Here is a 57,671-nt window from a genome sequence, read left to right as displayed (position 1 = left end):
AAACCCTCGTGAATATTATGATTTCCACGTTTGTTTCTAACAAGGAAACAATTGACTTTTTATATACATTTTTTATACAATTGTAACTCGACTGAAATTTTAGAAAGGTTAGGGGGTAGTATCATAATGAGCACTATTTATGAAGCGGAGTTAAAGAGATTGCAAGAAGTTTTATCTACACTGGATGAGCGGATACACGAGCTGGAGAGTATTCCGGTTTATCATGGAGATAACTATAGTGAGCAAATTCTTGAAAGTATGAGGGAGTTAAATCGGCAAAACTTACGAATTGGTGTACAAGAGCCATACTTTGGTCGGTTAGATTTTAAGGAAGATGGTCAACTAGAGCCAAATCCATTATATATTGGGAAAGTCGGTGTTTCTGACGAGGGAGCGGGGAAACCGATAGTTATTGATTGGCGTGCACCAGTTGCGAGTATGTTTTATTCCTTTAATGGTGGAGAAGAACTGGCATTTTATCAATCACCCGATGGATTGATAGAGGGAGAAGTCTATTTAAAAAGAAACATAGCCATTCGTAAAAGAGAGCTGGAGCGTGTTGTGGATACGTATGTAAAAGGTAGTGAAGATGTATCACTGACAGACGATTTTCTCTTATACCGACTAGGTGAAAATAAAGATAATAAATTAAAAGATATAGTTTCAACGATACAATCGGAGCAAAATGAAATTATCCGAGCCGTGAAAAATATGCCATTATTGATCCAAGGGGTTGCAGGGAGTGGGAAAACAACTGTCGCTTTACATCGCCTTGCCTTTTTAATATATGAATACCGTGAAACGCTACAAGCAGATAGAATGATCATTTTCGCACCAAACAGTTTGTTTTTAGATTATATTTCTGGTGTACTTCCTGAGCTGGGAGTAGGTAATATTAAACAAACGACTTTCCCAGAGTGGGCGTTACGTCTCTTAGATAATGCGGTAAAATTAAAACAACCAGAAGAAAAGTTGAAGGAAGCTTTTTCCATTAATCGTGACAATAATAAAGTGATGCAGGGTAAATTGAAGGGATCCATCAAGTTTAAGTCAATTATTGAAAGAAGTCTTATTCAATTTGAAGAAAATCTAGTACCAACCACTGATTTAGAACTATGGGATGAAGCTGTGATAACAGTAGATGAAATTAAGAAGTGGTTATTGGTTGAATATAAGCATTATCCATTAACAAAGCGCAGAGAACGACTAGTTGCACGAATCAAGCGTTGGATAGAGATAGAACTTAAAAAGTTCGAAGGCACCAATGAGAAAAAGCTATTGAAAAAAGAGGCTAATATAAGATTAAATGCATATATGAAGTTTTGGCCGAAAATAACCGCTTTATCATTTTATACATCCATGATGAAACGTCAAGAAATAGTAGAACTTTTGCCAGAAGCGCTTGTACGAGAGACAGAAAAGAATTGTCAAAAGAAAGAAGTAAATATAGAAGATTTAGCGCCACTCCTATATATTCATCATCAATTAACAGGAATAGAAGGTAAACAAAAATTTCACCATGTTGTCATCGATGAAGCGCAAGACTTTTCACCATTTCAAATTTATCTTTTAAAAGAAATTACACTGGGAAATTCTTTTACCATTTTGGGCGATTTATCTCAGGCAATTTATAATTATCAGGGGATTGAGGACTGGAATGACTTTAAAGAATTGTTTCAAGAAACGGGTTATTATGAACTGACGAGAAGCTATCGTTCTACAAAAGAAATTATCGAATTTGCAAATGAGGTCATTAAGCATGCTGAAGTTCCTGTAGGTCTTGCAACACCAGTTTTTCGTAGTGGTGAAAAAGTGAAAGTGATTGCTACGGATGATCAAATTACCGAAATCGTAAAGGTTTTACAAGATTTACGAGAAGCAAATCACAAAACGATTGCGATTATAGGTAGAACAGACGCTGAATGCCGTTCGATACATGAAAAGTTACTAATTGCAGGGATTAATGCGAACGTCATTGAAGCAAATCAAAGTAAATATGCAGGGGGTATATCAGTCGTACCAGTGTATTTAGCTAAAGGGTTGGAATTTGATGCAGTGTTACTGATCGATGTGGACGCAAGTCACTATAAAGATTCAAAGAATGATGCCAAATTATTATATGTAGGCTGCACAAGGTCTCTCCACGATTTACGTCTTTTCTATTCTGGTGAAGCCTCACCATTAGTTCAAGGAATTCCAGAAGAATTTTATGAAAATAAATAATAGATGTTTGAAGAGGATTACTCAGTAGATTGTGCGGTTGGTATGGCGATCTGAATAATATCAGTCCGATAGAGTGTGCGTAAATGAGAAGGGTAGCCTATACTGCTCTTCTTTTTTTATTTGGTCAACTTGGGTTTGACGATAAAACCACTTGTCTAAAGTTCAAGAACAACATGTAACTTATGTAAATCTTTTCCGTCTAATATATCAGAAGGAATTACATGGGAATAAAGAGGATATCGGTTGGAAGGAGCGTATAACTTGAAAAGTGGATATTTGTTCTGGAAAAGGATCCCGGTGCTAATGATGGTTTTAATGCTAACTGCTTGTACAGGAGTAACAAAATCTGACGATCATACGAAAGAGGAGGCCTTAGAAGCTGAAGCGACTTCGCCTGACTCAACAGTTGCGGACGCTATAGAAACTCGACCGGCTGTCGAAAATTTCGAGCTGCTTACATCTGAGGGGAATCATTCTCTAGAGGCTGCTCTACAACATGGGAAAGGATACTCGTTGTATGTCTTTGAAAATTTTACATTTGATGCAGCTAAGGGTCGCCTATCAATGAGCAACAACCTGGGGTATTACGTTGATATTGAAGTACTGCCTTCCGACTATGATTTGGAACAACTTGAAATCATTGGTGAGGAAGAGTTGAGTCAATTTGGTGTAATGCAAAATTACAGTGGTGAGTTGGTTGAACACCCTCTTGTTTTCGCTGACCTCTACCTTCAAGTTTCAGGAGAAGAAGGCATTAGCGATTATATTGTGTGGAAATCCGAAGCGGGCGATGCTTTCTTGTTCCGCCTCCATAATCCAAAAGGAGAAGAGGCATCCGATTTCGCAGGACCTGTTTTGATTTCCCTATCAACCGTACAAAGTGAATCCTAGGAGTGCATCTTTGTACAAAATCTTTCGAGAGCACTGGTCGAAGCTATAATGCAATCCCTTTCCAGCAAAAGATCATGTCCCTGTGTTAGAACATTCACGTTAATATAAACATAAATGTAATAAATTTTATGTTTTCAAGCGAAATATTAAAAACCTTCTAATTCAAATAATGAATTAGAAGGTTTTTTCATGCAATTAATCTATTAATTTGGCGGATTTGCCAGCCCAGCATGTCATCTTACTTTCTGCTTTCTCATCCACTGCGTTGCCACCCACTTTTCACCTTTTATAACTGGCGCTCCACCATGTAAAGTTAAATCATTTAAGTTTTGATCGTTATAGAAGTACTCGAAATAAACGGCCATTCCTTTTTTGGGGGATACAGAAAAATTCAGTTTTGGGAAATACGTTTCTCCGCCTTGTTCTACATCATTTAAGTACATTACGAGAGTACTAATTCTATTATTATTTGCTGCTCTGCTAGTTGATGAAAAAAAGTCATTATGAGCTCTATACTCCTGACCAGGAGTATACTGTAGGATTTGAAGGCCTTCTCCGTGTTCAATTGGTATGTTCATAATAGTTGAGACTCTTTTTTCTACTCTCGTAACAATGTCGATTTCACTTTCTTCCAAAAACGTACTGCTACTAGTTCTTTGTTCATTTACCTCACGTGTCGTTCCAATTTTTGAACGTTTCATTTTGTCCTTTGACAATCTGATTAGTTCATCGCACTCTTCGTTGCTTAAAACATTTCCTAATATCACGATAAGTGGTTCCTCTAATCTAGCGACTATGTCAATCTCTCGATCTGTTATTATTTTGTTTCCAACGTGATCAAATATAGTTTGCTCTTTATTTTCAGTTATCAACCTAAAACACCTCTTCATCTATTAAATTTTAAAAACAGTACATTTATGCATAACATTATATGTGTTTAAAAGTCTTTCTTTTAATTCAAATACTTGAATTAAATGAAATTTTTATCCACTTTTTGGAATTATTTTTTTATTTATTTTATCATACTATTTTTATGTATCGCAAGATTGTGAAATATTACACAAGATGTTTTCTCAAAAATGACCAAAATAGTAATGACTTATTCGATAATACAATTGAATTTTAAGACTGTTTAAAGTCATTGTCTCTTTCTCTTCAATCATATACGATTGAATAATAAATTAATTTATTATTCTGTCAATTAATAAAAGTATTATTTTAAATGAAAGGGTTTCAACTCTTGTAGTAGACCGCTATCTATGTGTGGGAGCCTCAAGTATCCATATGATTTGAAGGAGGAAGGTTTGGAATAGTATGTGTAGGTAAATGGGATAGATACAATTACTGAAAATGAGAAGGGGTCAATTAAATGAAAAAACTAAAAATTTTTCTATTCTTGTTAATAAGCGCTGTATTACTTGTAGGTTGTAGTGAAGAAGCTGGGACTTCTAACGCTAAATCTGAAGACAAAGGAGAAATTACGGTATGGGCTCACCCTTATACAGATAACCAAGAAAAAGAAGGAGAAATGTGGAAGGAATTAATTGGTTCCTATGAGGAAGCTACAGGTGTAAAAGTTAACTTTCAACAAATACCTTGGGCAAACCGTGACCAAAAAATCCTTACTGCCTTAGCAGCCAATAATGGACCAGATGTGTTTTATGCAATTCCAGATCAAATGCCGCAATATGCAGAAGCAGGAATGCTATTAGATCTCAGCCCATATATGGAAGATAATGATATGGATGATTTTGTGGATAGCTCGTTGGTACCGACTAAATGGAAGGATAAAATGTATGGAGTACCAATCCTACAATCGGTTGAAACTTTTATATATAATGTGGATGTCATTAAAGCAATAGGAGAAGATCCAACAAAACTTCCTACTACATGGGAAGAATTTGAAGAGTGGGCTGCAAAAGCCAAAGAAAAAGGTTACTATGCCTCAAGTTTCCTAGGAGGGGGATCTATGAACGGGACCCTATATCCTTACCTATGGCAAGCAGGTGGAGAAATTCTTACGGAAGACAATGAGGTAATGATTAATAATGAAGCCGGAGTTGAGGCATTTGAATTTATCAACAAAATGTATAAAAACGGATGGATTCCAAAGGATTCTATTACTGCTCTAGAACATGATACTTTATGGGATAGTGGTAAATTACTATCTATACAAGGAGCAGGTCTATCAGTGAGTAGAATGTTAGGAAAAGATACATTCGAGTTTGTTATTGCTCCCCCTTTAAAAAATAAAAAACAAGCTACCTATGGAACTACTGGAATGTTTGTAGTCCCAATTAATTCGGATAACCAAGATGCAGCCGCTGAATTCATTAAAGTTATTACTAGTGCTGAAAATCAGAGAATATTTAATAGAGAAACACAGTTTATCCCTACGAGAGAATCTGCAAAAGACATCTATGATGATCAAAAATATTTAGCCCAACTAGCATCGTACACGGAGTTTACACAATCTGGAGTAATACATCCGGAAGGACGAAACATTATGCCTTTAATACAAGCAGAACTTCAAACTATGCTAGAAGGTAAAAAAACTCCAAAAGAGGCTGCTGATGCAGCAGCGGAGTCTATCAAAGGAAAACTTAAATAATACTAATAGGGAAGAGAGCTTGATCTTAATAGATTAAGCTCTCTCTTTTATAAGTAGAAAAGTAAAGTTTGGAAAATAATTTAAGTGATAGAGCGATTATATTTAGTTGTTTGAAGGTTGATGAATGTATGCAAGGTAGAACATCAACCCGGGATTCTTTTAATATCTTCTCTATTTCATGAAATTAAAATATTTTGTTATACTTGATTTAGATTAAATATTTGATGAAAGTAGGACTAATTATTGGACAATAAAAAATTGTTTTTTAATTTTCTTTTAGAACGGACATGGCTACTAACAGAAAGATGGTATGAGAATCTTAATAAAAATCTACAAGGAGTTTATAGCACTAATAATCCTAAAGAAATAAAAATACTTAAAGAACAAAATCATCTGTTCCATCAAAAATTTGTAAATCTTTTTAACGATTCAGATGAGGAGTATTTAAAAAGTTTCGATAATTTTATCCAATTGGTTATTGATGACTCAGCGCATCAACAAACTCCACTTCCAGTAATTATTGGCGAATTTTTTCGGCAACAATATCTATATAAAGAATTACTAGAGGAATTTATTGAACTGTATCCAAATCAACTTACTGGAAAGCAGATAATTACATATTATAACGATATTATTTCTACCATTAACGATGTGGTTCTAAGATTTAGCTCCAGATATATAGACCAAGCAGAGGCTAGATTGCTTGCTCATCAAGAATTGATTGGTGAATTGAGTGTTCCAATAATTGAATTAGTAAATAAAACAGCTGTTCTTCCAATTGTAGGGGAGATAGATACTAAAAGGGCTAAAATAATGTTAGAGCAATCTTTGAGTCAGTGTGTGGCTAAGAATATTGATCATTTATATATCGATCTATCAGGAGTTCCAGTTGTTGATACAATGGTTGCTCAACAACTATTTCAAATGATAGAAACACTTAAGCTTATAGGAGTATCATCGAGTTTATCAGGTGTAAGGCCAAGTATTGCCCAGACATCTGTACAATTAGGATTAGATTTTGAGGGAGTTGATACTCATTCAACTATCTCGCAAGCTATGAGAAAACATAATAACTTTTGAAAAGGAATAATTAGGGATAAACTTTTCCTGTAAACAAATAACTAATTTATCGTGGTTTTTTTAAGTTGAAAATACCTTTTTGTTTGTACACTTGCATCACATTAAAAAGTAGGAGTATTCGAATTAAAAAAGAGGTAAAGGTGCAAATGTTTTAATCTTTTATCATATAAAAATACCTTCAAGGTGGTACACTAAATCGAGAATTTAAATTCGGAGGTGTTTGGCATGAATAAAAGCCTAGAAGACGATGCGGTAAAAGAAATTATACTTGATAATACGCTAATTAAATTAAATCATTATGAAGAACAAAAAGTAAATGGTTTACACCAAATTTCCATTGTATTTAACGTAACAAGTGAAGAATATCATGATATTGCTACCTTACTGTATAAAGGTACTTTTGAAGTTACTGTTCCAGACTCTCTTCTATTTTTTAGAGCTACTATCACTAAATATTCTACTTCCATTACTAATTTATATGAGAGAGGTCAAGTCGGAGAATATAAATTGAGTTTGATGGAAACGGAAATATAGGAAAGGGGCTGCAGAGATGAAGTTAAGTATTCTGGATCAATCACCAATTTCTTTAAATCACACAGCTAAAGATGCTTTAAATGAGTCGCTGAAGTTAGCGCAAGCCGGAGAGGTGCTAGGGTATACTCGTTATTGGGTTACGGAACATCATTATTTACCTGGATTAGCAAGTTCAGCTCCAGAAGTGATTTTAAGTTATATTGGAGCGAATACCAATACAATTCGCATCGGTTCGGGTGCTGTTTTATTGCCTCATTATAAACCATTTAAAGTTGCAGAAATCTACAATACACTTGCTACTTTATTTCCTAATCGAATTGATATAGGTATAGGACGTGCTTCAGGTGGTTCAGCTGAAGTAACCAATGCATTATCCGATAACTTTTTACAAAATGTCTATAAAATGCCGAGCTTAGTGAAGGATTTACTCCATTTTCTGGACGATGATTTTCCTGTTGAACACGATTACTCTAAAATTTCTGCTTCTCCCATTCCAGAAGTATCACCAGCTCCTTGGCTTCTTGGGACTAGTAAGAAAAGTGCTTTACTTGCTGCTGAAAACGGGATTGCTTATGTATTTGGTCAATTTATGAGTGATAATGATGGTCCGTCCATTATTCAGGAATATCTGGATGCTTTCACTCCTAGAAAACAAGGTCAAACAGCACAAGTAATAGTAACTGTTTCAATTATTTGTGCAGAAACAACTGAAAAAGCGGAGGAAATATCGTTAAGTGCGCTCATATGGGAACTTCAAAAAGCAAAAGGAGAAGGTCTACGGGGAGTTCCTTCTATTCAAGAAGCGAAGCAATATAAGTTGGACAATCGAGAGAAAGATACATTCAATAATATGAGAAAGAACGTCATTATCGGTAATCCACAAGAAGTAAAACAGAAATTAGTCGAGTTGCAAGCGACTTATAAAGCAGATGAAATCATGCTAAGTACTATTACATATTCTGCTGAAGATCGAAGAAACTCATATAAACTAATAGCAAATGAATTACTCGACAATAATTAATCTTCAGCGTAAATAGTATGTACTGTAAAACAGTTGGTTAACATCTCCAACATTTGCTAATAATAAATACCTCCATTATGGCAATTATAATATCCATGGAGGTGAAGAAAAATGGCAAACAACAAAAACAAGCTTCCTATTGAAGCGCAAACAAATGCCCAAGAAGTTAGAAAGCAAAATGCTCAAGCTGCTCAAGGTGCTTCAAAAAACATGTTTAATGAGTTTGGATCAGAATTTGGCATATCAGCTGAAAGTCAAACAAATGCTCAAGAAGTGAAACAACAAAATGCACAAGCTAATCAAAAAGCTCAACAAAACGGACAAGGTGCAATGTCTAGTGAGTTTGGATCAGAATTTGGCATATCAGCTGAACGTCAAACAAATGCTCAAGAAGTGAAACAACAAAATGCTCAAGCTAATCGTAAAGCACAACAAAACGCAAATAACTTTAAAAAATAAAAACTAGTACTAAAAATGGTGGGAGCTTACATTCCCACCATTTTTTTTTGGATGAGAAAATCGATGTTGAATCTAAGATACACATAAGAAATAGTAATAGTTATGATTACAAAAAATAACAATATAATATTCTAAAAATTTGTGATAGAATAAAATATCAGTTTACTTAATGATAAAAGAAGTACATATTATTTCTTTGGGGAGAGATTGCTGTACTTTTTTATAAAAATGTTTGAAGAAAACTTTGGGGGATAGTATGATGAAAAAATTATTGGTTAAATGGAATGAAATTAGTCTCGTGAAAAGGATTATAATTGGTATTATTATCGGTATCGTTTTAGCGTTGACTGTTCCTAACTATGTAAGTGGTATTTCCATTTTAGGTTCTCTATTTGTCGGTGCATTAAAAGCAGTTGCGCCAGTATTGGTGTTATTCTTAGTAATGCATGCCATTGCCGCGCATAAAAGTGGTAAGAAAACGAATATGAAATCCATTCTTGGGCTGTATGCGATTGGTACATTGCTAGCAGGTATTGTCGCTGTATTAGCAAGCTTTATGTTCCCTGTTACTTTAACACTTGTAACAGGCGTGGAAGATCTTTCACCACCAGAGGGTATTGTAGAAGTTATTGAAACATTATTATTTAATATAGTTGCGAATCCAATCGATGCCATTATAAATGCGAACTATTTAGGTATCTTAACGTGGGCAATCGTTCTTGGACTAGCATTAAAACATGCGAGCCAGCAAACGAAAGATATGTTAGGTAGTTATTCGGATGCTATTACGAAAGTTGTACAATGGGTGATCAATTTAGCCCCGATTGGTATTATGGGGCTTGTGTTCGATGCGATTGTAACGAGCGGGCTTTCTGCTTTAGTTGAGTATGGTCGATTGATCTTGATTTTAGTTGGATGTATGCTGCTTATCGCCCTTGTAGTGAATCCACTAATTGTGTACATTTACACACGTAAAAATCCATATCCACTTGTATTCATGGTGTTGAGAGAGAGTGGTATTACGGCATTCTTTACTCGTAGTTCAGCTGCTAATATTCCAGTTAACATGAAACTATGTGAAAAGCTTGGCTTAGATGAGGATACATATGCAGTATCAATACCGCTTGGTGCTACTATTAATATGGCTGGTGCCGCGGTGACCATATCTGTGTTGACTCTTGCAACAGTAAATACACTTGGTATTGAAGTAGACTTTATGACAGCTCTAATGCTATCTGTAGTAGCAGCTGTTTCTGCAGCAGGTGCATCTGGAGTTGCAGGGGGATCTCTTTTACTAATTCCGCTAGCATGTAGCTTGTTTGGAGTTCCAAATGATATTGCAATGCAAGTTGTAGGTGTTGGTTTTATCATTGGAGTTGTTCAAGATTCTTGCGAGACTGCTCTAAATTCATCTTCAGACGTATTGTTTACAGCAACTGCGGAGCAGGCAAAAGAACGTGTGGAAGGAAAAGCTGTTACGGTGAATTCTTAATTACTTTATTATCAAAAGTCACGATGCCCATAAATGGGAGTCGTGACTTTTTTTGATAGAAAAAATGTATTAGTGTTACAAAATGGTGAACAATAATTGAAAATTAAAGTGGAAATTTATCTATTTTCATAAAATGTAAACGTTTTTATTTGGTGATAACAAAAAATGATGTATACTGATTTATGAAAGTGGTCGTCAGAAGTCAGACCTTATAAAAATACAAAATTGTGGGGGCATTAAATGAGTTATTTAATATCAATCATAGGCTTAGTTGTTGTTCTGGGTCTTGCGTGGATTGCGAGTAGTAATCGTAAAGAAATTAAAATTAGACCAATTATCCAAATGCTTATTCTTCAGGTAATACTAACATTTTTATTACTGAATACTAAATTTGGATTGATAATAATTGAGGGAATAGCAGCTGGTTTTGAAAAATTACTTAGCTTTGCTAATGAAGGAATTAACTTTGTATTTGCTGGCATTGCGAATGAAGGACAAGCTCCTTTCTTCTTAACAGCTTTACTTCCAATCGTATTTATTTCAGCTCTAATTGGAATTCTGCAACATATTAAAGTTCTTCCTTTCATTATGAAATGGTTGGGTTGGGGAATCAGTAAAGTTAACGGCATGGGAAAATTGGAATCTTATAACGGAGTAGCATCCGCTATTGTTGGACAATCTGAAGTATTTATTACGGTGAAAAAACAGCTTGGACAATTATCACCTCAACGTCTTTATACACTAAGTGCGTCGGCGATGTCTACTGTATCAATGTCTATTGTCGGAGCTTATATGACAATGATTGAACCAAAATATGTGGTGACTGCAATCGTGGTTAACTTGTTTGGTGGATTCATTATTGCTTCCATTATTAACCCTTATACTGTTTCCGAAGAAGACGATATTCTCGTTGTACAAGAAGAGAAGCAAAGCTTTTTCGAAATGCTGGGCGAATATATTTTGGATGGATTTAAGGTTGCAATCATTGTTGCAGCGATGTTACTTGGATTCGTTGCATTAATGGCTGGAGTAAATACCTTATTTGATATGGTATTAGGAATATCGTTCCAAGAAATTATTGGTTATGTCTTTGCACCATTTGCAATTTTAATGGGTATCCCTGTTTCAGAATCAGTAACAGCTGGTGGTATTATGGCTACTAAATTAGTTACAAACGAATTTGTAGCGATGCTCTCATTAAATGATTTAGCGTCCAATCTAAGTGAACGATCAATCGGAATCATTTCCGTATTCCTTGTTTCTTTTGCAAACTTCTCTTCGATTGGAATCATTTCAGGTGCTGTAAAAGGCCTTCATGAAAAGCAAGGTAATGTTGTAGCACGAATGGGCTTGAAACTTTTATACGGAGCAACATTAGTAAGTGTACTGACTGCGATTATTGTTAGTTTTATTTTATAATAGAGGCAATGTATTTGGAGTCTATACTTTAGAAAACAACACAGAAAATCATCTTACCTTTTTAGTCAAAGGTAAGATGATTTTTTTGATTAATTTTTTTTATAAACCTCTTAAGTAGTAAGACTAATAAAATATTACATTGTAATAATCAAGAATATAATACTAACTTTAGTCCTACTGATTATTATATAAGTGAGGCTATGCAATATTTTATGATGCTTAAAACCTTCTCACTCATTTTTATCTAACAAAATCAAGGAAGTTAATCTTTCTAGTAAAGTATACTTTAAAAGTTTACACACAAAATACAAAGTACTTTAGTTGACAAAATTCGACGCCTACGTAACAATTAATACTGGATAATAATTATTATTACTAATATTTTATGGAGGAATTATTACTATGTCATTAATCGGAAAAGAAGTACTACCATTTACAGCACAAGCATATAAAAACGGTGATTTTATTGAAGTTACTGAGCAAGATTTCAAAGGTCATTGGAGTGTTGTTTGTTTCTATCCAGCAGACTTTACTTTTGTTTGTCCAACCGAACTTGAAGACCTTCAAAATCAATATCCTGCATTACAAGAATTAGGTGTTGAGGTATTCTCAGCTTCAAGAGATTCTCATTTTACACATAAAGCATGGCACGATACATCAGATGCAATTGGCAAAATTACTTATACAATGATTGGCGATCCTGCACACGTTCTATCTCGCAACTTTGAGGTATTTATCGAAGAAGAGGGCGCTGCTGATCGTGGTACTTTCATCATTGATCCAGATGGTGTAATCCAAGCAATCGAAATTAATGCAGGTGGTATTGGTCGTGATGCTAGTACGCTTATTAATAAAATTAAAGCAGCACAATATGTTCGCAAAAATCCAGGTGAAGTTTGCCCGGCTAAATGGGAAGAAGGTAGCGAAACACTTAAGCCAAGCCTTGACCTTGTAGGTAAAATTTAAGGAGAGCGATACTAAATGGCACTTGATGCAGAAATTAAATCTCAATTAAATCAATACCTTCAACTGCTTGAAAACGATATCGTTCTTAAAGTAAGTGTAGGTTCCGATAAAGTTTCAGATGAAATGCTAGCTCTAGTAGATGAGCTAGCTTCCCTTTCATCTAAAATTGCAGTAGAGAAAGCAGAACTAACAAGAACACCAAGCTTTAGTATCAGCCGTGTTAGAGATGAAAATACTGCAGTTACTTTTGCAGGTGTTCCATTAGGACATGAATTTACTTCATTAGTTTTAGCTTTACTTCAGGTGAGTGGACGTGCACCAAAAGTAGATCAAAGCATAATCGATCAAATTAAAAACATCACAGGTGAATATCACTTTGAGACATATGTAAGCTTAACTTGCCACAACTGTCCTGATGTTGTCCAAGCGCTTAATATCATGAGTGTACTTAACCCTAACATTACACACACAATGATTGATGGTGCGGCATTCAAAGAAGAGGTTGAGAGCAAAGATATATTAGCAGTACCAGCTGTTTACCTTAATGGCGAATCGTTTGGAAATGGTCGAATGACAATGGAAGAAATTCTATCCAAACTAGGTAGTGGTCCTAATGTAGAAGAGCTTTCTGAAAAAGAGCCTTATGATGTGCTAGTTATAGGTGGTGGTCCTGCTGGCTCTAGTGCAGCAATCTATTCCGCTCGTAAAGGTATTCGCACAGGAATCTTAGCCGAACGCTTTGGTGGCCAAATTCTAGACACTCTAAGTATTGAAAACTTTATCAGTGTGAAAAGTACAGAAGGCCCTAAACTTGCGCAAGCTCTTGAAGAGCATGTAAAAGAATACAGCGTAGATGTTATGAACCTTCAGCGTGCAAAACGGTTAGAAAAGAAAGACCTAATCGAGGTTGAATTAGAAAATGGTGCTGTTCTTAAAAGTAAATCTGTAATTCTTTCAACTGGTGCACGTTGGCGTAATATTAATGTTCCCGGTGAGCAAGAGTTCAAAAATAAAGGTGTTGCATATTGTCCACACTGTGATGGTCCATTATTTGAAGGTAAGGATGTTGCGGTAATTGGTGGAGGTAACTCCGGTATAGAGGCAGCCATTGACCTTGCGGGGATTGTGAACCATGTAACGGTTCTTGAATTTAACTCCGAGTTAAAAGCTGATGATGTTCTACAAAAACGTTTATACAGCCTTCCAAATGTCACCGTCTTAAAAAACTCTCAAACAAAAGAAATTACTGGTACTGACAAAGTAAATGGTATTACTTATGTTGATCGAGCGACAGGCGAAGAAAACCACATCGAATTAGCAGGTGTATTTGTTCAAATCGGTCTAGTTCCTAACACTGATTGGTTAGAAGGAGCACTTGAAAGAAATCATGTTGGTGAAATAATCGTTGATAAGCGTGGTGCTACTACAATGCCTGGTGTCTTTGCAGCTGGTGATTGTACAGACAGTGCTCATAAACAAATTATTATTTCTATGGGTTCTGGTGCAACTGCAGCGTTAAGCGCATTCGATTATCTAATTAGAAATTAGTTATTCAACAGCGAAACAGAACTTTAGTTTAGTGGTTTTATAGACTAAAAAATAATCACTATCCTTTCTATATAGAAAGGATAGTGATTTTTTGCTTCCGAAATAAAAAAAGCACTATCTCCAAAAGAGATAATGCTTTTTTTCTAAAGAATTCTTTGTTCCTAAAGAACTCTTGCGGGTTTGGCACCCATTAATGTCGACTAACAAAATAATCGATAGTATGGAGGTCAAACATATTTATTTGTTGCTAGTAATCTAGTATAGCACGCTTCCAGATTAAAAACAACTTTTCTTTAGAAAGACTATACAAGGAATCTTAAAGTGGTGGTATAATAACACATTGAGATAGATTTAGAATTCATGAATCTAAATGAACGGAAGGTTTAATGCTTCTTCCTATACTTAAATAATATAGCCATTGGAGGTGTCAATATGAATAAAAAATGGACTATAGATCAGATAAGAGAATATGTCAGTAAGAACTCAGACTGTACATTGCTTTCAAAAGAATATGTAGGCTACTCGCAAAAACTACTATTTAAATGTTCGTGTGGAACTAATTTTGAAAAAACATTCACGAAGTTCAAAGGAAGCAAACAGAATAAATGCTCTAATTGTCAAGAAGCTAGAACCCCACGTTGAATTTTTTAGGTTTAAAAAAGTCGCTCCACATTTTGAGAAATCAAAGGGTGAGCGACTTTTTTTATTAGGCAAAAGATTATCAGAAAGTATACTTGGGGCCAAAGCAGGTAAGATTCCTAAGAGAGCATGAAGGTTTCAATATCGCTAGTCATCTGGATGCAGGTTATTTTGCATAAGCTCCTGTACCTTCCCAACCTGCTCCTTAGATGCAAGAGTGGTCTTATACCAACCTTTATTGCTCATTATCTCAAAAAGCTGGTAATGGTTTGAGCTTGCATTTTCAAAACATTGCTTATAAATTTCATGTAGCTGCTGATGAGACGTCTCTAACATGGTATAGCTTATGCTTCTACAACGTCCTTTCTCCAACTCCAGACAAAGCTGGAGCATTTCCCGGTCTGTTAAGCCGCGCCCTACGATATTATTTGGCATCAGAACCCCACCTTTCGCAGTTATTGAACATTGTTTGTTCGGTTAAAGTATTGGGAGAGGTCGACAATTTTTAACTGGTGTTTTTCTGCCATCTCCTCGAGTGTTTTTTTTAGGTCTTGGTCATTGCATTGAGTTGCGCACCAGTTCAACGTTTTTGCTGTTATCACCTCAGCACGGATTTCGTCCTCTACATATGCTAATTCTTTCATTGTTAGACCGGTCATCTAATTTCATCTCCCATATTTTATTCTTATAAGAAAGTCTTATTTGAATTAATACTTTAAATTACAGACAGTTCTTATGTGTCAGATAGTCGTATCTTTTTTTTATATAGGCTAACCGCCTCTATTAAGGTAGCGATATCATGTTAAACCTTCTCTGCATTGAAATTCATTATACTTTTTCATCTCACCAATCGTCTCTTCAATTTCTTTTAAAGAATCAAGAAATAATTGATCCTTATCCACTTCGGTGAAATTTTGTTTATCAATAGAATTTAGTAAAGCAATAATTCCTTTAAACTTTAGGTCATCTAAGGAGGGTATTTCTGGTTTACCCTGTATTTTACCAATGACGACAAGCTCGTTATTGGCATTTTCCATACTAAATTTAAATGTTTCTATTGGGTTCATTTCCAACTTAAATCACTCCTTATATTATTAATATTTCCAAAAGAACTTATTTTACTCAATATAAGATGTATAACTAATTTAAATGGAACAAATATTAATATCCAAAAGGAGGTCATTAACATGGATGCACAACGAGCACAGGAAATTTCATTTTCGCCAAAAATGGAGAATGTGATTTATAAAGGAGAACCTGTTTATATTGAGCATGTAGATCAAAATAACGGAACTGCCACTATTCATCCACTCGGTAATCCTAATGATAAACAAAGTGTAGATGTTACAGAATTAGAGATAAAAGGCGTTGTCCAATAAAATAGTTACTATCAAAAAAACCAGACCCTCTTATAGGCCTGGTTTTTTTATTTGACATTATGAAACACTATCTTTCTTGACCGCTTGCGCCATACGCTGTTTCTTTGATTTTCTAAAGTATAACAATTCATATATACATGGAATAACTATTAAAGTCAGTAGGGTGGCCATAGCCAATCCGCCAATCACAACGATAGCGAGACTTTGAGATACTAAGCTTCCTGTTTCTGCTTTTTTCAGCAATAGTGGAAGCATTGCACAGATGGTTGCAATGGCTGTCATGAAGATTGGTCGCATTCTTGTTGCGGTTGCTTCCACAAGCGCATCTCTTATAATCATTTTTTGCTCGTTTTGTTTCACTCGGTCTAACAGTACAATCGCATTCGTTACGACAATACCAATGAGCATTAATGCACCAAGAAGTGCTGTAATATCGACTGAAATTCGACTTATTAGAATTCCTAAAATAGCGCCGATTGCAGCCAATGGTAATGAGCAAAGAATGGCAATAGGTGCTTTGATTGACTTGAAAGTAATGACCATTATTAAGAACACAATCCCGATGGAAACGAGCATTATTAGAAATAAATCCGTAAAGTCTTCGGCTTGTTGACTACTTGAACCACCGATTAAAACTTCGACACTTTTTGGTATTTCCATTCCTTCATTATCATTTTCATCTCCGAATATCTCTAAGTTTACTGCACTTGAGATTTCTGAAAGCTTGGTAGGATCAACAGATGCTGTTACTCGTAGATATGCATCTCCGTCTTTATGAACCTGGTTAGTTGATCGCTCTTCACTTTGTAATGTTGCAAGAGAGGAGACTGGGACTATCCCTTTATTGGTCATAACTGGAATATCTTCAAGGTCTTCGGGTGTTACGGTATTTAGAAGAGGCTCCAGGAATACTGTTTTTTGCTTGTCATTTAAATTAATTGTTCCAATTGGTGTTTTGTTTAATAGTACCGCTAACTGCTGGGCAATTTGTTCTGTATTTCCCTTGGAAGGATCGACAATTAGTGAGTGTACAGTTTTCTTTTCATCTTGGTTGGTCGTAACTTTTTCTACGCCGTCCAATTTTTGTACTTTTTCCTTAATAGCTGTTGCTACATCTTCTAGTTCAGAGATATCTTCTCCGACCACATCAATTGTAATATTGGTACTAGCTCCTCCCATCATAAAGGAAGCTGTACTTACTTCAAATTGGGCATCAGAATATTGATCTTTTTGCTTTTCCATTTCTTTTACTATAAAGTCCGTATCCTTTTTGTCCTTAAGTAAAATACTGAAAGATGCTTCTGTGGAAGAACCAATCCAACCATACTGTGCGGCTTCTGGAGGAGAACCAACTTGAGCGAATAAGTGTTGAACTTCATCCATAGCAAGTATAGATGATTCAAGCTCAATGGTTTTTTCCTTTACTTTTTCCATCGGTGTATCATTTGGATAGCTCAGTGTGACGGAAACATAGTCAGCAGAAGAACTATCAACCGCGCCTTTAGGGATGACGAAGTAAGCTCCAATAGAACCGGCGAATAGAAGGATAGAAACCAAGAAAATAATCCATTTATGGTTTAGAGACCAAGTAACCATTTTAGGGAAACGAACGGCTGGTCTATGCTCAGGAATCTTAGCATTCTTCAATAACCCCGCGCTCATCAGTGGTACAACTGTCAATGCAACAATTAAAGAAGCAAGTAAAGAATAAGTAACCGTTAAAGCAAATGGTAAAAGGAATTCTTGAAGTCCTCCATTTAACAAACTCATTGGTAGGAAAACGGCTACTGTTGATAGGGTAGAAGCAGTTATAGCCACGCCAACTTGTTTAGTTGCATCAATAATCATTTGGATAGAGAACTTTTCTGTTTGCATCTTGCGGAAAATATTTTCAATAACCACAATACTATCATCTACAAGACGTCCAACTGCAACAGCGACGCCGCCTAGCGTTAATATATTTAATGTTACACCAGACCAGGATAGCAAAAATAATGTAAAGCAAAGTGATAAGGGTATCGATATGATCGTAATAAAAGTGGAACGTATATTTCGTAAAAAGAGCATAATAACGATCGTTGCAAATAATGCACCGAGAAGAACCTCTTTTATCATCGTATGAACAGAATTCTCCACCATATCGGCTGAGGATAAATAAATAACAGATTCCTGATGATCATACTTATCATTAATTTCTTTTGTTACCTTTTCAATTTCCTTGCTAATTGTAACTGCATTGGATTGACTATCTTTTGTAATGCTAATATCCAAGCTATCCATACCATTAAAACGGCTAATGAAATTTAAATCCTTCGTTTCTTCAATAGAAGCAATATCACCTAGTGGTACTTCAGGAGTTACTGGAAGATCTTTTAGTTTCTCCAGACTATTAATATCGCCTATTACTTTAATATTGCTTGTTTTGCTATCAATGATTTTTTCTCCAACTGTTACAGAAGTATTTTGACCTTGAAGGATACCTACAATCGATTGAAGGGGAATTTGATTATCTTCTAATTTTTCATCATCAATGTTAATCGAAATGATGGAATCTGTTATCCCATAAACATCTACTTTAGAAACACCTTTTACTTCTTGATACATGGATTGGAGTTCGTTACGTGCGAACTCTTTATTTTCTTCCGTCAAACCTTCATCGAAGGTAACTGCAATGTTGACAATTGGAATCATAGAAGTATTAAGCTGTGAAATAATTGGCTTAGATATATAGGGCGGCAAAGAAATACTATTTAAAGCATCTTGAACATCCAGTTTTGCCTGCTTCATATCATATCCTGCCTCGAAAAACAGGTCTACTTTAGAAAAACCATCTCCAGTTGTGGAATAAACAGACGTTTTGCCATTCAATCCCGTGACTGTCCTTTCAATCGGGATGGTCACTTCTGATTCCATCGTTTTGGAATCAATACCCTGACCCATGGAAATGATAGTAACTTGCGGATTATTCGCAGTCGGTAAAAATTCCATAGGCAGTCTAAAATAACTGACGACCCCTATAACTAATATTAAAACAGTTAAAACAGCTACCGCTGCCCTGTTTCCAAAAGCCCATTTTGTAAATAATGACATTATAAATTTCCTCCTAAATTAATTGCCTGAGTATAAAAAAAGAAAAAATGCTCAAATCAAAGGCTGTGTAGCAATTTATAATACTGATTTTTTTCGAGTGCTCCTTCCTGAGAATGGTTTGGTTACCATTTCATTGTATAAAAACGATTTGTGCACTACATTGAGCCTTAGATTTAAATGTTACTAGGTCTAGAGGCTTAGGGAGTTGTGCGTAAACCAAAAAATAGTAACTTAACTGGGAACCGATTTACTTTTTCAGTTAAGTCACCTACTACAAAGTAACCTTTATAAAAAAAGTTTCCAATATGTGATAATATTGACCTTTGAAGGATTATGAGAAGATTTACAGAATGTTATCGAAATAGCACTTTTAGGAGGAATTACATCATGGACTTCATAACTACTTTATTTAATTCGCATTATGATTTATACATTCGTTTAGGTGTGGCAACTCTTATAGGATTTTTCATTGGACTAGAGCGAGCGATAAAAAATAAACCAGCTGGTATAAGGACACATATTTTAGTCTGTTTAGGAGCCACTTTAGCTATGGCATTGTCATCCTTAAATCAAGGAGCCTATATGGATCCGATGCGTTTAGCAGCACAAGTAATCAGTGGTATTGGGTTTCTCGGCGCGGGCGTTATTTGGGTAGACAAGGATAATGTAAAACGAGGACTTACAACTGCAGCAAACCTTTGGATCACTGCGTGTGTGGGTTTAACTATTGGGTATGGTGCATATGATCTTGCAATCATTACAGTCGTCCTAATGTTCATTGCGATGAACTTACCAAAGTTAGTAGTTAAAATGGGTATACTTCCTGCTCGTGGAAAAGAAGAAGAGGATAGCGATGGGGAATGGGATTGAATAAATAAATGTTAGAAAAACTGTCATCACTGTTATAAGCAGTGATGACAGTTTTTTTATTTGAAATAAATATTTTTTATTAGAACACATGAGTAAATAAGGGTTGTAAGAACTTTTTAATTAAAAATTAAAATATATTCAGAAAATTTTGTTGACATTTACTTGAAAATGAATAGAATAAAAATATAAATGATGTCAAGTTTTCTTACATGAAAATATGGTGTTAACTAAAAAAGGGAGAGATGACAGTGGAAGATGTAATGTATTTGATGAACAGTGTGTGGACAATGATTGCTGCAATTTTAGTCATTTTTATGATTGGTGGATTCATCTTACTAGAAGCTGGTTCAACAAGAATGAAAAATGCTGGTCACGTTGCAGGAAAAACAATATTTACATTTGGTCTAGCGTCTATGGTGTTTTGGGCTGTTGGCTATGGGTTTATTTTCGGAGGTAATGCAAATTTCTTTGTAGGAATGTCTGATTTTTTCTATAGAGGGGAAATTTTAGAGGGAGCAGGTCTTGCAACGACTGTATTTTTTGTTTTCCAATTGGCATTTGCAGGAATTGCAATAACAATTGCATTAGGTGGATTTGCAGAACGTGCAAAATTATCCGCATATGTTATTTTCACTATTCTTTTCGGAGTAATTGTGTACCCTGTAATTGCGCACTGGGTGTGGGGGGGAGGTTGGTTAGCAGGACATGGTAAGCAGGATTTTGCAGGCTCAACGGTAGTTCATTTAACAGGTGCAATGGCTGCCCTTGCAGCAACAATGATTCTCAAACCAAGAATTGGGAAGTTCAATAAAGACGGCTCGGCAAACAATCTTGCCGGACATAATCAAGTATATACTGCTTTAGGTGTGCTTATCCTTTGGGTTGGGTGGTTCGGATTTAACGCTGGTAGCACGATATCTGTAGATGCAGCATTCTTTGGATTTGTGGCATTGAATACAACGCTTGCTGCAGGAGCTGGTGCTGTTGCGGCAACATTAATATCATGGGTAGTGCTAGGTAAGTCTGATATTCCAACAATATTAAATGGTGCATTAGCAGGATTAGTTGCTATTACTGCTTCCTGTGCATTCGTAGATGTATGGGCATCTGTTGTCATAGGTTTAATAGCTGGAGTATTAGTATTTTATAGCGCAAGATTTTTTGAAAAGAGAAAAGTGGATGATCCAATTTATGCGTTATCTGTACATGGTGCAGCTGGTGTATGGGGAACATTATCAACTGGTTTCTTTGCAACACCAGAGCTTGCCTCCGTGGGTAAAGCTGGATTATTTTACGGAGGTGGCTTTGAACAATTGGGTGTTCAACTTATGGGTGTTGTATCCTGTGGTTTATTTGCATTTATAGTTTCATATGCGATCCTTTTCACAATGAAAAAAGTAATGGGTGGTATTCGTGTATCGGAAGAAGAGGAGTTAACTGGTTTAGATATGAGCGAGCATGGCAACTATGGCTATCCAGAACACATGATTTTAGAAGAGTCAAAATCTCATTAATCTCTAAAGGTCGTACGCAAATTTTAAAAAGCACTACAGGAGTTTTTCCTGTAGTGCTTTTTGAATGCATATACGTAAGAACATTGTATTACTAAAGAAAAAAAGATTTAATAATAAGTCATGGATAGAATGTCCTCCTACATAAGTTATATGAGTACATATGCTAAGAAGGATGGAAAACATTTTCATAATCATATGAGGATAGTTCTTTTTTGTTGGAGCGCCGAATATTCTTTTATGTACGAAATTGTTTTCTAATATTTTATGTTAGGAGAACAATCCGTGGAAAAATTGGATCGACCGTCTTATGAACATGTACCGTCTTTTTTCTATCGTAGATTTGTTAAAAGAACGGTAGATATAATAGGAAGCAGCTTTCTACTTCTTTTTTTATTCCCAGTCATACTTATTTTTTCAGTCACTCTATTAATCTTCTCAGGACGTCCAATATTTTATAAACAGTTGAGGGCAGGCTTGTATGACCAACCTTTTTTTATCTGGAAGTTTCGGACAATGCAAGCAGAAGAAATCGAATCGAGCTCTCATAAATATGAGTGGAAAGATGAGGTGCCACAAGATTTTGAATTTACAACACCCCAGACCTTATCAATCACAAAAATCGGGAAAATATATAGGAAATATAGTATCGATGAAATTCCTCAGCTTTGGAATGTTTTGAAGGGGGAGATGAGTGTCGTAGGACCTAGACCCGAAATGATTGAAATAACTAAACATTATTCCTCTACCCAAAAAAAACGATTACAAGTAAAGCCAGGAATAACAGGATATGCCCAAGTAAATGGTCGTTCAGCGATCACTCACGGGGAAAAGATTGCGTACGATTTATATTATGTTAAGCATTGCTCGTTTTTTTTAGACCTAAAAATCTTACTTCAAACAGTTTATATAGTAATAACTGGGAAAGGTGCATGGTGAACGATTCAATATAGAAAGGAAGAGGGTTTTGCTAGTAGACATTCATAATCACATTTTACCCGGTCTAGATGACGGTCCTAAGTCTATAGAAGAAGCTCTGTTACTTGCAAAAAGTGCCGTTTCTAATGGTATCACGCATGTCATTGCAACCCCTCATCATTTGGATGCAAAATATAGAAATTCATCCTTAGAAGTTAGAGAGGCAGTTGCGGGTTTATACAGAGAGTTTTCTAAAAGGAATATACATTTAAAAATTCTACCTGGACAAGAAATTCATTTAGCAGCCAATATACTGGATGAACTTGAAACCGACCTTCTCACGCTGGCGAATAGTGGTAAATATTTATTAATTGAGCTTCCAAATGCCTATATACCTTCACAGACTTTGGAAGTTATATATATTATCCAGTTGAAAGGATACATCCCCATTATTGTACATCCAGAAAGAAATAAAATTCTTCGAAAAAACAAACAGTTGCTCTACGAATACGTATGTAAAGGAGCACTTATTCAAGTAACAGCTTCTAGTTTACTCGGTCTTAATGGTAGAAGCTTAAGAAAGTATACAAGAGAGTTAATTAAACACAATTTAGTTCACTTTATTTCATCTGATGCCCATCATTATTTAAAAAGACCATTTCTTTTGAAAAAAGCTTTTGAATATGTAAAAAAAGAGTTCTCCGAAAGCTATGTCACTTATTTTTGTGAAAATGCTAGTCATATCGTATATGGCACGGACATACAACCTTTATCGCCTATTAGTTTTAAAAATTATTACTAAATTCAACTTTGGAATGGATGCATGGGACAAGGAGGTAGAAACGGAATGGAAGAAGCGGTTAGTCTACAAGAATTGTTTAAAATTATAAAAAAACGATTTGTACTCATTATTTCTATATTATTTATTGTTATGTCTATAGCTGGTGTAGTTAGCTACTATTACCTGACACCTATATATCAAGCATCGACACAAATTCTTATTAATCAGAAGGAATCCGATCAAAATCAATTTAATAGTCAAGCCATCGATACTAATCTTCAATTAATCAATACATACAATGTCATTATAAAAAGTCCAGTCATTCTATCAAAAGTTATTAATAATTTAAATTTAAAAACGACACCCGATTTACTCTATAAACAAATAAACGTCAATAGCGAGCAAAACTCACAGGTAGTGAACGTCAGCGTACAAGACTCGGATTTACAACAGGCAATCGACATTGCTAATATGACTGCCAAAGTATTTCAAGAAGAAATCAAAACATTGATGAATGTAGATAACGTTAATATTCTATCACTAGCAGTATACACAAAAGATACGCAGCCTGTTAAACCAAACTCAATACTTAATGTAGCGATAGCAGGGATCATCGGCTTAATGATTGGTATTGGGATAACTTTTCTAATGGAATATTTAAATACAACTATTAAAACTGAACAGGATATTGAAGAGTTGCTAGCACTACCAATTTTAGGGCTGATCAGTCCTATTTCACCTAAATTTCTAAAAAAAAGTCAAGAATCGAAATCTCCCAATAAAAAAAGGAGGGCAAAAAATCTTGTTTAAGAGGAAGAAAATAAAAGCTGTCGCTCGAAAACTCGTCACAAGTACAAATCCACAATCCATCATATCTGAACAATTTCGTACTATTCGAACCAATATTAAATTCTCTATGCCAAACAGGGAGCTTAAAACTCTCCTATTTACTTCCTCCTCTATAGGAGAAGGAAAGTCAACAATTGCAGCTAATGTCGCCATAGTATTTGCGAAAGAAGGAAAAAAAGTACTTCTTATTGATGCAGACTTAAGAAAGCCAACAATGCATTTTACATTTCTTAAAACAACCTCTCCAGGATTAACCAACTTACTAACAAGCCATTGGAATCTTAGCCAAGTAGTAAAAGAAACAGGAGTGAAAGGATTAGACCTCGTTACAAGTGGTCCAATACCTTCCAACCCAGCAGAAATTCTAGGATTGCCTTCCATGGATACGTTAATAAAAAATATGAAAGAACATTATGACTTAATCATATTTGATGCTCCTCCAGTGTTATCTGTTTCAGATGCACAAATCCTCACCAACAAATGCGATGGCACCATTCTAGTAATCAGCTCGAACTCTACAGAAAAAGTTAATGCCATAAAAGCCAAAGAAGTCCTTCAAGCTTCGAATGCAAACATCATCGGAACAATTCTTAACAACTATAAAATCGGGAAAGATCATTATTATCATCAGTATTATGGGTAATCAAATATACATAAGTATATCTAAATTACTCCAATTATTCATGCTTAAACTTTAATATATAAATCATGAAGGTGGCTATTAATATCGATATAATGTTTAAGGAACCTATATATATCACTAGACCACTTCTTCCAAATCTTCAAGATATTTATATAAAATTGAATGAAGTGTGGGAAAGCAAGTGGCTTACTAATAATGGTCCTCAGCAGATTAACTTGGAAAACGTATTAAAAGATTATTTGCAAGCAGAAAATCTATCTTTATTTAACAATGGCACATCCGCATTACTCTTAGGTTTAAAAGCTTTAAACCTAACTGGAGAAGTTATTACAACTCCTTTTACTTTTCCTGCAACAGTTCAAGCACTAGATTGGAATAGTTTAACTCCCGTTTTTTGTGATATAGATCCCACAACTCTTACCCTAGACGCTGCAAAAATCGAACCCCTCATTACGGAAAAAACCTCTGCTATCCTTGGTGTTCACACATTTGGAAACCCATGTGATGTAGAACAAATTCAATTGATCGCAAACAAATATAATTTGAAAGTAATCTATGATGGAGCCCATAGTTTTGGTACAAATTTTAAAAATAAGCCTATTAGTGAGTATGGAGATATGACGATGTTCAGTTTTCATGCAACAAAACTCTTTAATACTATCGAAGGCGGTGCATTGACTTTTAGAGACAATAGTTTAGTTGAAAAACTGAGCCTCCTAAAAAATTTTGGAATAGCAAATCCGGAGGAAGTTGTTCTTTCAGGTCTAAATGCAAAGTTAAACGAAATTCAAGCCGTAATTGGACTGGAAGTATTAAAGCTTGTGGAAAACGAACGCAAGAAGAGGCTTAAAATAAAAAGAGCGTACGAATCGTACTTGAAAGACGTACCTGGTATTAGCGTGTTGACGAAATTAGAAGATGAATGCAGCAGTTATCAGTATTTTGTCATTCAAATAGATGAAGAGTTGTATGGTAAATCAAGAGATTGGCTGCACGAGAAACTAAAAGAGTACAACGTATTTACACGAAAGTATTTCTATCCTTTATGCAGCGACTTTGAATGGTATCAACATTTAGATTCTGCTCGTAAAGAAAATCTTCCTATTGCAAATAAAACTGTGACAGAAGTATTAGCTATGCCATATTACGGTGATCTTCAATTGGAATCGGTGGAGAAAATTTGTAAAGTGATTCGTGATGCAATATGAAAGGAATTATTTTAGCTGGTGGATCTGGTACTCGTTTATACCCCCTAACAAAATCTATCTCAAAGCAAATGTTACCAGTTTACGATAAACCAATGATTTATTATCCTCTTTCTGTTTTAATGCTTGCGGGAATAAGAGAAATATTAATTATTTCAACCCCAAGGGATATAGGAGGGTTTCAGGAGTTATTGGAAGATGGTACTAAAATAGGAATGGATATAACGTATGCCGTACAAGAAAATCCGAAAGGTCTTGCAGATGCCTTTATTATTGGCGAGAAATTTATAGGTGACTCTTCAGTAGCCTTAGTTTTAGGGGACAATATTTTCTATGGCTCTAATTTTGGGCATAGACTTCAGGAAGCAGCAACCAACTTGTCAGAAGGTGCTCTTATTTTCGGGTGTTATGTAAGAGACCCTCGAGCATATGGTGTAGTTGAGGTAGATGAAGAAGGAAATGCTATTTCAATAGAAGAAAAACCAGATAACCCCAAATCTTTTTACGCGATACCAGGTCTATATTTTTTTGATAATAAAGTAACAAAAATTGCTAAATTGGTTAAACCATCTTTCCGAGGAGAAATAGAGATTACTTCCATTATTAATGAATATCTTCACTTGGGAGAGTTGAAGGTAAATATAATGGGCAGGGGATTAGCTTGGTTAGATACTGGAACTCATGAGTCTCTTTTGGAGGCATCGAATTTTGTAGAAGCTATACAAAACCGACAGGGGTTATATGTGTCATGTATTGAGGAAATAGCCTTTCGCAGAAAATATATCTCGAAAGAACAATTACTCCAACTTGCGAAACCATTAATGAAGACAAACTATGGAAAATATTTGGTCGATGTTGCAAATTCTAATAGAGCTTAGAGGAGACTAAAATGAATATTCTAGTTACAGGTGGAGCAGGGTTTATAGGTTCGAATTTTATAAGACATATGCTCTTAAAATATGATTACACCATTGTTAATTTAGACTTATTAACTTACGCTGGAAATCTTCGGAATTTAAAAGATATCGAGAATAGTGAAAAATATCACTTTGTAAAAGGAGATATTTGTGATCGAGAATTATTAACTAAACTCTTTCAACAATTTGATATTCAAGCTGTTGTGCATTTTGCTGCCGAATCCCATGTGGATAAAAGTATTGATGATCCTGAGTTGTTTATAAGAACCAATGTGTTAGGAACACAAGCTTTATTAAACGCAGCAAAACAGTATTGGAAGGTAAATCAAACAGATAAGTATTGTAATGAATACAAGGAAAAAACTAAATTTATTCAAATTTCAACAGATGAAGCATATGGTGCATTAGGAAAAGAAGGATATTTTACCGAGGATACAAATCTCTCACCTAATAGTCCCTATTCAGCATCTAAAGCATCTGCAGACATGATGGTACGTGCTTACTATGAAACATACAAATTACCTGTAGTAACTACAAGATGCTCGAACAATTATGGTCCATTCCAATATCCTGAGAAGTTAATTCCTTTAATTATTTCTCGTGCTTTAAATGACCTTCCATTGCCAGTATACGGTGATGGGAAACAGGTGAGAGACTGGTTGCATGTAGAAGATCACTGCACTGCAATAGATACTGTTCTCCATAATGGAAGGCTTGGCGAAGTATATAACATAGGTGGAAATAATGAAAAAGAAAATATAGAAACGATAAAAATAATTCTAAACTATTTAAAAAAGAGTGAGGATTTAATCCAATTTGTAGCTGATAGACTTGGACACGATAGAAGATATGCAATCGATAATTTAAAAATCAGTAAAGAGTTAGGATGGTCTCCTTCTATTTCCTTTAATGAAGGTATTGAAAAAACAATTCAATGGTACTTTCGAAATAAGTAAAGTGCCATTTCTGTTATTTCTATTTCGAACTAGATTTTTGAAAATTTCTACTACTGGGGTGTGCTAATGAAAACGGTTATGTTACTTGGAGGATCAACTGAGCAAGTTATTGCAATAAAATATGCAAAAGAACAGGGGTATTACACCATTCTGTGTGATTACTTACTAGATAATCCAGGGCAATATTTTTCGGATGAATATTATTGTGTAAGCACAACAGATAAAGAAGCAGTACTAGAAATTGCTAAGCAAAAGAAAATCGATGGAATTGTTGCTTATTCATCAGAAATAGCAATAGCTACAGCGGCTTATGTAGCTAATAAACTAAACTTACCATCTAATCCATATGAATCTGTATTAATTTTATCCAATAAAAATTTATTCAGAAATTTTTTAAGGGATAATGGCTTCAACTGTCCAAAAGCGAGGAGCTTCTTTTCAAAAAGTGAGGCAAAGGAATGCCTAATAGAATTTCAGTTTCCATTAATGGTTAAGCCAGTTGACTCCAGTGGTAGCAGGGGAATTTCGCGGATATTTTCTGAGGAAGAATTTAACCCGGCATTTGAATATGCTCTTTCAAAGTCAAAACAAAAAATGGTCATTGTCGAAGAATATATTGATATGGCTCATGAGTATACGATTGGTGGTGACTTAATAGTAGTAAATGGAATAATTGAATATTTTGGTTTTATAAACGGTTATAGAGATATTGAGGGAAATTCGTTTGTTCCAATGGGCAATAGTTATCCGGTGTTCATGGAAGAAGAAAAACTATCAATCGTTCGGAATGAATTACAAAAAGTAATTGATTGTTTGAATATTAATATGGGTGTTTTAAATTTTGATGTGGTGTTCAATCAGAATGGTAATCCTTTTATTATTGAGATGGCTGCAAGGAATGGAGCAAATAGGGTTTCCCAATTATTAAAGGTCGCAACTGGAGTGGACTTAGTAAAAGTGATAGTGGAAGCTACAGTAAATAATTTTGTGATTAGAATGGAAGATTCCAAATATCCAAAATATTATGCTACCTATTATCTGCATTCATTAGAAAAAGGGGTTTTGAATAATATAAAGTTTTCAGATGAAATCAACGGCAATATCATTGACAAAGTGATGTATAGAGAACGTGGGGATGAAATCGATGGCTTTGATGGGTTAGATAAAATTATAGGAATTATATTACTTGAGTTTGAATTTTATGAAGAGTTAAAATTCAAAATGAATAATATTAAACATTATATAGATATACAAATTACAACTAAAGAGGCTAATTATGCAGAAAACTCAAGATAATTGGGAAAGTGAGAACAAGGTTGATTCAGAAAATCTCAACCATTTAAAAAAACGATTTGGTGATTCATTTTACCTGTTTGATTTAGAACAGCTAAGAGCGAATTATTTAAATATGTTTTCAGCATTTAAAAGTAGATATAGCAATATTATTATTGGATATTCATATAAGACTAACTATTTGCCCACATTAATAAAAGAGATTTCTAATTTAGGAGGCTACGCTGAAGTTGTATCTAGAATTGAGTATGACCTAGCTCTCAAAATAAGGGTAGATCCCAAGAAAATTATTTTTAATGGTCCGCTGAAGTCTCAAGAGGACATTGCTTTGGCGTTAAAAGAGGGAAGTATTGTAAACCTTGATTCGTTTTACGAGATTGAGATTATAAAAGATTTAATTCTCAAAGATAAAAGTAAAAATTATAAAGTCGGATTAAGAGTCAACTTTGATATGACTATCGACGGAATGAGTCCGCTACAAGATGGATTTAAACAAAGTAGGTTTGGTTTTTGTTTAGAAAATGGGAACTTTGAAAAAGCATTAAGTGAGTTAAATAAAATAGAAAATTTAACCGTAGTCGGCCTTCACGGACATTGCTCTACTCATATAAGAAGTTTAAAAGTATATGAGAAGATAACTCAAACATTATGTGATATTTCAAAAGAATATATGTCAAATACACTTGAATATCTTGATATAGGTGGAGGTTTTTATGGAAATGTACCAGAGACAATGCAACTAAATAACGTTCCGTCTTATGATGATTACGCCACAACGATCTGTTCTATTATGAATAAAGAAAAAGCTCATTTTAAAAATGAGCCATTTTTAATAATGGAACCTGGTTTGTCTATAGTAGTCGATACCTTCAAATTCTTTTGTAAAGTAGTCGACGTAAAGAAGAATAAAAATGAATATTTTGTCCTTGTTGATGGAAGTGTTCATAATATTAAGCCAACTATTTACAAGAAAAATACCCCTATGGAGCTAGTGAAAACAAACAAAGATGTTTATAAGGCTGATAAGTTCAATGTAGTTGGTTGTACTTGTATGGAAAAGGATTATTTACTGATTGATTATATAGGTGAAATACCTAAAATTGGAGACTTCCTTATTTTTAGTAATGTTGGAGCATATACAATAGTTCTAAATCCTCCTTTCATTAAAGAAAGGCCACCAATTATAGCTAAAATAGGGAAAAATTTTAAGATAGTTAGACAGAAAGAAAAGCTAGACGATTTTATTAATAGTAATGTGTATGTCTTTTAATTATTACTTCGTTTTCAATTTAAGAACGATGGATATGAAACGAGTTTCACATCTTAGAAAATGTATAGAAAAAGATTTTCACGCATTGAAATCCAATCAAATCGGAGGAAAACATTTGAAAGTATTAGTCACTGGAGCAGCAGGTTTCATTGGATCTTACGTCGTTCAAGCCTTACTCGAAAAACAAATTGCGGTAACAGCAGTAGATAATTTATCAAATGGAAGTCTAACTAACCTACCAGAAAATATTTCCTTCTATGAAATTGATATTACCAAAAACGAGTTAGAAACTGTTTTTCAAATAGAATCTCCAGATTATGTTATTCATTTGGCTGCACAATCTTCAGTCATCCAATCAATGAATAACCCAGTAGAAGATTGTCAAGCCAACTTATTTGGCACTTTGAATATTTTACGTTATTCAAGACAATATGAAGTGAAAAAATGCGTGATAGCTTCTACAGCAGCCGTATATGGTAATCCTACTAAATTTCCAGTTTATGAAGACAATAAACTCTCAGCACTGTCTTTTTATGCACTTTCTAAACTATCTGCAGAAAAGTATGCACAGCTATATGAAAAATTATTTGATGTTAAAAGCAGCATATTGCGATTTTCCAATGTCTTTGGCCCTAAGCAACCAAATGGGGTCATTACAAGTCTTATCCAGCGTTTAATAGAAGGTGAAACTCCCATTATTTATGATGGCAAGCAAACAAGAGACTTTATCTATGTAAAAGATGTTGCACATGCATGTATTCAATCCATGCTATCGGAGCAAACTGGCATTTTTAATATTAGTTCAAATAGAGAATTGTCTATTAAACAATTATATAAAGAGATATCAGACTTGATGGGGGTTCATACTGAGCCTGACTATAAAGTATTGAGAGAAGGAGAGATTGAAAGAAGTGTTCTCTCAAATAGTAAAGCGATAGCTACCTTAGAATGGTCTCCTATTTATCGGTTAGAAGAAGGGTTAAAAGAAACGATTCAACATTATGTTAACCTTAACCATATATAAAAAAAAAAACTATCTCCTATTCAAAAAACAGAATCATAAATTTCTGTTTTGCTGTACATTTTTCATTTGGAAGGCGATTGACCATTGATGAATATAAAAATCAAGGGGATATTTAAGGATAGATTTACGAAAAATGTGATTATGATTGCAAGTGGCGCGGCTTTTGCGCAAGTAGTTTCGCTTTTGTTATCTCCTGTCATTACTAGAATATATTCACCAGAAGAATTTAGTACACTCACTTTATTTATTTCTATCCTAGGAATAATTAGTTTATTGGGTACTCTAAGCTACGAATCTGCCATTCCAATTGCAGAGAATGATAATCAAGCGGTTAATTTACTTTCGTTAAGTCTAATTATTTTATGTTTAATTTCTCTTTTACTTACAATATTTATTTTTCTCTTTAGTGAATACTTTCTTCTTATGCTTAATGCTGCTAATCTAGTTAGTTTTAAATATTTTATTGTCTTAGGCTTCTTTATGACGGGATTATACTCAATTTTGATTGAATGGGCTTTAAGAACAAAGAATTATAAAGGCATTGCCAGGACAAAGTATTCACAAAGTATCATTGGTAACGGTGGGAAAATTGCTCTTGGTCTAATGAGTTTTGGTCCTATAGGTTTAATAGTTGGTCAAATTCTTGGTCAAAGCGCTGGAATTCTTAATCTCTATATTCCAATTGCAAAAGAACGCAAATCACTATTTATAAATATTGATAAAAGGTCAATTTGGTGGTGTGCTAAAAGGTATATTAAGTTTCCAAAGTTTTCTGCTCCAACACTTTTTATTATTTCCTTAACAAGCCAGCTCCCTGTGTTATTTCTTTCTGCTTTTTATAGCCCTGAGACAGTCGGATATTATGGTCTTGCCTTAACAATTACATTTTTACCAATGGGTATAATAGGGAAATCCGTGGAGGATGTATTTTATGGTGAAGTAGCTAGCTTAGGAAGATTAAATCCTAAAGAAATAAAAAGATTATCTAGCAGTCTATTAAAGAAATTATCAATTATTGGTTCAATGCCTATGATTATTCTACTACTACTTGGTCCAAAGTTATTCGTTTTTGTATTTGGTGGGGATTGGTACAATGGCGGTGTTTTCGCTAGCACATTGGCAATATATGGATTTACACATTTTATATTCCATCCAATTAGTATGGTTTTTTTTGTTTTTGAAGAGCAGCAACTTCAATTATATTTGAATATTACTAAAATAGTACTAGTTATTTTCGTATTTTATTTTGCGAAAATTTTAGGTTTGTCTGCCGTCCAAGCAATTCTGATCTTCAGTCTCGCAATGGCGGGAGCTGAGTTTGGTAAATATCTATTAGCACAATATGTACTTAAAAAACACTCCTTCCAAAGTTAGTGGTATAAAGAATCAGAATATATTTAAACATAATAAAAATCCAAATCCTGAAATTATTTTTATAATATTATGTAACAAAGTAGTAGTGTAGCAAGGAGGAACAAGAAGTGCTAAAGAAAAAAATAGTTTTCATAAGTAACCTAGCAGCCCCTTACCAAGTAAAGTTTTGTTATGCACTACAAGAATATTTTGATGCAGAGTTTTGGTTTTATGAGCATATCGGTGAAACTAGACCTACATGGTGGAAAATTCCCCTTGGTGACAAATGTAAGATAATGAAGTGTTCAGGTAGACTGCCAATGATAGGATATTTCTCTTTTGGCTTATTCTTTGATCTTATAAGATTTAAACCAGATGTTATTTTGTTAGGTGGGTTCATGAAATGGCACTATCTAATATTTAAACTGGCTAAGTTGTTTAATAAAAAAGTTGTTTTCCTGAGTGAGCCTTTAAGGTATGTTAAAAATGATAGCGACCAATCAAATGACTTAAGGACTAAAGAGAATAGTAAAAAAGAGTTAACTGTCCTAAATAGGTTTTTTAGAGGTGCGGACCTGTATCTTGGAATGGGTCAAGTAGCTCAAAAACAGTTTATAGAAGAAATAGGATTTGATAAAGAAAAGGTAAATTGGACTAGTTATCCTCAAGATTTGGATGAATATTATGCACACCCATTAAGAGTAAAAAATAAGAGTGATGTATTTAGAATTCTCTTTGCTAATAGGTTGATTGAAAGGTATCAGCCTTTATTTGTAATAGAAGTTTTTGAAAAGATATTTGAAAAATATCCTAATACTGAATTACTTATGAATAGCGATGGACCTCTTCAATTAGAGTGTGCAGCTTATATTGAAAAAAAGAAAATAAAGAATGTTAAATTCTTGGATAAAATAGATTCATGGGGTAATATGCACTTAGTCTATAAACATTCAGATATATTAATTCTTCCAGCTACTTACTCAAACGGAAATGGCACTATATATGAAGCAAGAGCTTCAGGAATGGGGGTAGTAATTAGCAATAAAATTAATCATATCGATTACCATTCAATAAATAATGTAAATTGTTTTATATGTGAATTGAAATTAGAAGATTTTGTTGAGAGTATCATAAAATACATTGAAAACCCAGAACTATTTGTTTCTCATGGTGAGATAAGTAGAAAATTAGTTGAAAAGAGAAAAAATGAAAATACTGCTAAGCAATATTACGATTTATTTCAGAAGTATGGAATGCTGTAGCTGGAAAAGGGATGGCAATTTATGAATATCAAACTATTATTAATCATATGTTTTTATAGGAAGAAATAAAAAATTATAAAAGAATATGGTGAGTGGATTCAATGATTAGACCTATGAAAAATGGTGAAAAGTTAGTAATTGTAGGGGCTGGTGAGCTTGCAGAAATTGCGTATGAATATTTTACTTACGACTCTGCCTATGAAATAGTAGCTTTTACTGCTGAGAAAGACTATATAAAAAATGACAAGCTTTATGATTTACCAGTTGTTCCTTTTGAAAAGGTACATCAGACTTTTCCAGCAAATGAATATAAAGCATTTGTTGCAGTTCCCTATACAAATTTTAATAGATTAAGAACGAGATTATATCACGAAACGAAGAAACTGGGATATGAATTAGTAAGTTATGTTAGCTCTAAAGCCTTTGTTTGGAGAAATGTAACAATCGGAGAAAATTGTTTTATTTTTGAAAACAATGTATTACAGCATCATGTTAGTGTAGGAAATAACGTAATTTTATGGAGTGGAAACCATGTAGGACACCGTTCGGTTATTAAGGATAATTGTTTTATTTCATCACATGTAGTTATTGCTGGAAATTGTGAAATTGGAGAAAATTGTTTTATAGGAGTAAATAGTACATTTAATGATGAGATAAAGGTTGGTAAGGATTGTTTTATTTCCTCTGGTGCATTAGTAATTAAGAATGCGGTCGCAGGGCAAATATATAAAGGCAGCCCTGCTAAAGCATCACCCGTGGATGTTTATAAATACTTCAATATAGATCGTTAGAATATCATAAAAGATTAAATCCCAGAGAAAGAGGCTGTCCAACAGGGGTATTTAACAAGTATACAATAAATATTGAAAACGCAAGAATGTTGTTAAATCAACATTCTTGCGTTTTTAATTTGAACATTTTTTTGATTTGAAATGGAATGAAGTGTAGGAGAGGAATTTTGGAATTACTGAGGGTTATTAATATTACACAAGATTAAAGCATATTATAAAAATGAGGATCCTAAAAAATACTACTTTGCTAAGGGACAAAATTGAGGTGATAAACATTAAACAAGATGTAGCAATCTTATGTCAATACTTTTATCCAGAACATGTTTCTTCTGCAACTTTAATCACTGAACTTGCGCTAGGTTTTAAAAAAAAGGGATTAGATGTAGGAGTAGTATGCGGATATCCACATGAATTCATTTCTAATAATTTTAAAAAAATACAACTTAATGAGAATTTGGAAGGAGTGTCTATTAAAAGAGTTAAGTACACCATGTACAACAATAAATCAAAATTCGGTCGTATATCTAACTTTTTTTCACTTTTCCTATCTATGTTTACTAAGTTTTTTTACTTAAGAAAATTCAAAATAATCATTGTATACTCAAACCCACCTATTTTGCCTCTAATCACGTATTTATTAAAGAAAGTTTGTGGAACAGAATTTATATTCGTTGCTTTTGATGTTTATCCAGATAACGCTTTAAAGATTAATAGCATAAAAGAAAACGGAATAATTCACAGGCTAATGAATTTTATTAATAATCGAGTCTATTCAAATGCTTCAAATGTTGTCCTTTTAGGAAATGAAATGAAAGATTATGTATTGAGACACAAAATAGCGAAGAGTTCTAAAAATCTAAAAGTTATTCCGAATTGGTTCTCTAATGAAGAAATTGTTCAGAGTTTGCTAGTTGTTAATAATGAATTTAAGGAAATAAAAAACAAGTATAAATTCATAGTTTTATATTCTGGGAATATGGGTCCAGTACAGGATATGGATACCATTTTACAGGGAATCTTAAGGTTCAAAAATAAAGAAGATATATTTTTTGTTTTTTCAGGACACGGAAGTAAAGTAGAGTACGTCAAGGATTTTTTAAAAAATAACAAAATAAAAAATTCCAAAGTCTTTGGATTTCTTCAAGGACAAGATTATGCGGATGTTTTATCCATAAGCAGCTTATGTTTGGTTAGCTTAGAAAAAGGCATTGAAGGTCTCGGAGTTCCAAGCAAAACCTATGGATACTTAGCGGCAGGTAAACCTGTTTTATCAATTATGAGTCCGGAAACTGATATTGCAAAGGATTTAGCAGAATTTGAATGTGGTGTGAATGTTGCGCAAGGTAATATAACGGATTTCGAGAATGGTATTAATAGATATTTTTTAAACTTACCATTAACTGAAATGGAGTCTGTAAATGCAAAAAAATTGTATGAAACTAAATATACCAAAGAGATTAATATAGATAAATATTATAAATTAATTTAGTTATTATTTTAAAAGAAATGATGTGAGGTTTAATGTTTAAAGATAAAACATTACTTATTACAGGTGGAACAGGATCATTTGGAAATGCTGTAATGAATCGCTTCTTAAATACCGATATAAAAGAAATTCGAATTTTTTCACGGGATGAGAAAAAACAAGATGATATGCGCAAATTATATAATAATAACAACAAACTGAAGTTCTATATAGGGGATGTAAGAGATTTAGCTAGTGTTAAGTACGCAATGCATGAAGTGGACTATGTCTTTCATGCTGCAGCTCTGAAGCAGGTTCCATCATGTGAATTTTTTCCAATGGAAGCAGTTAAAACAAATGTCATTGGGACAGAAAATGTATTGAATGCATCTATTGAATATGGAGTGAAAAAGGTAATTTGTCTCTCAACAGATAAAGCGGCTTATCCAATAAATGCAATGGGCATCTCAAAAGCCATGATGGAAAAAGTCGTTGTTGCAAAAGCAAAAACTGTTATTCCTGAACAAACACTAATCTGTGCAACAAGATACGGTAATGTTATGGCTTCCCGTGGATCGGTTATCCCACTATTCGTAGAACAATTGAAAGCAGGAAAAGCACTAACGGTAACAGATCCAGAAATGACAAGATTTTTAATGAGTTTAGAAGAAGCTGTTGATCTAGTAATATTTGCATTTCAACACGCCAATTCAGGAGATATTATGGTGCAAAAATCACCAGCATCAACAATTGCTGACTTGGCACAAGCAATAAAAGAATTATTTAAAGTTAATAATGAAATCAAGATTATTGGAACAAGACATGGAGAAAAACTTTTTGAAACGTTATTAACTAAAGAAGAAAATGTTGTTGCCGATGATTTAAAAGGGTTTTATAGAGTTCCAGCAGATAATCGGGATTTAAATTACGATAAATATTTTGAAGAAGGAAATAAAAACCTTTTATCGGACGAAGAATACAACTCTCATAATACCGATCGACTATCAATTGAACAGATAAAAGTTAAACTACTTCAATTACCTTATATTCAAAGTGAATTGAAAGGATGGAAAACCCTTTGAAAATTCTTATAACTGGAGCATCCGGTTTTGTTGGTAAAAACTTAGTTGCAGAATTGAAAAATAGAGGGTATGAGGATCTATTTTTATTTACGAGAGAAAATACATTGGAAAATCTCAAACAATTTACAAAAGAATGTGAGTTTGTTTTTCATTTGGCAGGTATAAACAGACCGGAAAATGAAGAAGAATTTATGGAAGGTAACTTCCGGTTTACTTCTAAACTGTTAGAATTTCTAAAGATGCATAATAACAAATCACCTGTTCTTATTACTTCATCGATCCAAGCGGAAAAAAATACTTCTTATGGTGAAAGTAAAAAGTTGGCAGAAGAAGTAATATTCAACTTCTCAAAAGAAACAGGAGGAGAGGTCTATGTATATAGGCTTCCCAATTTGTTCGGAAAATGGAGTAAACCTAATTATAATTCAGTAGTAGCAACATATTGTTATAATATTGCAAGAAATTTAGACATTAAAGTTAATGATCCAGAAGCGGAGCTTACTCTTTGTTATATAGACGATGTTTTAGAGGAATTTGTAGGAGCATTACAGGGCTCACCTACAAAACTCAATAATAGTTATTGCACCATACAAAAAACCTATCCAATTAAACTTGATGAATTAGTAGATCATATTGAAAGTTTCAAAGAGAGTAGAACGACATTAAGTATACCTAATATGGAAGATGACTTCACGAAAAAGCTTTATAGTACATATTTAAGCTTTTTACCTAAGGACCAGTTTTCATATGATCTTAAGATGAATGTAGATAATAGAGGTTCATTCACCGAATTTCTGCGAACATCTGATAGAGGACAAGTTTCAGTGAATGTGTCCAAACCAGGAATTACAAAAGGTAACCACTGGCATCATACTAAAAATGAAAAGTTTCTAGTGGTGAGCGGGGAAGGCCTCATAAGATTCAGGGAAATTCATTCGGCAGATATTATTGAATACCAAGTAAGTGGTGAAAAACTTCAGGTAGTCGATATTCCTGTAGGATATTCACATTCAATTGTAAATATTGGTGATAGCGATCTGGTCACTGTTATGTGGGTAAATGAGTGTTTTAATCCTAAAAATCCAGATACTTCCTATTTAGAGGTATAACTATGAAAAAATTAAAAGTCATGACAGTAGTTGGTACTAGACCAGAGATTATACGATTGTCAGCTGTTATAAATAAATTAGAAGAGTCTAATGCTATTGAACATATACTTGTTCATACGGGACAAAACTATGATTATGAACTAAATGAAGTGTTTTTTAAAGATTTTAATTTAAATAAGCCAAATTTTTTCCTAAATGCTGCTGCTATAACAGCAGTTGAAACCATTGGAAATATCCTAATTAATATAGATTCTATTATGGAAGAAGTAAAACCAGATGCCTTGCTAGTCTTAGGAGATACAAATAGTTGTTTATGTGCAATAGCAGCAAAAAGAAGGCATATTCCCATTTTTCATATGGAAGCTGGAAATAGATGCTTTGATCAGAGGGTTCCGGAAGAAACGAATAGAAAGATTGTCGATCATATTGCCGACATTAACTTAACTTATAGTGATATTGCTAGAGAGTATTTGTTAAGAGAGGGTTTGCCTGCAGATAGAATTATTAAAACTGGAAGTCCGATGTTTGAAGTTCTCAACACTAGAAAAGATGATATCGAAAAATCAGCTATATTAGAGAGCTTGGGACTTGAGGAAGGAAAATATTTTGTAGTGTCTGCACACAGAGAAGAAAATATTAATACGGAAACTAATTTTTTAGATTTAGTTGATAGTTTAAATGCTCTTGCAAAAAAGTTTCATATGCCTGTGATTGTAAGTACGCACCCTAGAACGAAAAGTATGATAAATACTAAGGGAATAGAGTTTAACCCATTGGTTAAAACAATAAAACCACTAGGATTTAATGATTATATTAAGCTTCAAACTAAAGCAAAAGCAGTTTTAAGTGATAGTGGGACTATAAGTGAAGAATCTTCCATACTTAGGTTTAGAGCACTTAATTTAAGACAAGCACATGAAAGACCAGAGGCGATGGAAGAGGCAGCAGTAATGATGGTTGGTTTAAAAAAAGAAAGAATATTGCAGGGATTAGAGATATTGGAAACTCAATATACTAATACTTTGAGAGAAGTGGCTGATTATAGTATGCCAAACGTCTCAGATAAGGTACTGAGGATAATTATTTCATATACAGATTATGTGAATAGAATTGTTTGGAGTAACAACAAATGAAAGTACTACAGATAAACTCCGTCTGTGGAATAGGAAGTACAGGTAGAATAGCAACGGATATCCATGACATTTTATTAAAGCAGGGACATGAGAGCTATATTGCATATGGTAGAGGCACTCCACAAAATTGTGATACAGCACTTAGAGTAGGAACAGACTTTGATAATTATTCACATGTTGCTTTAACAAGAATTTATGATAAACACGGATTTGGTTCAACGAAAGCTACAAGTAAATTTATCAAAGAAGTAGAAAAGTTAGATCCAGATATCATTCATTTGCATAACATTCACGGTTATTTTATTAATATAGAAATACTATTCGAATATCTTAAAAGATCGAATAAACCTGTTATTTGGACTTTACATGATTGTTGGTCTTTTACAGGACACTGCAGTCACTTTGATTTTATTGATTGTAACAAGTGGAAAACAGGATGCTTTAAATGTCCACAAACAAAAGAATATCCTAGCAGTTTGATGTGTGATAATTCTGAAAATAATTACTTTATGAAGAAAAAAATATTTAAAGGTGTAAAAAATCTTACTATCGTGACTCCTTCTAAATGGCTAGCAGGGTTAGTAGAGAAATCCTTCCTGGGTGAATATCCAATTAAGATAATTAATAACGGAATAGATTTAAATGTTTTTAAACCAACAAAAAGCAGTATTAAGAAGAAACAAAATTTAACAGATGATTTTATTATTTTAGGTGTTGCAAGCGGATGGAGTGAAAGGAAGGGTTTTAAGAACTTTATCGAATTATCGAATAGATTAAACGATAATGAAAAGATAATTTTGGTAGGTCTTACCGAAAAGCAAAAAAAAGGACTCCCACCTAACGTTGTTGGAATAACCCGTACAAATAACGTGAAAGAATTAGCAGAGATTTATACATTAGCGGATGTCTTTGTAAATTTGACATTAGAGGATAACTTTCCTACCACTAATTTAGAGTCGTTAGCTTGTGGTACACCTGTTATCACATACAATACTGGGGGAAGTGTAGAAAGTATAGATAGTAAAAGTGGTTTTATAGTAGCACAAGGAAATATTACCCAGGTTCTTGATTTAATACGTATGCTAAAAAACGAAGATAAAGGAATTTATACAGATAAATGTATAGAACGCTCTATATTACTCTATGACAAAGATAAATGTTTCAAAGAATATATAAATTTATATTCTAGATAGATATATTACTCTATTTTTTTTGAGGAATTTTTCCAAAGAAGGATGATATCATTGGAAAATAAGATTACTAAAAACTTCCTAAAAAGATACTTTGTTTTATGCAGTATTACACTATTTGTAATAACTTATTTAATTTCTATCTTTAAAAACCTTATTAATTTTGATCCAATTATTTTAACAACTTTTATTATTATAGGTGGACTTAGTTTTTATAATTCAATAACATCTTTAAAATATGAGTTCAGTTTATATAAAATTCATGGTTATTTTTTTCTGATTTTTTTATTTTTAGCACCTTTACATCAATATGTAACTAGGTCATTCCCATGGCAATGGAATATTAATGAGAGAGTAATTATTTTAGGAAATCTTCTAATTATAGTTTGGTTAATAATTTATTTAACGACATATTTTTTGATGCCAGCTGCAAAAAAAACAGGTCATTTCTTACCACAAGGCAATAAGTATATTATTCTAGGATTTTTCTTAACAGTATTGTCCTCAGTAATTACGGTCTTCAGTGTGGGGGGGATACCTAATTTATTTTCAAGGGCAGGAGCAGATGCACCTGTTTTGCAATCAATTTCTTTAATACTAAGTACATCGGTTAGGCCGTTTCCAGCACTTTTTTTTAGTTACTTATTTATTATATCCCGAGAAAAAAATGAGTTTAAAAGATTAAGATTCTTATTGATTATAGTTTTAATTATAGTTGTAATAACTAATTTTCCAACTGCAGTTTCGAGATATCATGCCGCGGCTGTTTATATTGGTATTATTTTATTAATTTTCAATAAGAAAATTTCTTTTGATATCTTATTCTTAATAGGAATAGTTATAATTTTTCCGACACTAGATTTATTTAGAAGATCTACATTTGGTGATGTGTTCTCAGATATGACATTTCAGTTTATTGAACTATCAAGTGGTCATTTTGATGCATATTCAATGTTAATGCGCACAATTGAGGTTGTAATAATTGAAGGACCTTCTAATGGTTATCAATTGTTGGGAGCGTTATTGTTTTTTATACCTAGATCTCTATGGATAACCAAACCTGTTGGATCAGGAGCTTATGTAGGGGAATCATTGGGTCTAGAATTTCTTAATATATCTTCCCCTTTAATTGCTGAGGTGCTAATAAACTTTGGATTTGTATTTTTTATAATTGGTCCATTTTTATTGGGAATCTTAAATAAAAAAATTGATACAAGATACTGGAACTATAATGAACCCCTACGATTTATAAGTATTTATTTTCTTTTTTTTATTGGATTTTTCTTTTTTATTCTAAGAGGTGACCTATTGAGTAGCTTTGCATATACAATAGGCTTTTATATTCCTTTGTTAATATTTAATCTGATATACAAATTTAAAATTAATTAGTTTAATCCCCTATTTACTAGGATCATTAAAATTTTATATTAATTTTAATACAAGATACCGAAAAATAATTTGGGTAGAAATTTCAATATGATATATATTCAAATTTGCATATTGAATTCATTATAGTATAAAAAGGAAGTGAGTTTTGAAAGTAGCCATTATGCAACCTTATTTTCTCCCGTATATAGGATATTGGCAATTAATTAACGCAGTTGATAAATTCGTAATCTACGATGATGTAAATTTTATAAAGCGTGGATGGATAAATAGAAATAACATATTAGTGAATGGACAGTCTAAGTTATTTAATGTGAGATTAAATAAGGTTAGTCAAAATAAGCTAATTAATGAAATTGAGGTTAGTCACGATCTTAATTATAACGAGGACTTACTAAAAACAATCGGAGCATCATATAGTAAAGCTCCTTTTATTGAGAAAGTTTTTCCTATAGTGGAGAGTGTGATAAACCAAACTGAAAAGAATCTAGCAAAATACCTAGAGTTTTCGATTAAAGAGGTTTGTCGTTATTTAAGTATTGATACAGAAATAATAAATTCTTCAGAAATCCCTAAAAGAAGCGGACTTAAAGGGCAAGCTAAGATTATAGAAATTTGCAATTTGCTTTCATCAGAGCAATACATTAATCCAATTGGTGGTCAATCTTTATATTCAAATCTTGATTTTGAATTACATGGTATTGAACTAAAGTTCTTGAAAACTAATGATATAAGATACCCTCAATTTGTTAAAAATAAATTTGTACCTAATTTATCAATATTGGATGTCATGATGTTCAATTCACTAGAACAAATAAATTTAATGTTAGACGATTTTGAGCTTATATATTAGAAGATAAAATGAGAATTCCTAACAAATAAATTTTGTGTTAGCATCAGTTTTATTTTCTTATAAAACAAACTTAATAAGAATGGAGGATCATTTGGAACTCGTTTTCATAAACACCTTTAAACATTTGAGTATATACGAGAAGGAATGGTTAGCAATATTAGAAGCAAACCAAAATACAAACCCGTTTTTAGAGTATGAGTATGTTTATAGTTTGTGGGAAGCTTTAGGGGAAGAAAAAGGTGTAGAAATCTATGCGGTAAAAGAGCATAACCGAATTATTGCATTTTTTCCTTTTCAATTTAAACAAACTTGGTTTGGTTATAAGCTTTATTTTATAGCTCAGGATGAAGGTAATTGTATGGATATTATTGCAAAAGACCGAGATAAAGATCGAATTATTATGTTTGTTTTTGATGCATTAATTAAAAGAAAGAAGAGTATCGTTTTCTCTCTAAATGGTTTATTAGAAAGTGGAGATACTTTGAATAAGTTATCTCGTTATTTACAAGCTAGAAGTATGAAAGAATATTCACGAGTGGATGCTTTCCAATTAAATTACAAGTATATTCCTAAAGAATCTTCCAATGCATTCTATACAAAAGTTATGTTTTCAACAAATACCTTAAGAGCCAAAACGTATAGGAATATCTTATGGACTAAAGAGATGGTTACTGCCAAATTTATTAGAAAATCAAAAATGAATGGTTAAATACTGGGTGCATTTTATATAGCTAGATTTTGAATAAGCCTGGAAAACTCCAGAGAGGTTCTTGCTTAATTCATGAACCTCTACAGGCTTATCTTATCTTATCTTATCTTATCTTATCTTATCTTATCTTAAATGATACAAATCACGTCTTCTTTTATGCTATTCCATACTTCCGCTCAAGCCCCACAAGCTCTGCATCCTCATTTCGATTGCCAAATATTAAATCCTTTAATATTTGTGATCCTAGCATGCTATATACTGTTCCATTGCCACCATATCCAAGTAGATAAAAGTGATTTTTCTTTGTTGGATGTTCTCCTATGAATGGAATATTGTCAATTGACTCACCAAAGCTTGCAGCATACGCATAATCTATCTGAATATCGTAGGCAGGGAAGAGCTCCTTTGCTTGTTGCAATAAGTTTTCTGCTCGCTGTTGAATGATTTCATCAGATTCTGGTGCTTCTGGTTTATCCTCATCTAATCCCCCCACAATTAACCTTCCGTCAACTGTTGATCGAATATATAAATAAGGTCGCTTTGTTTCCCATATTAACGCTTGTTCATACCAATCACTAAAACTTGGAATGGGGTTGCTGACAAATGCATAGGAACGATTAATATCGGCTCCAATCCGCTTACCTACAGGAGTTGTTTCATAGCCTGTTGTGTAGGTGATTTGTTTGGCATAAAAGGATTGACCAGATGTACGTATTTCTAAAGAATCGTTGTTCTCAAATACATCCAATACCTCTGTATATGGAAATAAATGTACTCCTAACGCCTCAAGCTTTGTTAAAATTCCATGGACAAACTTCAGTGGATTAATCTCTGCATCTCCAAATGTTACTAATGCTCCATGTTTTGAAAAAGGCATTTTTTCAGCCATTTCATTTCTTCCCCAATAGTCGCAAGGAAAGCCATATTTTTTCAAAGTATCATATTCAGCTTTTATCTTTTCTACATCGTTTTCATCGCTAGCAAAACAAATGCTTGGTCTCCGGATAAAGTCTACTTCGAAGGGAAGGCCCCTAGCAATATTTTCTAGGTAATCCATAGATTCATAGCAAAGCTGATAGAATCGAACAGCATCCTTTTCGCCTATTTGTCCGATTAGCTCATGCAGCATAATATCGTTGGAGTATTGCAGTAGTCCTGTATTTGCACTAGAGCTACCTGTTGCAATCTCGCGTTTGTCTAATATTGCTATTTTCAGACCACTTTCTGCTAATGCAAGTGCAGTAAGTGATCCGGACATCCCAGAGCCAACTATTACGACATCATATATATCTAGTTTTTCATAAGTTGTTTTAGGTGTGAACTGCTTTGTAGTAGTTGGCCAATAAAGTGATCCATTATGTATTTTCATCTTTCTTTCTCCATTCTATCAGTTTCAAACTATATACCCAATGTTTAATAGATTGAATCCACTCGTGTTATAATAAGTTAACTATAAAAAAAGGGTGTTTGAAATGACTCAGGAAAAACCACATGTATTAGTAATAGATGGAATGGCATTATTATTTAGATCGTTTTTTGCCACTGCAATGTCTGGGAATTATTTTAATAATGACAAAGGAATTCCGACAAATGCAGTACAGGGATTTGCTCGCCATGTATTGGCCGCACAAAATTTAATGAAGCCAACACATATGGCTGTTTGCTGGGATAAAGGCATGCTGACATTTAGAAATGAGTTATTTGACGGCTATAAAGCAAACCGTCCTAAGCCAGCTGAAGAACTTATACCACAGTTCGATATGGCACAGGAGTTATCGGAGCATTTGGGATGGATGAATTTTGGAATAGTTGGAATGGAAGCGGATGATACAATTGCTTCGATTACACATAAATGGAAAGATGATGCTAGGTTTACGATAGTTAGTGGAGATAAAGATCTTCTTCAATTACTTGAGCCATCCACAGAAATTGCATTTACGAAAAAGGGATTTACAATTTATGATGTATACAATGAAGATCGATTCCTTGAAGAATACGGTATTTCCCCATTACTTTTCCCCGATGTAAAGGCATTTATGGGAGATTCTAGTGATGGCTATGCGGGAGTGAAGGGGATTGGACCAAAAACAGCACTACAGCTTGTCAAAACCTATGGCAATGTCGATAAAGTAATAGAAGCATTGCCACTTTTGAAAGTAGGTCAACGAACGAAAATTGAAACGGATTTAGAGATGTTAAAGCTTTCCAAAGAGTTGGCTACTATTCGTAGGGATGTGCCAATAGAAGCAGAGTTAGACCATTTACTAATCGGAGATATCTCTTCGGAAAAGCATGACTTTTTATATGAACATGGTTATACAATTTTGGCTAGGCAGCTTCAGAAATAATTATGTCCCTAATGGAGTTATTTGAACAAACGTTAATATGGAAGCATTATCTGCATAGCGAACTCTTCTAATCTGACTGGGACGATTTCTGCCGCCGTTATCATGGATTATTAGTATTATTTCATTATCTACTAATTCATAGCCTAAAAGAGGAACCCAGTGATAGGAAAAAGAGAATTTTTTGTTCCACTTAAGCGAAAAGTATTTATCGAATTTTAATGCGACGGGTCTTCCTTCTTTCAATTCGTTTAAAGCTACTTGCAATGTACATTTGTTTACTTTCCAATTAGGTCCGAGTAATTTTCGCATCTTTCGAATAAAACGATAGGTAAATAACCCAATGCGCGTTCCACCTAATTTATTATATAAAACATTAGGTGGAAAGGGGGATGCTTGAGGAAGCAAATAATTTAACAAAACGTAAGCAGTAACTGGTCCACACGCAGAAGCTCGGTAATTTGCTTGTATCGATGCATCATATTGAGAAAAACCTTGAACCCGAAGCTGTACTTTCATGTTCGACCTCCTAATAATAGAGTTTTCCTTTTACACTTGGGAAACTCTTTTTTTAAATCTAATAAAATTTTTATTTTCTTAATTGTTCGTCTAATCTATAATACAATTTAACATAATCGTTAATAGAGGGGGAAATGGAATGATTAGGTTACTACAAACAGAGGACTGGAAACAAGCAGCCGATATTGCTTCACTTGCATATCCTGGGATGCTCATCCAGTCGGACGAAAAGAAAAAAGAATTCATAGAGCGGTTGGAAACAGAACAAAGTCAAGATAATGATATTCAATTTTTTGGTTGTTTTGATGAACAGAGTGATGAGCTTTTAGGAATATTTCGGGTAAATGATTTTGAATGTAATATTAATGGGAAATTCCAGCGTATATTCGGTATCGGCATGGTCGCTGTTCATTTATTACATAAAAAAGAAAAAATCGCTTTTAAACTACTTTCGTATTTTCATAACTATGCTCGGCAAGAAAATATTGCACTCGTTTCGCTTTATCCATTTAATCCAAGCTTTTATCGGAAAATGGGTTATGGCTACGGACCATTACGATATGAATTTAAATTTAAACCAGGAGCCCTCATAACAGATGGCAATAAAAGTAAGGTGAAATTTTTGTCACCATCGGATGAAGAGGCTATCGTATCTCTATATAATGAATACGCTCAGAAAAATCATGGAATGTTCAAAAGAACTTGGAAGGAAAGGGAATACATTAAAGCTAGGAAAACATATTATGTTGGGGTAGAAGAAGAAAATCGTCTAGTAGGTGCCCTAGCTTTCACTTTGGAACCGGTAAAAGATAGTCATTTTCTACATCAGCATATGATTATTCATGAATGGATATGGAGCAATCCAAGTGCTTATAAACAACTAGCTTCTTGGGTAAGTTCACAGCAGGACCAAGTAGATCGAGTTATTTTCCCTACGAATGATAAGTCCTTAGTCTATAGTCTTTCTAATCCCATGAATGATTCCAATCATGTAATTCCAAGTGTGTATCATGAAGTGGCAGCGTCAGGTTCGGGAATCATGTATCGTATTACTAATATAGAAACATTTGTTAATGATACTAATTTTCACGGTTTAGGAAAACCTCAAGGAAATACTAAGGTTTTGTTAGAAGTGGAGGATTCATTTATACCTGAGCAGCAAGGGATATATGAATTGTCTTATAGTAGTGACCAGTGGAAAATCCATAAAGTTGAGAGGAACCATGGTCAAGCAAATATTTCTATCGGGATTCATGATTTAAGTTCATGGTGGATGGGTTGTGTAACGATAGAATCGCTTTATAATTACGGGGAAGTGAAGGTGCAACAGCAAAATCCAAAAGAACTAGACGACTGGTTCAAACCAAAGAATGGGCCAATTTGTTTTACATCTTTTTAAACATTAACTAGTGTTCTAGTTAACAGCAAAAAAAGGAGAGTTGCTTTTAATAGCAATTCTCCATAACAATTTTTATTTAATACTGATGGATTTTTTTGATTCTACTAAAAGCTTGTTCAAGGCATCACGGAAACTTTTATATGTCTCGATGTCCACTTGAATACTAGCGTGAACAATTTCACGGATAAACCGAGGATTGAACCCTACATACATGGGGCGTATTCCCATTAATCGAAGGGAGCTATTTAAACTGGAAATGGACATAGCAAGTTCGTTGTAATCGAATGATTCCACATCTTCTACATTAACTCCAGTAAAGTCAAAGACTGCATGTTCTATTTCTTTATGCTCTCCGATATAGTGGAGTGTTTTCGTCTGTATATTTTCAAAGCGCTCTCTAAACATATATCCAGCTATCGGTATTAGTATAGTCTTCGGCACGATCGAAGGAATTATGGGAGTAGAAATTGTATTAATAATTCGCTCGTAATAAGCAATTTTTTCTTTAAGTTCAATTATTTCTTGTTCTTGGGACATCTTGGTAAGCACCTCTGTTTTATTTCATATTATACTATATTATTAGTTCACAAAGTGTGAAAAATAAAAGGCTGCTTCTTGACGAAACAGCCTTTTAATTATTAGTTTGTGCCTCTAGAAATTCAGTTACTGTGCTCCTGCGCGAAGCTCGTCGCAGTATAACATTTAGAAGCTTGGTCTTAGAGATACTTTCTTACTTAGTTTGTGCCTCTAGAAATTCAGTTACCTGCTCAGGTGATTTTGCATTTGCACTATGTAGATGTGCTTTTTTCTCGCCATTTTGGTAAATAAGAAGACTTGGGATACCCATTACTTCGTATTTCTCAGCAACTTCTGGAAGTTCGTCACGATTGACTTCGTACCAAGTATACTGGTTATATTCTTCAACGATTGGATCGATGAACATTTCCATACGACGGCAATCAGGACACCAGCCAGCTTCAAATTTTACTAAAACCTCTTTGTCTCCAGAAATAATTTCGTTGAATTGTTCAGTAGTTGTAATTTTTTGCATGTTTTATTTACCTCCTATGACTTTGATTACAGTGTACACTGTTTCTTAAGTAGGAGAAAGAAAAAAGAATTATTTATTCATTTTATTATTGCGAAAATTTAAATATTGTTCTAAACTATTAGTTATAGAGGTTGCTTTTATTTTTTTTGTAATTAAAATGAATGAGCATTCATTCAAGAAAAGGGGAGGCTTTGCACGTGACATATCAAATTAAAAAGGCTGCTGTTTTAGGTTCAGGGGTAATGGGTTCAGGAATAGCTGCTCATTTAGCGAATATTGGCATTCCTACATTATTATTAGATATCGTACCAAAAGAAGTGAGTCAAGATGAGGAAGCAAAGGGATTAACTATAGAGCATCCAACAGTAAGAAATAAATTTGCTGAAACAGCCATTCAAAAATTGTTGAAGCAAAAACCAGCACCACTTACTTCTAAGAAAAACCTACAGTTAATAACTGCTGGAAATTTAGAAGACGATTTGGAAAAACTAAAAGACGTGGACTGGATTATTGAAGTAGTAGTAGAAAACTTAGAAGTTAAAAAGAGCTTATATGAAAAAATAGATGCATTCCGTAAGTCAGGAACTATTATTAGTTCCAATACATCTGGTATTAGTATTAACGCAATGGTAGACGGTAGAACGGAGGACTTTGGAAAGCATTTCTTAGGTACACATTTCTTCAATCCACCACGCTATTTGAAACTATTAGAAGTAATCCCTGCTAAGACGACAGCTCCTGAAGTTGTAGCGTTCATGAAGCAGTTTGGAGAAGATGTATTAGGAAAAGGTGTCGTACTTGCAAAAGATACTCCTAACTTCATAGCAAACCGCATTGGGACATATGGTTTACTTGTAACATTACGCGAAATGCAAGCAAGAGGGTATTCCGTTGGAGAAGTAGACTCAGTTACAGGTCCCCTGATTGGTCGTCCTAAGTCAGCGACATTCCGTACATTAGACGTTGTTGGTCTGGATACATTTGCGCATGTTGCAAAAAACGTATATGACCAAACAACTGGAGAGGAACAAAAAGTATTTGAAGTACCTGCATTTATGCAAAAGATGCTGGATAACAAATGGCTTGGAGCTAAAACTGGGCAAGGGTTCTTCTTAAAAGAAGGAAAAGAAATAAAAGAGTTAAATCCTGAAACACTTGAATATGAAGCAATGAAAAAATTGAAAACGCCTTCAATAGAAATGGCGAAGCAACAAAAAGGTCTTGCTGCAAAAGTGAAAACATTAACTTATGCAAAAGATAGAACTGGTGAATTGCTTTGGAGTATTTTAAGTCCTACGTTAATCTATTCGGCTAAATTACACGGAGAAATTGCGGATGATATCGTTGCAATTGACCAAGGGATGAAGTGGGGCTTCGGCTGGCAACAAGGTCCCTTTGAAATATGGGATGCAATCGGAGTCAAGGAATCAGTTGAAAAGATGTCTGCTGAAGGACTTGAAGTTCCAGCGTTCGTTCAGTCTTTACTTGATAAAGGATTCCAATCCTTCTACAAAGAAGAAAATGGAGATCAATACTATTTCAACGGAACTGATTATTCATTAGTTCCTGTAAGTGAAAAGGCGATTGATTTAAAAAGATATAAGAAAAAACATGGCGTCATTAAATCTAATTCGGGTGCTAGTTTAATAGATTTAGGAGATGGAGTTGCTTTGCTTGAGTTCCATTCTAAATCGAACTCGATTGGTCTAGATATCCTTCAAATGATTAGCTTTTCGGTGGAGGAAGTAGAGAAGAACTTCAAGGGACTTGTTATAGGCAACCAAGGTAAAAACTTCAGTGTTGGAGCAAATCTTGGAATGATTTTAATGGAAGCACAGGATGATAACATTTTCGAATTAGATTTTGTTGTTCGTCAATTCCAAAATGCCATGATGAAAATTAAGTACTCGGCTAAACCAGTAGTAGTTGCTCCATTTGGTATGACTTTAGGTGGGGGAGCAGAAACCTGCTTACCAGCTGCTCATATCCAAGCATCTTCTGAGACATATATGGGGTTAGTAGAAGCTGGTGTTGGTCTTATCCCAGGTGGTGGGGGTAATAAAGAGCTTTATATCAAGCATTTAAAAGGACTTCCACACGGTGTAGAAGTTGACTATTTATCTGTTGCAAGCAGAGTATTTGAAACAATAGCTATGGCAAAGGTTTCAACATCGGGTGAGGAAGCTCGTGAAAATAATTTCTTGAATTTTGCAGACGGTATAAGCGTGAACCCAGACCATTTAATTTACGATGCGAAGCAAGCAGTGTTAGCTCATGCCGAAGCAGGGTATAAAGCACCGATTCGTGAAAAAGTACCTGTTTCAGGGTCACCTGGCTACGCTGCACTTATTTTAGGTGCTGAAGGAATGCTTCTTTCAGGATATATCAGTGAGCACGACCTCAAAATCGCGAAAAAGCTTGCTTATGTTATTGCAGGTGGAGAAGTTCCATACGGTACGTTAGTGGATGAGCAATATTTACTTAACTTAGAGCGAGAAGCTTTCTTAAGCTTGGTGGCAGATCCAAAGTCGCAAGCAAGAATGCAGCACATGCTAGTGAAAGGTAAACCATTACGCAACTAATGTTGCATAAAGGTAAAGGAGGAAAACTCATGCGTGAAGCAGTTATAGTAGCAGGGGCGAGATCGCCTGTAGGAAAAGCGAAAAAAGGATCTTTAGCAACTGTTCGTCCAGATGATTTTGGAGCACTAGTAGTTAAAGAAACATTACAACGAGCGGGTGGTTATGATGGCCCGATAGATGATTTTATATTAGGCTGTGCAATGCCTGAAGCAGAGCAAGGGATGAACGTTGCACGTAATATTGGTGCATTAGCAGGACTACCGGATACCACACCAGCAATAACAGTAAATCGTTTCTGTTCATCTGGTTTACAGTCAATCGCATACGGTGCAGAGCGTATAATGTTAGGTCACGCCGAAGCGATTCTTGCAGGTGGAGTGGAATCTATGAGTATGGTGCCGATGATGGGAAATACAATTCGTCCTAACGCACATCTTGCACAAACAGCCCCACAGTATTACATGGGAATGGGTCATACAGCTGAACAAGTAGCAACTAAATATGGTATTAGTCGTGAAGATCAGGATGCATTTGCCGTAAGATCCCATGAATTAGCTGCAGCGGCGATTGCAGCAGGAAAGTTTAATGATGATATTGTGCCGGTGGAAGTTATTAAGAATTTTGTAGATGAAAACAATAAAGCACAACAGAAAAAATTTATGTTCGAAATGGATGAGGGAGTGCGTGTTGGTACGTCTATAGAAACTCTTGCGAAACTGCGTCCTGCATTCAATGTTCGTGGTTCTGTTACAGCGGGAAATGCTTCACAAACCTCTGATGGAGCAGGTGCTGTTCTAATCATGGACCGCGAAGTTGCAGAAGCACAAGGATTAAAACCGCTTGCGAAATTCCGTTCATTCGCTGTTGGGGGAGTACCTCCAGAAATAATGGGTATCGGTCCAATTGTTGCAGTTCCTAAAGCATTAAAACTTGCAGGTCTGTCCATTGAGGATATCGACCTTTGGGAAATCAACGAAGCATTTGCTTCCCAGTCCATTCAAGTAGTTCGACACTTAGGATTAGATATGGATAAGGTTAATGTAAATGGTGGAGCGATTGCACTTGGGCATCCACTTGGAGCGACAGGGACTATTTTATCGTTGAAATTGATGAGTGAGCTTAGACGACAAGGAAAACAATTCGGAGTTGTAACAATGTGTATCGGTGGCGGTATGGGAGCTGCTGGAGTGTTCGAAATACTATAGACAAACAATTAGGAGGAATGGATATGAACGAATTAAAGGATGTAGTAAGAGGCGGAGCATTTTTAATTGAAGATTTAGACGCTAGTCGTGTATTTACACCTGAAGATTTTAATGATGAACAAAAGATGATTGCGAAAACGACAGAGGAGTATGTGAAAAACTCTGTTCTGCCAGTAGTGGAAAATTTGGAGCATCACGAATTTGATCACTCTGTGCGTTTATTAAAAGAAGCAGGTGATTTAGGTTTACTTGCTGCTGATATTCCTGAAGAATATGGCGGAATTGGCTTAGACAAAATTTCATCTGCTCTTATTGCAGAGAAGATGTCTGTGGCTGGTGGATTCTCTATTACACACGGAGCACACGTAGGAATTGGTACTTTACCAATCGTTCTTTTTGGTAATGAGGAACAAAAACAAAAATACCTACCAAACTCTGCTTCAGGCGACAAAATATTTGCTTATGCATTAACGGAGCCAGGTTCAGGTTCTGATGCATTAGGTGCAAAAACTACTGCAAAGTTAAATGCAGAAGGTACACATTATGTGTTAAATGGTGAAAAACAATGGATTACAAATGCAGGATTTGCTGATGTATTCGTAGTTTACGCTAAAATAGATGGAGACAAATTCTCTGCATTTATCGTTGAAAAAACATTCCCAGGAGTATCTGTTGGAGCAGAAGAAAAGAAAATGGGTATTAAATCTTCTTCTACTCGTACACTAATTTTAGAGGATGCTCAAGTTCCTGTAGAAAATCTATTAGGAGAAATCGGTCGAGGGCACGTTATCGCATTCAATATTTTAAATATTGGACGTTATAAATTAGGAGTAGGTACAATTGGTGGTTCTAAACGTGCATTAGAATTAGCTATTTCTTATACGAACCAGCGCCAACAATTTAAAACACCAATCTCTTCCTTTAATTTAACGAAGAACAAATTAGCAACGATGGCTTCTAAATTGTACGCAACAGAAAGCTTAATCTACCGTACAGTAGGATATTTTGAAGAGCGCATGAGTCAATTAAGTGCTGAAGAGCAAAAAGATGGAAAAGCAATTGCTGCTTCTATAGCTGAATATGCAATTGAATGCTCTATTAACAAAGTTGTAGGATCAGAAGTTTTAGACTATATCGTTGATGAGGCTGTTCAATTACATGGTGGATATGGCTTCATGCAAGAATATGAAGTAGAGCGCATTTACCGTGATTCACGTATTAACCGTATTTTTGAAGGAACAAACGAAATCAACCGCCTAATCGTTCCAGGAACATTCCTGAAAAAAGCGATGAAGGGTGAATTACCACTTCTTCAAAAGGCTCAAGGCTTACAAGAAGAGCTATTAATGATGATGCCAGAAGAGGTTGGCACGGAAGCTCTTGCACAAGAAAAAGTATTAGTAGCTAATGCGAAGAAAATTGGTATCTTAGTAGCTGGTCTAGCTGCACAACGTTTTGGTACAAAGCTAGAGGCAGAACAAGAGGTACTAGTGAACATCGCAAATATTGCTAATAACATATTTGCGATGGAATCAGCAGTTTTACGGACAGAAAAAGCAATCGGACGTGATGGAGAAGAAAAAGCAGCACAAAAACTTCTTTATACACAAATCTTCACTCAAGAAGCCTTTATTGAAATCGAACAAGCAGCAAAAGAAACACTTATTGCATCAGTAGATGGAGATACACAACGTATGATGATTTCTGCTTTACGTAAATTAACTCGCTTTACACCATATAATGTAATTGAGAAAAAACGTGAAGCATCAGTTAAATTGATTGAAGCAGAAAAATACGTTCTTTAATTAAACATATGAAAAGCCGATTCTAAGGGGTCGGCTTTTTGTATTTTTTTATAATATTAGGTATGATAAAAAGAAAAAGGTGGTACCATATGACAATTGAATTTTACGGTTATCCTAAATGTAGTACTTGCAGAAAAGCGAGTAAATGGTTAAAGGACAATGGAATTAATTACATAGAAAATCATATCGTAGAAACTCCCCCAACTAAGGAACAACTTCAAGAAATGCATGAAGTAAGTGGATTAGAGCTAAAAAAATTCTTTAATACTTCTGGTATGAAGTATCGTGAACTTGGACTGAAAGATAAATTATCTACAATGTCAGAAGATGAACAATTATCTATACTTGCCACTGATGGGATGCTTATCAAGCGACCAATTGTTTTTGACGGGAAAAAATTAACATTAGGATTCAAGGAAGAACGGTTTGAAGACGTTTGGAAGACTTCTTAAAGTGACTTGTTTTTACTATAAAAATATGTGAATATTATAGATGAATGTATTAATAATGGAGAGGGGAACATTTAATGAACACACCTAAGGATTTAAAATACTCAGCAGAGCATGAATGGGTAAAAACTGAAGGCGGAAATGTCCGTATCGGTATTACTGAATTTGCACAATCAGAACTAGGAGATATCGTGTTTGTCGAGCTTCCACAAGTGGGAGATGAGATCAAGGCAGGAGATCCATTCGGTAGTGTAGAATCTGTAAAAACTGTTTCTGAGCTATATGCACCGATTAGCGGTAAAGTGTTAGAAGTAAATTCAGAATTAGAAGATAGTCCTGAATTTGTAAACGAATCCCCTTATGAAAATGCATGGATGATCGTTATTGAACCTGCTGATTTGGCAGAAGTAGAGGCTTTACTTTCTCCAGAAAAATACGAAGAATTAATTTCACAATAATTATGAAAACGCCGCTTAATAACGGCGTTTTTTTCATATAATATTGGAAAGGGCATAGTTAGGAGAGATGCGAAAATGGCTATTGTCTTTAGTGAAAAAATAATTCTTGTTGAGGGAAGATCGGATAAACTAAAGCTTCTTCAACTTCTTGATGAATCAACAGAAATTATTTGTACAAACGGAACGATATCGAATGTAAAGCTTGAAGAAATTTTAAGTCCTTATGACGGTATTCCTATATATGCGTTTTTAGATGCAGATAAATCAGGAGAGCAAATTCGCTCCGTTGTACGAAAAGAATACCCTGAAGCAATTCATCTATATACCAATCCAATGTACTGTGAAGTAGCGACTACACCGTTCAAAGTTTTGGCTTCTATTCTAAAAAGTGTTAATATAAAAGTGAAAAGAGACTTTTTACTTTAGGATGATGGAATATGAATGAATGGACACTTGATCAGTGGAATAGAAACAAGAATAGCGGTCAGCTTACAATGTTATATATATATACACCTTTATGTGGAACATGCCAAGTTGCAAGTAAAATGATGCAGGTTGTACAAGAAATGAAACCTTTTTCTATTGGTCAAGCAAATATAAACTATTTGGGAAATTTTGCTGCGGATTATCAAATCGAAAGCGTTCCATGTTTGCTAATCGCTAAAGATGACATGGTATATAAGAAAATATATGCCTTTCAATCAGTTCCCTTTATTTTAGATACGATAAAAAGAGTTGACGAGCAAGTAGGCATGTGATAATATACGATATACTACGAAACTTAATAGTAACACTCTTATTAAGAGAGGTGGAGGGAAGTGCCCTTTGAAGCCCGGCAACCGTCATGTACATGAAATGGTGCCAAATCACGCAAAGCAAATGCTTTGGGAAATGAGAGAATGGATGAATGTTATTAAAATGGATAACGTAAAACCCTTCTGCTCTTTTGCAGGAGGGTTTTTTTAGATAGAAAGGTGGCAAGGTTCCCATGATTAGTTTAAATAATGTTTCAAAAAAGTTTAGCACGAAACAAGGTACGATTGTTGCGGTAGAAGAGGTGAATCTTGACATAAAAAAAGGTGAAATCTTTGGCATCATCGGATATAGTGGTGCAGGTAAAAGTACACTTATTCGATTATTAAATGGATTAGAAAAACCGACTTCCGGTCAAATTATCGTCAATAATCAAGATATCACAAAGATAAATGAAGTAAAGCTTCGTCAAGTAAGACAAAAGGTTAGTATGATTTTCCAACATTTTAATCTGTTATGGTCTCGAACAGTTGCAGAAAATATTGCATTTCCGTTAGAAATTGCTGGTGTTCCAAAAGAACAGCGCATAACAAGAGTTAACGAGCTAATTGATCTAGTAGGATTAGAGGGTCGCGGACATTACTATCCATCTCAATTATCAGGCGGTCAAAAACAACGTGTTGGGATTGCCCGTGCATTAGCAAACCGTCCAGAAGTACTTCTCTGTGACGAAGCAACATCGGCTTTAGATCCTGAAACTACGGATTCTATTTTGGATCTTTTAGTTAGCATTAACGAAAAGTTAGGTCTTACGATTGTATTGATCACGCATGAGATGCAAGTAATACAAAAAATTTGTGGCCAAGTAGCTGTAATGGAAAAAGGGCATGTTGTAGAAGAAGGAAATGTTTTAGATGTATTCCAAAACCCACAGCAGGCAATAACGAAGCGTTTTGTTTCGCAAATCAATGATTCCAGTAAAGCTTTACAAACAATCCAACAGTTAAAAGAGCTTTATCCAGATGGAAAACTGATCAAACTAGGATTTGTTGGTGAGCAAACAGTTCAGCCTATTTTGTCTAGACTTATCAAGCAGTTTGATCTAGATGTAAACATTGTTCAAGGTAATATTTCACATACGCAAAATGGCGCATTTGGTACGCTGATCCTTCAACTTGAAGGA

55 protein-coding genes and 1 riboswitch (1 of these 56 only partly in view) are annotated in these 57,671 nt (G+C 34.4%); of the genes, 46 read left to right on the top strand and 9 right to left on the bottom strand.

The features are described 5' to 3' along the window. Positions 1–126 precede the first annotated feature (126 nt). Both BLR36_RS15385 and BLR36_RS15380 read left to right on the top strand, forming a co-directional pair. Entirely contained in the window at positions 127–2,223 is a 2,097-nt protein-coding gene (locus BLR36_RS15385; RefSeq protein ID WP_093062628.1) for a HelD family protein, read from the top strand. Between the two features lie 261 nt (positions 2,224–2,484). Next, positions 2,485–3,114, top strand: coding sequence for a hypothetical protein (locus BLR36_RS15380; protein ID WP_175454097.1), 630 nt, complete (start codon positions 2,485–2,487; stop codon positions 3,112–3,114). Between the two features lie 233 nt (positions 3,115–3,347). Here the strand turns inward: BLR36_RS15380 and BLR36_RS15375 are convergent, their stop codons facing one another. After that, complete coding sequence (locus BLR36_RS15375) at positions 3,348–3,986, bottom strand: 2OG-Fe(II) oxygenase (protein ID WP_254771426.1); 639 nt, start codon at positions 3,984–3,986, stop codon at positions 3,348–3,350. A 497-nt stretch (positions 3,987–4,483) separates the two neighbouring features. Between BLR36_RS15375 and BLR36_RS15370 the strand changes: the two genes are divergently transcribed. The 10 genes from BLR36_RS15370 to BLR36_RS19070 all read left to right on the top strand — a co-directional run bounded on the left by BLR36_RS15370 (position 4,484) and on the right by BLR36_RS19070 (position 14,886). Then, positions 4,484–5,725 carry a sugar ABC transporter substrate-binding protein gene (locus tag BLR36_RS15370; RefSeq protein ID WP_093062626.1) on the top strand — a complete coding sequence of 414 codons (1,242 nt, stop codon included), beginning with the start codon at positions 4,484–4,486 and terminating at the stop codon, positions 5,723–5,725. 243 nt (positions 5,726–5,968) lie between these two features. After that, positions 5,969–6,805, top strand: a complete 837-nt coding sequence (locus BLR36_RS15365; RefSeq protein WP_093062625.1) for an STAS domain-containing protein — start codon at positions 5,969–5,971, stop codon at positions 6,803–6,805. Positions 6,806–7,030: 225 nt separating this feature from the next. Further along, entirely contained in the window at positions 7,031–7,339 is a 309-nt protein-coding gene (locus BLR36_RS15360; protein WP_093062624.1) for a DUF3219 family protein, read from the top strand. 16 nt (positions 7,340–7,355) lie between these two features. Continuing rightward, positions 7,356–8,360, top strand: coding sequence for an LLM class flavin-dependent oxidoreductase (locus BLR36_RS15355; RefSeq protein WP_093062623.1), 1,005 nt, complete (start codon positions 7,356–7,358; stop codon positions 8,358–8,360). A gap of 111 nt (positions 8,361–8,471) precedes the next feature. Beyond that, positions 8,472–8,819, top strand: a complete 348-nt coding sequence (locus tag BLR36_RS15350; RefSeq protein WP_093062622.1) for a gamma-type small acid-soluble spore protein — start codon at positions 8,472–8,474, stop codon at positions 8,817–8,819. A gap of 259 nt (positions 8,820–9,078) precedes the next feature. Beyond that, positions 9,079–10,311, top strand: a complete 1,233-nt coding sequence (gene sstT, locus BLR36_RS15345) for a serine/threonine transporter SstT (protein WP_093062621.1) — start codon at positions 9,079–9,081, stop codon at positions 10,309–10,311. Between the two features lie 240 nt (positions 10,312–10,551). Beyond that, positions 10,552–11,730, top strand: coding sequence for a NupC/NupG family nucleoside CNT transporter (locus BLR36_RS15340; protein WP_093062620.1), 1,179 nt, complete (start codon positions 10,552–10,554; stop codon positions 11,728–11,730). A gap of 402 nt (positions 11,731–12,132) precedes the next feature. Continuing rightward, positions 12,133–12,696: an alkyl hydroperoxide reductase subunit C gene (gene ahpC, locus BLR36_RS15335; RefSeq protein WP_093062619.1), complete on the top strand. Its 564-nt coding sequence runs from the start codon at positions 12,133–12,135 to the stop codon at positions 12,694–12,696. Positions 12,697–12,711: 15 nt separating this feature from the next. Then, complete coding sequence (gene ahpF / locus BLR36_RS15330) at positions 12,712–14,244, top strand: alkyl hydroperoxide reductase subunit F (RefSeq protein WP_093062618.1); 1,533 nt, start codon at positions 12,712–12,714, stop codon at positions 14,242–14,244. Between the two features lie 432 nt (positions 14,245–14,676). Further along, positions 14,677–14,886, top strand: a complete 210-nt coding sequence (locus BLR36_RS19070; protein WP_093062617.1) for a hypothetical protein — start codon at positions 14,677–14,679, stop codon at positions 14,884–14,886. Between the two features lie 144 nt (positions 14,887–15,030). Here the strand turns inward: BLR36_RS19070 and BLR36_RS15320 are convergent, their stop codons facing one another. The 3 genes from BLR36_RS15320 to BLR36_RS15310 form a co-directional block, all read right to left on the bottom strand. Next, complete coding sequence (locus tag BLR36_RS15320) at positions 15,031–15,318, bottom strand: spore coat protein (protein WP_093062616.1); 288 nt, start codon at positions 15,316–15,318, stop codon at positions 15,031–15,033. A 20-nt stretch (positions 15,319–15,338) separates the two neighbouring features. Then, positions 15,339–15,542 (bottom strand): hypothetical protein, encoded by a 204-nt coding sequence (locus tag BLR36_RS15315; protein WP_093062615.1) that lies wholly within the window; start codon positions 15,540–15,542, stop codon positions 15,339–15,341. Between the two features lie 138 nt (positions 15,543–15,680). Beyond that, entirely contained in the window at positions 15,681–15,956 is a 276-nt protein-coding gene (locus BLR36_RS15310; RefSeq protein ID WP_093062614.1) for a hypothetical protein, read from the bottom strand. A gap of 114 nt (positions 15,957–16,070) precedes the next feature. Between BLR36_RS15310 and BLR36_RS15305 the strand changes: the two genes are divergently transcribed. Then, positions 16,071–16,262, top strand: coding sequence for a small acid-soluble spore protein H (locus BLR36_RS15305; RefSeq protein ID WP_093062613.1), 192 nt, complete (start codon positions 16,071–16,073; stop codon positions 16,260–16,262). A 57-nt stretch (positions 16,263–16,319) separates the two neighbouring features. Here the strand turns inward: BLR36_RS15305 and BLR36_RS15300 are convergent, their stop codons facing one another. Continuing rightward, positions 16,320–19,352 carry an efflux RND transporter permease subunit gene (locus tag BLR36_RS15300; protein WP_093062612.1) on the bottom strand — a complete coding sequence of 1,011 codons (3,033 nt, stop codon included), beginning with the start codon at positions 19,350–19,352 and terminating at the stop codon, positions 16,320–16,322. A 387-nt stretch (positions 19,353–19,739) separates the two neighbouring features. Here BLR36_RS15300 and BLR36_RS15295 point away from each other — a divergent pair, with 387 nt between their 5' ends. From BLR36_RS15295 to BLR36_RS15185, 23 genes are all read left to right on the top strand, one after another. Further along, the gene (locus tag BLR36_RS15295) at positions 19,740–20,222 is read left to right on the top strand and encodes an MgtC/SapB family protein (RefSeq protein ID WP_093062611.1); all 483 of its coding nucleotides are present in this window, start codon (positions 19,740–19,742) and stop codon (positions 20,220–20,222) included. Between the two features lie 248 nt (positions 20,223–20,470). After that, positions 20,471–21,736, top strand: coding sequence for an ammonium transporter (locus BLR36_RS15290; RefSeq protein ID WP_254771425.1), 1,266 nt, complete (start codon positions 20,471–20,473; stop codon positions 21,734–21,736). 282 nt (positions 21,737–22,018) lie between these two features. Next, complete coding sequence (locus tag BLR36_RS15285) at positions 22,019–22,672, top strand: sugar transferase (RefSeq protein WP_254771424.1); 654 nt, start codon at positions 22,019–22,021, stop codon at positions 22,670–22,672. Between the two features lie 28 nt (positions 22,673–22,700). Then, positions 22,701–23,453, top strand: a complete 753-nt coding sequence (locus BLR36_RS15280) for a tyrosine-protein phosphatase (protein WP_093062609.1) — start codon at positions 22,701–22,703, stop codon at positions 23,451–23,453. 45 nt (positions 23,454–23,498) lie between these two features. Then, a complete protein-coding gene (locus tag BLR36_RS15275; RefSeq protein ID WP_093062608.1) occupies positions 23,499–24,242 on the top strand; it encodes a YveK family protein in 744 nt (247 codons plus the stop codon). Then, positions 24,235–24,924, top strand: coding sequence for a CpsD/CapB family tyrosine-protein kinase (locus BLR36_RS15270; protein ID WP_371326736.1), 690 nt, complete (start codon positions 24,235–24,237; stop codon positions 24,922–24,924). The genes BLR36_RS15275 and BLR36_RS15270 overlap by 8 nt, the downstream gene beginning before the upstream one ends. A 167-nt stretch (positions 24,925–25,091) precedes the next feature. Further along, positions 25,092–26,132: a DegT/DnrJ/EryC1/StrS family aminotransferase gene (locus tag BLR36_RS15265; protein ID WP_254771429.1), complete on the top strand. Its 1,041-nt coding sequence runs from the start codon at positions 25,092–25,094 to the stop codon at positions 26,130–26,132. Further along, positions 26,129–27,007, top strand: coding sequence for a glucose-1-phosphate thymidylyltransferase RfbA (gene rfbA, locus BLR36_RS15260; RefSeq protein WP_093062605.1), 879 nt, complete (start codon positions 26,129–26,131; stop codon positions 27,005–27,007). The genes BLR36_RS15265 and rfbA overlap by 4 nt, the downstream gene beginning before the upstream one ends. A gap of 11 nt (positions 27,008–27,018) precedes the next feature. After that, the gene (gene rfbB / locus BLR36_RS15255; protein ID WP_093062604.1) at positions 27,019–28,002 is read left to right on the top strand and encodes a dTDP-glucose 4,6-dehydratase; all 984 of its coding nucleotides are present in this window, start codon (positions 27,019–27,021) and stop codon (positions 28,000–28,002) included. A gap of 66 nt (positions 28,003–28,068) precedes the next feature. Further along, on the top strand, positions 28,069–29,298 hold the full coding sequence (locus BLR36_RS15250) for an ATP-grasp domain-containing protein (protein ID WP_093062603.1): 1,230 nt from the start codon (positions 28,069–28,071) through the stop codon (positions 29,296–29,298). After that, positions 29,279–30,565, top strand: coding sequence for a type III PLP-dependent enzyme domain-containing protein (locus tag BLR36_RS15245; RefSeq protein ID WP_093062602.1), 1,287 nt, complete (start codon positions 29,279–29,281; stop codon positions 30,563–30,565). Before BLR36_RS15250 ends, BLR36_RS15245 begins: the two co-directional genes overlap by 20 nt. Positions 30,566–30,680: 115 nt before the next feature. Further along, complete coding sequence (locus BLR36_RS15240; protein ID WP_175454096.1) at positions 30,681–31,589, top strand: NAD-dependent epimerase/dehydratase family protein; 909 nt, start codon at positions 30,681–30,683, stop codon at positions 31,587–31,589. A gap of 87 nt (positions 31,590–31,676) precedes the next feature. Beyond that, positions 31,677–32,963 carry a lipopolysaccharide biosynthesis protein gene (locus BLR36_RS15235; protein WP_093062600.1) on the top strand — a complete coding sequence of 429 codons (1,287 nt, stop codon included), beginning with the start codon at positions 31,677–31,679 and terminating at the stop codon, positions 32,961–32,963. 107 nt (positions 32,964–33,070) lie between these two features. Further along, positions 33,071–34,204, top strand: coding sequence for a glycosyltransferase (locus BLR36_RS15230; RefSeq protein ID WP_093062599.1), 1,134 nt, complete (start codon positions 33,071–33,073; stop codon positions 34,202–34,204). A gap of 101 nt (positions 34,205–34,305) precedes the next feature. After that, positions 34,306–34,995 carry an acetyltransferase gene (locus BLR36_RS15225; RefSeq protein ID WP_217631742.1) on the top strand — a complete coding sequence of 230 codons (690 nt, stop codon included), beginning with the start codon at positions 34,306–34,308 and terminating at the stop codon, positions 34,993–34,995. A 265-nt stretch (positions 34,996–35,260) separates the two neighbouring features. Beyond that, entirely contained in the window at positions 35,261–36,484 is a 1,224-nt protein-coding gene (locus tag BLR36_RS15220) for a glycosyltransferase family 4 protein (protein ID WP_254771423.1), read from the top strand. A gap of 32 nt (positions 36,485–36,516) precedes the next feature. Then, the gene (locus BLR36_RS15215) at positions 36,517–37,542 is read left to right on the top strand and encodes a polysaccharide biosynthesis protein (protein ID WP_093062598.1); all 1,026 of its coding nucleotides are present in this window, start codon (positions 36,517–36,519) and stop codon (positions 37,540–37,542) included. Next, positions 37,539–38,651, top strand: coding sequence for a polysaccharide biosynthesis C-terminal domain-containing protein (locus BLR36_RS15210; RefSeq protein WP_093062597.1), 1,113 nt, complete (start codon positions 37,539–37,541; stop codon positions 38,649–38,651). Before BLR36_RS15215 ends, BLR36_RS15210 begins: the two co-directional genes overlap by 4 nt. A gap of 2 nt (positions 38,652–38,653) precedes the next feature. Continuing rightward, entirely contained in the window at positions 38,654–39,784 is a 1,131-nt protein-coding gene (gene wecB, locus BLR36_RS15205) for a non-hydrolyzing UDP-N-acetylglucosamine 2-epimerase (RefSeq protein WP_093062596.1), read from the top strand. Then, positions 39,781–40,977, top strand: a complete 1,197-nt coding sequence (locus BLR36_RS15200; RefSeq protein WP_093062595.1) for a glycosyltransferase — start codon at positions 39,781–39,783, stop codon at positions 40,975–40,977. The genes wecB and BLR36_RS15200 overlap by 4 nt, the downstream gene beginning before the upstream one ends. Before the next feature lie 51 nt (positions 40,978–41,028). Continuing rightward, positions 41,029–42,363 (top strand): O-antigen polysaccharide polymerase Wzy, encoded by a 1,335-nt coding sequence (locus BLR36_RS15195; RefSeq protein ID WP_093062594.1) that lies wholly within the window; start codon positions 41,029–41,031, stop codon positions 42,361–42,363. 145 nt (positions 42,364–42,508) lie between these two features. Then, positions 42,509–43,213, top strand: a complete 705-nt coding sequence (locus tag BLR36_RS15190; RefSeq protein ID WP_093062593.1) for a WbqC family protein — start codon at positions 42,509–42,511, stop codon at positions 43,211–43,213. Between the two features lie 91 nt (positions 43,214–43,304). Continuing rightward, a complete protein-coding gene (locus BLR36_RS15185; RefSeq protein WP_093062592.1) occupies positions 43,305–43,922 on the top strand; it encodes a GNAT family N-acetyltransferase in 618 nt (205 codons plus the stop codon). Positions 43,923–44,076: 154 nt separating this feature from the next. Here the strand turns inward: BLR36_RS15185 and BLR36_RS15180 are convergent, their stop codons facing one another. Beyond that, on the bottom strand, positions 44,077–45,291 hold the full coding sequence (locus tag BLR36_RS15180; RefSeq protein ID WP_093062591.1) for an NAD(P)/FAD-dependent oxidoreductase: 1,215 nt from the start codon (positions 45,289–45,291) through the stop codon (positions 44,077–44,079). 103 nt (positions 45,292–45,394) lie between these two features. On the opposite strand from BLR36_RS15180, the gene BLR36_RS15175 reads away from it, so the two are divergent. Further along, positions 45,395–46,270, top strand: coding sequence for a 5'-3' exonuclease (locus tag BLR36_RS15175; RefSeq protein WP_093062590.1), 876 nt, complete (start codon positions 45,395–45,397; stop codon positions 46,268–46,270). Here the strand turns inward: BLR36_RS15175 and BLR36_RS15170 are convergent, their stop codons facing one another. Beyond that, on the bottom strand, positions 46,271–46,786 hold the full coding sequence (locus BLR36_RS15170; protein ID WP_093062589.1) for a C39 family peptidase: 516 nt from the start codon (positions 46,784–46,786) through the stop codon (positions 46,271–46,273). It lies immediately after the preceding gene. 139 nt (positions 46,787–46,925) lie between these two features. Here BLR36_RS15170 and eis point away from each other — a divergent pair, with 139 nt between their 5' ends. After that, positions 46,926–48,185 (top strand): GNAT family N-acetyltransferase, encoded by a 1,260-nt coding sequence (gene eis, locus BLR36_RS15165; RefSeq protein WP_093062588.1) that lies wholly within the window; start codon positions 46,926–46,928, stop codon positions 48,183–48,185. Positions 48,186–48,257: 72 nt separating this feature from the next. Here the strand turns inward: eis and BLR36_RS15160 are convergent, their stop codons facing one another. Then, complete coding sequence (locus BLR36_RS15160; RefSeq protein ID WP_093062587.1) at positions 48,258–48,722, bottom strand: STAS domain-containing protein; 465 nt, start codon at positions 48,720–48,722, stop codon at positions 48,258–48,260. Between the two features lie 193 nt (positions 48,723–48,915). Next, complete coding sequence (locus BLR36_RS15155; protein WP_093062586.1) at positions 48,916–49,236, bottom strand: thioredoxin family protein; 321 nt, start codon at positions 49,234–49,236, stop codon at positions 48,916–48,918. 161 nt (positions 49,237–49,397) lie between these two features. Here BLR36_RS15155 and BLR36_RS15150 point away from each other — a divergent pair, with 161 nt between their 5' ends. The 8 genes from BLR36_RS15150 to BLR36_RS15115 form a co-directional block, all read left to right on the top strand. After that, the gene (locus BLR36_RS15150; protein ID WP_093062585.1) at positions 49,398–51,818 is read left to right on the top strand and encodes a 3-hydroxyacyl-CoA dehydrogenase/enoyl-CoA hydratase family protein; all 2,421 of its coding nucleotides are present in this window, start codon (positions 49,398–49,400) and stop codon (positions 51,816–51,818) included. Between the two features lie 29 nt (positions 51,819–51,847). Further along, positions 51,848–53,023 (top strand): acetyl-CoA C-acetyltransferase, encoded by a 1,176-nt coding sequence (locus tag BLR36_RS15145; protein ID WP_093062584.1) that lies wholly within the window; start codon positions 51,848–51,850, stop codon positions 53,021–53,023. Positions 53,024–53,046: 23 nt separating this feature from the next. Then, on the top strand, positions 53,047–54,828 hold the full coding sequence (locus BLR36_RS15140; RefSeq protein WP_093062583.1) for an acyl-CoA dehydrogenase family protein: 1,782 nt from the start codon (positions 53,047–53,049) through the stop codon (positions 54,826–54,828). Between the two features lie 89 nt (positions 54,829–54,917). Then, on the top strand, positions 54,918–55,280 hold the full coding sequence (locus BLR36_RS15135; protein ID WP_093062582.1) for an arsenate reductase family protein: 363 nt from the start codon (positions 54,918–54,920) through the stop codon (positions 55,278–55,280). Positions 55,281–55,354: 74 nt separating this feature from the next. Next, positions 55,355–55,735 carry a glycine cleavage system protein GcvH gene (gene gcvH, locus BLR36_RS15130; RefSeq protein ID WP_093062581.1) on the top strand — a complete coding sequence of 127 codons (381 nt, stop codon included), beginning with the start codon at positions 55,355–55,357 and terminating at the stop codon, positions 55,733–55,735. 75 nt (positions 55,736–55,810) lie between these two features. After that, on the top strand, positions 55,811–56,161 hold the full coding sequence (locus tag BLR36_RS15125; RefSeq protein ID WP_093062580.1) for a toprim domain-containing protein: 351 nt from the start codon (positions 55,811–55,813) through the stop codon (positions 56,159–56,161). An 11-nt stretch (positions 56,162–56,172) separates the two neighbouring features. Beyond that, a complete protein-coding gene (locus BLR36_RS15120) occupies positions 56,173–56,493 on the top strand; it encodes a thioredoxin family protein (protein ID WP_093062579.1) in 321 nt (106 codons plus the stop codon). Positions 56,494–56,528: 35 nt separating this feature from the next. Then, positions 56,529–56,633: riboswitch (SAM riboswitch) on the top strand. 90 nt (positions 56,634–56,723) lie between these two features. Further along, positions 56,724–57,671: the 5' portion of a methionine ABC transporter ATP-binding protein gene (locus BLR36_RS15115; RefSeq protein ID WP_093062578.1), read on the top strand. Its footprint extends 78 nt past the window's final position; 948 of the gene's 1,026 nt are visible here — the first part of the coding sequence; its start codon is at positions 56,724–56,726; its stop codon lies beyond the right edge, outside the window.

The sequence above is a fragment of the Psychrobacillus sp. OK028 genome (genome assembly GCF_900103605.1).
Taxonomy (GTDB): Bacteria; Bacillota; Bacilli; order Bacillales_A; family Planococcaceae; genus Psychrobacillus.
Note: the sequence above shows the minus strand (reverse complement) of the source record. Positions and strands in the feature narration are given on the sequence as shown.

Excerpts from the sequence above, each read along its gene's own strand:
- BLR36_RS15385 (WP_093062628.1), top strand. The coding sequence starts at position 127 with ATGAGCACTATTTATGAAGCGGAGTTAAAGAGATTGCAAGAAGTTTTA.
- BLR36_RS15370 (WP_093062626.1), top strand. The coding sequence starts at position 4,484 with ATGAAAAAACTAAAAATTTTTCTATTCTTGTTAATAAGCGCTGTATTA.
- BLR36_RS15360 (WP_093062624.1), top strand. The coding sequence starts at position 7,031 with ATGAATAAAAGCCTAGAAGACGATGCGGTAAAAGAAATTATACTTGAT.
- BLR36_RS15355 (WP_093062623.1), top strand. The coding sequence starts at position 7,356 with ATGAAGTTAAGTATTCTGGATCAATCACCAATTTCTTTAAATCACACA.
- BLR36_RS15350 (WP_093062622.1), top strand. The coding sequence starts at position 8,472 with ATGGCAAACAACAAAAACAAGCTTCCTATTGAAGCGCAAACAAATGCC.
- sstT (WP_093062621.1), top strand. The coding sequence starts at position 9,079 with ATGAAAAAATTATTGGTTAAATGGAATGAAATTAGTCTCGTGAAAAGG.
- BLR36_RS15340 (WP_093062620.1), top strand. The coding sequence starts at position 10,552 with ATGAGTTATTTAATATCAATCATAGGCTTAGTTGTTGTTCTGGGTCTT.
- ahpC (WP_093062619.1), top strand. The coding sequence starts at position 12,133 with ATGTCATTAATCGGAAAAGAAGTACTACCATTTACAGCACAAGCATAT.
- ahpF (WP_093062618.1), top strand. The coding sequence starts at position 12,712 with ATGGCACTTGATGCAGAAATTAAATCTCAATTAAATCAATACCTTCAA.
- BLR36_RS19070 (WP_093062617.1), top strand. The coding sequence starts at position 14,677 with ATGAATAAAAAATGGACTATAGATCAGATAAGAGAATATGTCAGTAAG.
- BLR36_RS15320 (WP_093062616.1), bottom strand. The coding sequence starts at position 15,318 with ATGCCAAATAATATCGTAGGGCGCGGCTTAACAGACCGGGAAATGCTC.
- BLR36_RS15315 (WP_093062615.1), bottom strand. The coding sequence starts at position 15,542 with ATGACCGGTCTAACAATGAAAGAATTAGCATATGTAGAGGACGAAATC.
- BLR36_RS15305 (WP_093062613.1), top strand. The coding sequence starts at position 16,071 with ATGGATGCACAACGAGCACAGGAAATTTCATTTTCGCCAAAAATGGAG.
- BLR36_RS15300 (WP_093062612.1), bottom strand. The coding sequence starts at position 19,352 with ATGTCATTATTTACAAAATGGGCTTTTGGAAACAGGGCAGCGGTAGCT.
- BLR36_RS15295 (WP_093062611.1), top strand. The coding sequence starts at position 19,740 with ATGGACTTCATAACTACTTTATTTAATTCGCATTATGATTTATACATT.
- BLR36_RS15275 (WP_093062608.1), top strand. The coding sequence starts at position 23,499 with ATGGAAGAAGCGGTTAGTCTACAAGAATTGTTTAAAATTATAAAAAAA.
- rfbA (WP_093062605.1), top strand. The coding sequence starts at position 26,129 with ATGAAAGGAATTATTTTAGCTGGTGGATCTGGTACTCGTTTATACCCC.
- rfbB (WP_093062604.1), top strand. The coding sequence starts at position 27,019 with ATGAATATTCTAGTTACAGGTGGAGCAGGGTTTATAGGTTCGAATTTT.
- BLR36_RS15250 (WP_093062603.1), top strand. The coding sequence starts at position 28,069 with ATGAAAACGGTTATGTTACTTGGAGGATCAACTGAGCAAGTTATTGCA.
- BLR36_RS15245 (WP_093062602.1), top strand. The coding sequence starts at position 29,279 with ATGCAGAAAACTCAAGATAATTGGGAAAGTGAGAACAAGGTTGATTCA.
- BLR36_RS15235 (WP_093062600.1), top strand. The coding sequence starts at position 31,677 with ATGAATATAAAAATCAAGGGGATATTTAAGGATAGATTTACGAAAAAT.
- BLR36_RS15225 (WP_217631742.1), top strand. The coding sequence starts at position 34,306 with ATGATTAGACCTATGAAAAATGGTGAAAAGTTAGTAATTGTAGGGGCT.
- BLR36_RS15215 (WP_093062598.1), top strand. The coding sequence starts at position 36,517 with ATGTTTAAAGATAAAACATTACTTATTACAGGTGGAACAGGATCATTT.
- wecB (WP_093062596.1), top strand. The coding sequence starts at position 38,654 with ATGAAAAAATTAAAAGTCATGACAGTAGTTGGTACTAGACCAGAGATT.
- BLR36_RS15200 (WP_093062595.1), top strand. The coding sequence starts at position 39,781 with ATGAAAGTACTACAGATAAACTCCGTCTGTGGAATAGGAAGTACAGGT.
- BLR36_RS15180 (WP_093062591.1), bottom strand. The coding sequence starts at position 45,291 with ATGAAAATACATAATGGATCACTTTATTGGCCAACTACTACAAAGCAG.
- BLR36_RS15175 (WP_093062590.1), top strand. The coding sequence starts at position 45,395 with ATGACTCAGGAAAAACCACATGTATTAGTAATAGATGGAATGGCATTA.
- BLR36_RS15170 (WP_093062589.1), bottom strand. The coding sequence starts at position 46,786 with ATGAAAGTACAGCTTCGGGTTCAAGGTTTTTCTCAATATGATGCATCG.
- eis (WP_093062588.1), top strand. The coding sequence starts at position 46,926 with ATGATTAGGTTACTACAAACAGAGGACTGGAAACAAGCAGCCGATATT.
- BLR36_RS15160 (WP_093062587.1), bottom strand. The coding sequence starts at position 48,722 with ATGTCCCAAGAACAAGAAATAATTGAACTTAAAGAAAAAATTGCTTAT.
- BLR36_RS15155 (WP_093062586.1), bottom strand. The coding sequence starts at position 49,236 with ATGCAAAAAATTACAACTACTGAACAATTCAACGAAATTATTTCTGGA.
- BLR36_RS15150 (WP_093062585.1), top strand. The coding sequence starts at position 49,398 with ATGAGCATTCATTCAAGAAAAGGGGAGGCTTTGCACGTGACATATCAA.
- BLR36_RS15145 (WP_093062584.1), top strand. The coding sequence starts at position 51,848 with ATGCGTGAAGCAGTTATAGTAGCAGGGGCGAGATCGCCTGTAGGAAAA.
- BLR36_RS15140 (WP_093062583.1), top strand. The coding sequence starts at position 53,047 with ATGAACGAATTAAAGGATGTAGTAAGAGGCGGAGCATTTTTAATTGAA.
- BLR36_RS15135 (WP_093062582.1), top strand. The coding sequence starts at position 54,918 with ATGACAATTGAATTTTACGGTTATCCTAAATGTAGTACTTGCAGAAAA.
- gcvH (WP_093062581.1), top strand. The coding sequence starts at position 55,355 with ATGAACACACCTAAGGATTTAAAATACTCAGCAGAGCATGAATGGGTA.
- BLR36_RS15125 (WP_093062580.1), top strand. The coding sequence starts at position 55,811 with ATGGCTATTGTCTTTAGTGAAAAAATAATTCTTGTTGAGGGAAGATCG.
- BLR36_RS15120 (WP_093062579.1), top strand. The coding sequence starts at position 56,173 with ATGAATGAATGGACACTTGATCAGTGGAATAGAAACAAGAATAGCGGT.